Raw genomic sequence first — 57671 nt, 5'->3', positions numbered from 1 at the left:
CAGATAACGATTATTCCTTGTCCGGCGGCGATCGGGCAAATTGCGGGAATCCGAAACCGTTGCGACTCTACATTCAACCGTAATGGTTGCTCCTGCATGGTCATAGGCCAAATTCTGGGGGATGAAGGCATCGCGAGGGCTAAACAATTGCAACAGCACCCAAGAATAGGCAATCCACAAGAACAGGCCAAAGATCAACCCATTAAACTCTACCATCACTCAACTCCCTCATTGCCGGATGTTCAAGGCTATTGATGACTCATTATAGGACTTAATCTACCCTTAATTAACTTATTTTTTTTACGAAATATTACAAAACCATCAATGAAAGCCATATAAAGCAAGTCTGATGAGTTAAATTAAGACCATATATATATTTGCACTTACCTCCTGGATCAATCCCTATCCTGGAGATCAATATTCTGATTTCAAATTCTCTCAACTTTCAGGTTTTTACATATGGTCTTTGACCCGGCAAACCTCCCCTATTGGATCTTTCTCGGTTTAGGAGTCGTGCTGTTTCTGCTGGTCATTTTTTCTGGAGGTGGAGACAATGATGCTGATGTTGATGGCGATGTAGACATTGATGGAGATTGGGATACTGACCTAGATATAGAAGTAGACGCAGATGCTGATGGTGGTTTTACCGCTCTACAAGCCTTGGGATGGTTAGGCTTAGGAAAAGCGCCCCTATTGCTCTTATTAGCCATTGATTTTAGTTTATGGGGACTTCTAGGATGGGTTCTTAACCTGCTCTTAGGAATTCCAACGGGGCTGTTAGGCAATGCTGTGTTAATCGTCTCCTTAATGTTAGGCCTATTGGGCGGTAGTATCATCTCTCGGCCCATTGGTAAACTGTTTGCGGCATTTGGAGAAGATACCCGTGGCGATCGCCTGATCGGATGTACCGGAACCGTCGTATCGGTGAGTATTCCCCAACAGCCTACCACCCAAATTGGGCAAGTCGATGCGATCGATCCCGCCCATAATTTAGTTAGTATTAATGTGCAACTTCCCGACTGGGCTACTCAAATTCCTAAACGGGGCGATCAAGTGATCGTTATCGAGTATTGCGAACACTTTTATTTGGCTGTAAGTAAAGATAGCGTCGATCAAAAACGCTGGTTAGGCTAATTGGATACAGTTTACCCTTCTGCCCATTACCCATTACCGATCATGAAACAAACCATTATTGAACAACCCACCCAACCCCTACTCGCTCAAAATCCCCTGCCCCAAATGGGATCGGTGGGGATGCTTTTAGTCAGTGGTTCCCTAGGATTTGTCTTCTTTCTAATCCTAGGAATTATCGCTTATACCAGCGTTTACAAGATCACACCAAACAACGAAGCATTTGTTCGTACAGGGGGCGTATTTATTAAACAAAAACGGGTCTTTTTAAACGGGGGCTGTGTGGTAATTCCCGGCTTTCATGAAATCACCCGCGTGCCTTTACGAGAAATTTCTATCGATGTGGAACGCACCGGGAATTTAGCCGTGCGGACTCAAGATTATTTACGGGCAAATATGCGCGTCACGTTTTATGTGTGCGTGAGTGCCAATCAACAGGATGTTTTGACGGTTGCAGCTCGGTTGTCAAAAGAAGGAATTATTTCTGCTACCGATATTAAAGAAGCCCTCGAAAAACGGGCAGATGATGCCATTCGTGCGGCGGCGAAAAAGAAAAGTTTAGCGGAAATTGACTCAGACAAATTAGGGTTTGCTGATGAAGTCTTGAACCTGATTCAACAGGATTTGAAAAAAATTGGTTTGACCCTGAATAATATTGCTATTTCCGAGATTGAAGAAAGCGATACCTATGATGAAAATAACTTCTTCGATGCTCAAGGCGTGCGCTTGAGGACGGAAACGATTCAGAAATCCATTCAGCAGAAGCGGGAAGTGGAGCTGAAAACCAAGGTTTTGATCGAGCAGAGAGAACTGGATGCGGAAAAACAATCCTTACGCATTAAAAAGGAAAAAGAAGAGGCCAATTTAGACCAAAAACTGGAAGTCGAATCGATGACCGCACAACGGGAGCGGGAGATTCAGGAGTCAAAAGACCAAGAGTTGGCCAAAATTGAACGCAATAAATTGTTGCAAACTAAGGCAGTTGAAGAAGAAAAGATTCTGCAACAGTTGTCCGTTCAACAAAGTCAAATTGATGCCAATATTGCCTTAGAAGAGCGCAATAAACAGTTGAAAATCGCCCAAGCGCTGCAAAAACAAGAATCTGAGGTTGCGGAAATTAACCGTCAGAAAATGGTGGAATCTTCCCAACTTAAAGCCAAGATTGAAATTGCGGCAGCAGAACGAGAATCGAAGATTGCACAACAGGAAGCAGCGATCGCCATTGTCGAAAAAGAAAAGCAACGGTTAGCCGCCGATGCCGAACGTGCCCAAGCCGAAGCTGCCGTCATTACCGCCCAAGAAATCGAACAAGCAGAACGTGCCCAACGATTAAGCGCGATCGAAGCCGAAAAAGAAGCCCAGAAACAGCGCATTTCCGAGCAAAACGTGGTGGAAATCGACGTTTTCCGTCGCCGTCGGCAAGCCGAAATTGCCCGCCAAGCCGCCGAACTCGAAGCCGAGTCCATCCGTACCCTAGCCGAAGCCAACCGGGATAGAGCCTTAGCGGAAGCTGAGGGAGAAAAAGCCCTCATTGAAGCCAGAAATGCCCTCTCCGATGCCAAACTCTCCGCCCAACTGATCTCGGAAATTTGGCCCACTCTCGCGCCCCATGTACCTGAAATTGTCAAAGCCCTCACACCCCAACCCGGTATCTTGGGCGATACCCGCATTTATTCTTTCCCTGGAGCCAATGGCAACAATGGCAGCAACGGTATGGGCGACTTGAATAAACTGCTGATGTCCACCAGTGGCTTATCCTTAGTCAATGCCCTGATGGAAGAGGGAAAATTGGGGACACTGCTGCAACAAATCAGCCAAATGGTGCGTAACCCCAACCCTCCAGAAGCAACGAGCCAAAACTCCCAACCCAAACCGGAAGCATCCAGCCATGCTTCAGAGAAGTCCTCAAAGGCGATCGCCCCCACCAAACGGCAACCGGTGAAACCCCCCTCAGTTCCAGAAAATCCCACCGCCAGTTAAACTCAACCCAGGGCAGTTCACCTGCCCTATCTCCCCATCTCCCCATCCCCCCATCTCCCCATCCCCCCATCCCAAACCCACCCCTTTTTAATTTCCGAATGAATTTGATAGGCTATTTAAATATATTTTGGGAAACGCAAGAGAGACAGTGGATATTCAAATTGGACGGGGAAAAACAGCCCGCAGAGCTTACGGAATCGATGAAATCGCCCTAGTACCGGGTCTTCGGACACTCGATCCGAGTTTGGCCGAGACCACCCTCACCTTGGGGGGAATAGAGCGGGAAATTCCCATTATTGCCAGTGCCATGGATGGGGTTGTGGATGTGAATGCGGCTGTGGCTTTGTCTGAGTTAGGCGCAATGGGAGTATTGAACTTAGAAGGAATTAATACTCGCTACGACGATCCCAACCCCGTCTTAGACAAAATTGCCTCGGTAGGGAAAGATGAATTTGTATCCTTGATGCAACAACTCTATGCCCAACCTATCGATCCAGAACTGATTACCAAACGGGTTAAAGAAATTAAGGAGAAAGGCGGTATTGCGGCTGTCAGTGCCACCCCAGTAGGAGCCATTAAATATGGTCAGGTGGCAGCCGAAGCGGGAGCCGACCTGTTTTTTGTCCAAGGGACTGTAGTCTCTACCGATCACCTCTCTCCAGAGTCGGTTACTCCTTTAGATTTGGCAAAATTCTGTGCAGAGATGCCTATTCCGGTGATTTTAGGCAACTGTGTCACCTATGATGTGGCTCTAAACCTGATGAGGGCGGGTGCGGCTGGGGTATTGGTGGGTATTGGCCCGGGGGCAGCCTGTACGTCGCGGGGGGTTTTAGGGGTGGGTGTGCCCCAACCGACGGCGATCGCCGACTGTGCCGCCGCACGGGACACCTATCATCAAGAAACCGGCAACTATATCCCCGTCATCGCCGATGGTGGCATTATCACCGGTGGCGATATTTGTAAATGTTTAGCCTGTGGTGCAGATGGAGTCATGATCGGCTCTCCCCTTGCCAGAGCCAAAGAAGCTCCCGGCCGAGGCTATCACTGGGGCATGGCCACCCCTAGCCCCGTATTGCCCAGAGGCACAAGAATTCGGGTTGGTAGCACCGGAACCCTAGAACAAATTTTGCGCGGCCCAGCCCAGTTAGACGACGGAACCCATAACCTCCTGGGTGCGATCAAAACCAGTATGGGAACCCTAGGCGCTCAAACCATCCGCGAAATGCAGGAAGTGGAAGTGGTAATTGCCCCATCCTTGCTCACCGAAGGTAAGGTTTATCAAAAAGCCCAACAACTCGGTATGGGCAAATAGACCCAAATTTTCTCAACAGTCAGAAGTCTGAGAAAGATTCCTACGATTTGTACAGAATTCGGGGAAAAGTGAAATCTGTTGTTTACAATAGGGAATAGCGGAGACGCATAATGTTTCCGTTCACTCCTCACACCACACTCCGCCTGAACAGTTTGTTCGGGCGGTTTCTTATTTAAAGCGATCGGTCTGTTATGATAGAATTCCTAATGTGCAATGTAGGATAAGGATTACCCCTAATGGCAGCAGCACCAGTTACAGATAAAACTTTTGATGGGGAAGTGCTTCAAAGCGAAATTCCTGTTTTAGTCGATTTTTGGGCCCCCTGGTGTGGCCCCTGCCGCATGGTTGCGCCTGTGGTTGAAGAAATGGCGGAACAATTTAATGGACAAGTCAAAGTGGTTAAAGTCAACACCGATGAGAATCCACAGGTGGCTAGTAAGTACGGTATTCGCAGCATCCCTACGCTGATGATCTTTAAAGATGGTGAGCGTGTGGATATGGTTGTTGGTGCAGTGCCAAAAACTACTCTGATTCAAACCTTAGAAAAACATCTACCTGGCGGTCAGAGTGCCTCTGAAGGTGAGAAAGAGTAAGCACTAAACCCAATACAGAATCAGTCAAGTAAAGAAAACGGGCTTTTCTAAGGTTGTAGATCTTCCGAAAAGAAAAGCCCAAGTATTGATTAGGCAATCGCTCCAACTCGCGATCGCCCGATCTAAAACCATAAGGGTTAATTGACCTAATCCACAATAGAGCAGAATACGGCAGATTAGGTTTCTTGGGTCAAAAACCTAAGCTCACTCTACTTACTCCTGTTTACTCACAACAGTCAATTGCGGATGACTTTATCCACTCCAGATCCTGGCGCTACACTGAAAGCGGATTTGCTAGAACTTCTGGCACAATTGCCGAGTTTAGAACATGGCAAATGGGTCGAACAAGCTCTGATCGGTATCCTGCGAATTGCAGCAGAAGAGATCGACCGTTTAGACTGGAAGATTTTAACGGGTTCTCTACAGGATATGGAACGAGCCTTTGAGATCTTTTCTGCCTATCGCCATGTGCGTAAAATTAGTATTTTTGGCTCGGCTCGCTTACCGTCCGATGCTCCAGCCTACCAGATTGCCCTAGCGTTTGCCCGGCAAGTTGCCCAACAGGGATTTATGGTGATGACGGGAGCTGGGGGCGGAATTATGCAAGCGGGGAATGAAGGCGCGGGTTTAGAGCAGTCTTTTGGGCTAAATATTCAGCTTCCTTTTGAACAGGGATCGAATCCTTTTGTGACAGAAGATAAACTGATTCAGTTTAAGTATTTCTTTACTCGCAAATTATTTTTCTTGCGGGAAACGGATGCAGTAGCCTTGTTTCCTGGAGGGTTTGGGACTCAGGATGAAGCGTTTGAGTGTTTAACGCTCTGTCAAACCGGAAAAGCGGGGCCAATGCCTTTGGTATTATTGGATCAACCAGGTGGTCAGTATTGGCACGGATGGCAAAAATATGTGCAGGATCATCTCTTAAGCCAAAATCTGATTAATGGAGATGATTTGAGTCTGTATACGATTACGGATCGAGTGGATGTAGCGTGTCAGGCGATCGCCGAATTCTATCGAGTTTATCATTCCAGTCGCTATGTGCGCGAGCAGTTTGTCATGCGCTTGAAAACTGAACTCTCGGATGCTGAGGTAGAGGAACTCAATCAAGAGTTTAGGGATATCCTGGTTAGCGGTAGGATTGAGAAAACGAAAGCTTTACCCGAAGAAAGGCTCAGTGATGTCCATGACTTGCCTCGATTGGTCTTACACTTTAATCAACGGGATCATGGGCGACTCTATCAGATGATTCATCGGATTAACCAGATGGGTCAACCTTCGGAGGCTCAAAATCATCCAGAACGGAAGTAGATTCAGGAGGCGATCGCCCGTTTGCCTACGCTCTCAGCCAGAATACACTAAAATAGAGCAAATTAGCTTATGCTCAGAATTTTAGAACGGTGAATAGTTCTCCTTCCCCTACCGACCTTGACCTGAAACGCTTGTTCTCATTTGAACTCGATGAGTTTCAACATCAGGCGATCGCCGCATTGAATGCAAATAAGTCTGTGGTGGTGTGCGCTCCCACCGGATCGGGTAAAACCTTAATCGGAGAATACGCCATCTATCGCGCCCTGTCACGGGGAAAACGAGTCTTCTATACCACTCCCCTGAAAGCGCTCTCCAATCAGAAATTACGTGATTTTAGTCAGCTTTTTGGTAAAAAAAATGTAGGATTGGTTACAGGAGATCTATCCTTCAACCGAGAAGCTCTCGTAGTAATCATGACCACAGAAGTGTTTCGCAATATGCTCTACGGAACTCCAATCGGTCAAATTGGCACATCAATTAAAGGGGTAGAGGCGGTAGTTCTTGATGAATGTCACTACATGAACGATCGCCAACGGGGAACCGTTTGGGAAGAGTCCATTATTTACTGTCCTCCCCATATTCAACTGGTTGCGCTCTCGGCCACCGTAGCCAACAGCGACCAGCTCACGGACTGGATTTCCCAAGTTCACGGCCCCACAGAACGCATTTACTCAGACTTCCGTCCCGTCCCCCTACAATATAACTTTTGCAATATTAAAGGGATCTTTCCCCTGCTGAACAAGAAAGGGAACGGCATTAACCGCCTGTTGCTGAATACAAAATACAAGGGCAAAAAACCCCCCAAAGTTAAACCCAAGGATCAAGTCCCTAGCTTATTATCTGTGGTGGCTCAACTCCAAGAGCGGGATATGTTACCGGCAATTTACTTTATTTTCTCCCGTAAGAGATGTGATGAGGCGGTGGATCAGACCGTTGGACTTTCTCTACTGACCTCTGAAGAAAAGCGGCAAGTTGCAGCTCATCTAGAGCTGGCGCTACAGAAGCATCCTGAAGCCATTCGCCGCTCCCAGGTGGAATGTCTCTATCGAGGGGTAGCCGCTCACCATGCGGGGTTATTACCGGCTTGGAAATCTCTTGTAGAAGAACTCTTTCAAAAGGGATTAATCAAAGTCGTATTTGCCACGGAAACCCTGGCGGCGGGGATTAATATGCCCGCTCGCACCACCGTCATTTCCAGTTTATCCAAGCGTACCGACCAGGGCCATCGTCTGCTCAACCCCAGTGAATTTCTGCAAATGGCTGGACGAGCCGGACGCAGGGGAATGGATAAAATTGGCCATTTGGTGGTTGTAGAAACTCGGTTTGAAGGAGCCAAAGAAGCAGGCTATTTAGCCACTGCCGGGGCCGATCCCTTGGTGAGTCAGTTTACCCCTAGCTATGGGATGGTACTAAACCTGCTGCAAATCCATACCCTAGACGAAGCCAAACAACTGATCGAGCGCAGTTTTGGTCAGTATATGGCGAATTTAAGTTTAATTCCCCAACATCAGGCGATCGCCGCTCTGCAAAGTGAACAAAAGCAGATTTACTCCCAACTCGCTCCCTATGGCGACCTAGAAACCCTCCAGGAGTTGGCCAGCAGCTATAAGAAACTGCAAGAGCGCCTGCGGGAAGCCAAACGACTGCACAAAACCTTGCAAACCCAAGCAGAACGGGCGCGAACCAAGGATTTGGCGGCGGCGATCGATTTTGCCGTCCAGGGAACCCTCTTCAGTCTCAAAGGTAAGTATATTACGGTTTCTGAGCCAATTTCCGCCATTTTGGTCAGAAAAGTCCCCGGCAGCGGCCAAGCCCCCTATTTGGTCTGTTTAGGAGAGGATAATCGCTGGATGGTGGCGACCTATGGGGATGTGGTGGGTTTATATGGGGATATTCCCCGGTTTAAGGTGGTTGATGGTTGGCAACTGCCCCCAGAGTTACAGTTAAAACCGGGAGAATGTCGCAAGAGTGGAGCAGAAACGGCAGCCACAGCCAACCAAATTCCCCAGCTAGAACCGACGTTAGCCGCTCCAGAGGTCGATGAGCAACAGTTGCAAGTCGATCAGATTACCAGTTGGATTATGGAGCATCCCGCCCATCAGTGGCCAGAACGGGGTCGGATTCTCAAGCAGATTTCTCGTGCTGCTAGACTGGAAACAGAAATTGGCGATCGGATCAGCAAATTCGAGCGCCTCAAATCTCGCTATTGGCAACAATTTCTGAATTTAATTGCTATTTTGAAAGCATTCAATGCCCTTGATGATAACTTAGTTCCCACTCCCCTAGGTGAATCCGCAGCCACCCTGCGAGGAGAAAATGAATTATGGCTCGGTATCGCCTTAACCTCTGAAGTCTTTGCCCAATTAGAACCCCATCATTTAGCCGCCGCTTGCGCTGCCCTAGTGACCGAAACCCCCCGGCCTGATACTTGGGTAAACTATCATACCTCGCAACCCGTCATTGAGAGCCGATCAAACTTAAAACCAGTGCGTCATCAACTGATTAAGCAACAATGGCGCTTTCTGAAACAAGACGAGGACAAGGACAAAGACAAAGACAAGGACGAAGACAAAGACAAAGACGGAAAATATCAAACCCCGCTTCTGCCGGTTTGGTTAGAGTATGAACTCATTGCTTTAGTGGAACAATGGGCCCAAGAAAAGGATTGGGCAGAACTCTGCGAACAGACGAGTTTAGATGAAGGGGATATTGTCCGCTTACTGCGACGAACCTTAGACTTATTATCCCAAATTCCCCATGTTCCCCATATTTCCGATACCCTCAAGGATAATGCCATTTCCGCCATGAAGTTACTGAATCGTTTCCCGGTTAATGAAACGGCTTAGGGATTGAATTGGAATAAATAGATGGATATAGTCAATTCGATTAACAGTGATATCATGTCCGGCTAAACAGTTGTCATGGCGACCTCCGGGAAGCATTCGCGCTTCGCGCATACTTCGTAAACGCCAAGACTGCCTAGATTATGAGATTGCTTCACTCCACTGCGTTCCGTTCGCAATGACTGACTATATCAAGTCCGGTTTCCGCAAGCGGACATGAAAATTTGTTCAGAAGCGGGCAAGATGCCCGCACTCCTAGAATTCTTTGATATGACTGGAGTGGGAGCATCTTGCTCCCTGGATTTTTAATTAGGGTATTTCCGCTTCGCGGACATGAATAAGCGAACTTGATATTATTCCCATTCAATGGTTCCGGGGGGTTTAGAGGTAATGTCATACACCACCCGATTGACCCCTTTGACTTCATTGACAATGCGGTTAGAAATGGCTTCTAACAAATCGTAGGAAACTCTAGACCAATCGGCGGTCATGCCATCTTCACTGGTGATAAAACGCAAGACTACGGGGTGAGCATAGGTGCGCTGGTCTCCCATGACTCCGACACTGCGAATGGGTAAAAGGACGGCAAAGGCTTGCCAAAAGTCATGGTAAATACCTCGGTTGCGAATTTCATCGCGGACAATGAAATCAGCATCTCGGAGAATATTGAGTTTCTCAGAGGTGACTTCCCCTAAAATGCGAATGGCTAAACCGGGGCCGGGAAAGGGATGACGTTGAACAATTTCTTCGGGTAAACCGATGGAGCGTCCAAGTTTACGGACTTCATCTTTGAAGAGTTTTCGCAGGGGTTCAATGAGTTTAAATTGGAGGTCTTTGGGTAATCCGCCGACATTGTGATGGCTTTTGATTTTTACGGCCACCCGTTCGCCGGTTTTGGGGTCTACGTTGGTATCGGCCGATTCAATTACATCGGGGTAGAGGGTTCCCTGAGCGAGATAATCAAAGGGGCCGAGGCGTTTGGATTCTTCTTCAAAGACGCGGATAAATTCATGGCCGATGCGTTTGCGCTTGACTTCGGGATCGGTTACGCCTTCAATGGCTTTGAGGAAGCGATCGCGGGCTTCGATATATTCCACATTAATATGGAACTGCCCCTCAAAAAGTTTGAGCAAGGATTCGGGTTCCCCTTTTCGCATGAATCCTTGGTCGATGAACATGCAAGTGAGTTGATCGCCGATCGCCTTATGGAGTAAAAAGGCTAGGGTAGACGAATCCACGCCTCCAGAGAGGGCCAGTAATACCCGTTGTTGTCCCACTTTAGCGCGAATTTCCCGAATGGACTCTTCTACAAAGGCTTCCGTTGTCCAAGTAGGTTCGGCATCACAGATATGATAGACAAAGTTGCGAATTAGGGCGATACCGCCAATGGAGTGAACCACTTCCGGGTGAAATTGCACGCCATAGAGTTTCCGTTCGTGATTGGCGATCGCCGCACAGCGCGTATTATTGGTATGGGCAAGAATTTCAAAACCTTCTGGCAGTTTCAAACAGGAATCCGCATGACTCATCCACATGGTGTTACCCGTATCCACATTGGTGAATAAATCTGTGGGATCGTCAATAAACAGGGCCGCTTTTCCATATTCACCCCGTTCTGCTTTTTCCACCTTACCGCCCAATTGTTGCACCATTAATTGCATCCCATAGCAAACCCCTAAAATGGGGATGCCCATGTGGAAAATTTGGGGATCGCACTGGGGCGCTCTGGGATCGTAAACTGAATTGGGGCCACCGGAAAGAATGATTCCTTTCGGATTAATCTTTTCAATTTGCTCTACAGGGGTTCGATAGGATAGAACTTCTGAATAAACTTGGGTTTCTCGAATTCGACGGGCAATCAGTTCAGAGTATTGGGAACCGAAATCGAGGATAATGATCATTTGGCGATCGAGTCCGCGAACGGGGGTCGTTGGAAGAGTAGTTTCGGTTTGCACAGTCATAAGAAGGGGTCGATGCGATGAATAGAAGACTTGTAGGTTTTCGTAGTCCGAACTGAAGGCAAGTGCCCGCTCGTCGTAGGGGTGAATAACATTTGATCTTATTAGGGTATCACAGGATCGCCCATCTAATAGTTAGATTTTCACACTTTGGAGAATAATCTGGCGATCGCCATCAAAGAGAACGGAGTGAACCGTTACCTGTTGCTGGGTTTGCTTGGTGATATAAGCTTGCGATCGGCGATTGATTTGGGTCACGATTTCACTATAAACTCGCTCGACCCAGTTTTCTCCTGACTCCTTTTGCCACTGACGCAGTTTTTCTAAGCCTTCTTGTACGGTGTTAGCGCTGAACAACTCGGTTAACTTGTCCCCTGATAAGCCCACCTTAGCGGCATAAGCAGTTAAAATTTCTAGACGACCATCGGCTAAATCGTGGTGTGTATGGAAAATGCCTCCCGCTAACTTAATCAGTTTGCCATGATAGCCCCATAAGACAATTTCTTTGATCTGTTGCGCTCCTGCTTCTGCTAACATGGGCCCGAGCCAATTGGCGGTTTTGACGATTTGTTGGGGATCGATGCCTTTTTGTTGGGCTAAGGCTAACCCATTTTCACCTAAGCAGAAGAACAGGCGATCGTAGTGCTGGGCTTTTTCCTGTAAAATTTGCCGAAATTGGCTTAACTGTTCGGGGGAACTTAAGGGTTGAGAAATGCCCGTGGTTCCCAATAAAGATAGGCCTTCCACAATGCCAAAAGCTTCTAGAGAAGTCCGTTTGGCTAAAGACCTCCCTTCCGGAAGCACTAAGGTAATGCGAATGTTTTGATCGGGGGATAATTGCGGGTGTAGATTGTGATGGAGTACCTTCTGAGCGTAGCGATAAATGGCGGCTTTTCCTTCATTTTCGGACTGTTTGCCAATGCCTTCTCCCCCTACAATTTCGATCTGATCTTCAGAGTCTGTTCTGGGGACAGTTTCCACTAATGCCCAAATGGGAGTATAGCGCGTCAAATCCAGATTATCACCGGGATCGCTATGGGTGATTCCCAAGGCCATTCCAGGGCGAATTATGGAGACTTGGGCGATCGCCACCTGGACAATTTGGGCGGGATCGATTAAATCTAGGGATACGCTCTCGATCTGCTCTTCCCCATTTAAGCATTTCAGGGCGGCTACGGCGGAAGCGGCCGCAAACACGGGTAGGGTATATCCAGGACGCGGTGAACTCAAATCGCTATGTTGTTGATAAGGATTGAAATTGATTTACGGTGTTGATCGGTTTATTAAATCCCCGTAATAAATAAGAACTCGGATTAGGTGCAGCTTCAAGGTTAAATAGCTGTCCGAGTGTTGAAATCTTACTCTCACAAGGATTACAGAGAACGGAGAGAGAGGGATTTGAACCCTCGGAAGGTATTAATACCTTCAACAGATTAGCAATCTGCCGCTTTCGACCACTCAGCCACCTCTCCAAGGTAAGCATTAGCAATCATAACAAACTTCGTTGAGAAGAGCAAGAGCATGGAGGCTTTTTTTCAATCAAATCCCCGCTCCTGCAAATGGCGCTTCCAGTCCCAATGGTGGAGGAAAAAGTTTTTGGTTTGTTCATATCCTAAACAATAAAGCTTGACTTTTTTGGCAGAACTGAGGCCGAACTCAGTGGTGGTGACTTCAGCATCAGTGACATCAATGTTAATGACGCGGCCTTGGTCACCGTGGCGTTGATGGTAGCGGTCTCTAGCATTGGCCATTGCCCTAAGAGAAGCGGTAAATAGATCGAGAGCATTGTTAATTTGGGGTGGGTCGAGGGTTTGATCGATTAAGCGAAATCCAAAGGTTGGCCATTTAGGGGGGTTGAGGGGATCGCCCGCAGGACGGTCGTAAATCCACAGAGGGAAGTTACTGAGTAAACCGCCATCGAGAATATGGGCATCTCCAAGTTGTTCGGGTTTGAAGAAGAGGGGAATACTGGAGGATAGGCGAACGGCTTCAGCAATGCTAAACTGCCGATAATCAGTGAGATTATGCTGTTTTAGCATGGCTTCACGACTTTCTTTTTGTTTTGGCGTGAGGCGATCGAGGTTGGGGTTGAGGTCGTCGGGTAGGACGAGCATTTCCGAGTGGGTGATATTGGAGACAACGACCTTTAGCTCCCGTTGAGGATCGGGAATTTTAATGTCGGCAAAGGTTTTAATCCCTCTGGGTTCAATGGTTTTGGCGATCCAGTCCCGGAAGGGATCGGAGGAATATTGACCGAGTTGTTGGGTTAAGAGTAAGGAAATAATCATCCATAAGGGTGCTTGCAGGTCATTACTGGGATCGCCGTTGAAAATGAAGGGGCTGGTTTTTTTCGATAGGATGCGATCGTAGTTGATGGTGCTGAGAATGGCTTCGAGTTCATGGATGGGAAAATTAGCGGCTAAGAGGGCTGCGGTTAGGGAACCGGCGGAGGTTCCGGCGAGTTTTTTCCAGTGAATGTGTAGATCTTCACAACATCGCAAGGCTCCGAGCAGGGCAACACCCCGTACTCCTCCCCCTTCAAAGATGGCATCGGCGCAGTAATGACCGTCTATGGGTTCGGGAAAACGACTCCAAATGGATTGTTTTTCTTCTGGGGTGAGTCGGAGATTTTGATCTTCGAGAAGTTGGGGATTGATGTTAATAAATTCCATGTTCAGCTTCGGAGATCGGGGTTTGAGAGGGTGCTGTAAGAATTGTAGAGTACGATCGCCAATTCTCTCTACATAGGATAGTGTACTGGGTTAAACTCAGCCAGAGGGCGAAACCTCTCATAATATCGGGTTCACTGGACTGGAGTTTAATAGGGGTTAACTTCGGCGTAGTCGGGTAAGGTTGTATCGATGGGTTTACCGTTACGCAATACAATCCGGTCATGTTGGGAGCGGGCTAAAAGTTCGGTAAAGTGCCGTCCTTTGAAGAGTATTAAGTTAGCAGGTAAACCGACGGCGATCGCCACAGGATACGGTAATTTCATGATTTTACCGGGAATTGTGGTCACGGCTTGGGGCCAGTTGCCATAAGGAATATCTAAATGGGCAATTCGTACCGATTGATTAAAGACTTCTAGCACGTCATGATCGCCAAAGGCAAAGAAGGGATCGCGACAATTATCGGAGGCAAACATGACGGGAATGCCCATAGTTTGCATTTCCTGAACTAAGGTTACCCCACGATGGGTGGGGGTTTTGCCTGGTTGTCGGTCTTGTAGGTACAGGTTACACAAGGGTAAGCTGACAAGGGCAATGTTAGCGGCTTTTACTGCATCTAGGGTTTGTGTAACGATTTCTGGAGTTTGTACCGATAAACTGCAACAATGACCGCAGGTAATTGTCCCTTGAAATTGATAGTCCAGCGCTGTTCGTGCTACGTGATAAAGGGTACGCGCTTCTACATTTAGATTTTCATCGGTATGGAAATCTAGATCTAAATTGCGCTCTTTTGCCATAGAAAATACAGAATCAAGTTGGCGCGAAAAATTAGGATTCATGAGGGGCATTCCGCCTAAAATACCGCCGATTTCTGCGAGGCGATCGGCTAACTGTTGTCCTTCTGGAGTACATAATTGTTCTAAGGTGCTTAAGCTCACGGCTTGCAAGTCAATTTTCCCTTGCCATTCTTGGCGCAGAGTTTGGAAGACTTCCCAAGTGACTTCCATTTCTGCGCCCCTAAAGTCTAGATGGGTGCGGAGGGCTTGAGTACCGTGGGCATAACTACACTTGAGGGCAAAATTCATACGGCGATAGAGATCTTCGGCAGTCCAGTAAAGATGGCTATCTTGGACGGAAGCGGCGATCGCCCCCTCAAATGTACCATTAGGATTAGGGCTACGATCCCAAATATGTCCCTTATCCAGATGGGTATGGATATCCACAAAAGCCGGCCAAACTTGACCTCCTTTGAGATCGTAAACCTCATTTGAATCACTCACAAGGCGGTTACCACTGGCGCAAATCCCCGTAATCATGCCATCTTCAATCTGGAGATCCACCTGCACTAATTTTTCCGAGTCCGGTTTGGCTGTGGGGGGGCAATGTTTCGGGAGAAACAGAGACAGAGGAACATGGGCATTATAGAGCCAATAGCGGTCTTGCTCTAAGAGGGTGCGAGGAGTCATGGAGGATAGGATGCAAAGTATTTATCCTAATTTACTACCTTTCTTTCCTGGGTGACGGACAAGCCAATAAATGTGTATATTGACTTGAAAAACCCTATTAACGATCGCTCTCTCCTTTCAACTCATTCAATCTCATTCACTATGGTTAGTCCATCACCATCCCAAACCGATCCCACCTGGCTCAGTATCATTAAACTCTTACGCTGGCATAAACCCGCCGGTCGCTTTATTCTCATGATTCCCGCCCTATGGGCTGTATTCCTGGCTGCCCAAGGGACTCCCCCCTTGCCCCTAGTGGGTGTGATTATTGTCGGAACATTCGTCACCAGTGCTGCTGGATGTGTGATTAATGACCTGTGGGATCGCAATATTGACCCGGAAGTGGAACGCACCCAAACCCGTCCCCTAGCGTCTCGCGCTCTCTCAGTTCAGGTGGGAGTGGCGATCGCCATTTTAGCCCTATTTTGTGCTGCCCTCCTAGCCCTCTATCTCAACCGGTTTAGTTTCCTGCTCTGCGTTGCTGCTGTTCCCGTCATCGTCCTGTATCCCACTGCCAAACGAGTCTTTCCCGTGCCCCAACTGGTTCTCTCCATTGCCTGGGGCTTTGCCGTCCTCATCTGCTGGAGCGCCATTACCGCCAACCTAGAACCCGCCACCTGGGTACTCTGGGGGGCAGTTGTCCTCTGGACTCTCGGTTTTGATACCGTCTATGCCCTGCCCGATCGCCAAGATGACCAACGCATCGGAGTCAACTCCAGCGCCCTATTTTTCGGCGATAACACTCCGATCGCCGTGGGAGTCTTTTTTGCCGGAACTGCCCTTTTATTAGCCCTAGAGAGCCAAATAATGGCGCTCCATTGGACATTTTGGTTAGGGTGGAGCCTGGCGGTGATTTTTTGGGCGAAACAGGTTTACGATCTCCTACAACCGGAGGTTTCCCCCAGTCTCTACGGGCAAATTTTTGGTCAAAATGTAATCATTGGCTTCATGCTCTTAGCTGCCATGATTTCCGGCACACTGTTGGGATAGCACTGGTGTGTCCCTCTTTCGCTATGATGATGGCTTGCTGTTCTATTATCCTTACCCATTGTGTCCTTATCTTTGAGTCTTGAAACCCAAGCTGCTCTTAAGTATCTGCAAGTGTTTAGTCTGCAACCGGAGTCTGTGGATCTGAGTGTACCAGAGCAACGGGAGCAACTGCGATCGCACTTAATCCATGTTGCGAGTTTAGCCGATCATCATAATTTCGGGGTGTGTGCCGATGAGGGGACGCAAGGGTTTACCGCTCTTGCCCATTATTTGAGCGCTTTGGGCTATCCGGTTCCCTTTAATCTGGTGCAACTTCCGGCGATCGATGAACCGGTTTATATTAAGTTTAATGGCCAAACCTTAGCCCATTATCACGATAGCTATACAGGAGACTATCGAGGGGTTTTAATTTCTTGTTTATCTTCTGACTACGATCAACTCAATGGAACCTTTGGTTATTTCCCCTTAAATCTCTTTGACGATCAACCCATCTCTGCTAAGTCTTAACGCCTAGTGTAGTGCCATGAGAAACCCGGTAGCCTGTTTGGGAACAAACTACCGGGAAGGGTCAACAGATTCATAAAATTTAAGCGTTTCTCTCAAAAGGTTTCCAACAAGATTAGAATTCCATCCACTCGGACAAGGCTTCACCGTTAAAGGGTTGTACGCCAACACTGGGATATTGATCGTGATTGGGACTGAAGATTTCGCCGATGGCATCAAACATATACATCACGAGATCGTTTATGGCAGAAAACATATTCATAACTGTCTCCTTTCTTGAATTGAAATTATTGGATTTATTCCTGATGTCTTGATTATAGCAATTCTCTGACAAGTGGGATCGCTACGCTACTATTCTTTATATTCTGTTGCGTTTAGTAATAATGAGTGGGGAGTGGGGGATGGGGGGATGGGGGGATGGGGAGATGAAAACCCCCCACCCGCAAAAATCCACTACAATAGCGATCGACCCCCATTGTTCATTGTTCATTGTTCATTGTTCATTGTTAATTGATACCGTGTTTCGCAAATTCTGGGCATTTTGGTTAACTCTCGCCGTGGTCGTCACTCCCCAAGCGACCATTGCCCAAACGATTGACGAGTTATGGAAACAGGGCAACGCAGCCCAGAGTGCTGGCAACTATGCCCAAGCCGAATTAATTTGGCTCAGAGTCATCCGAGAAGACCCAGATAATTCAGGCGCTCACATCAACCTGGGCAATGCCCTCAGAAACCAAGGGAAACTCACCGAGGCAGTGCAGTCCTATCGCCGCGCCCTTCAACTTGACCCCGAATTTGCCGGCGCTCACAACAACCTGGGCAATGCCCTCAGAGACCAAGGGAAACTGACGGAGGCAGAGCAGTCCTATCGCCGCGCTCTTCAACTTGACCCCGAATTTGCCGGCGCTCACAACAACCTGGGCCTTGCCCTCAGACAGCAAGGGAAACTCCCGGAGGCAGTGCAGTCCTATCGCCGCGCCCTCAGTTTACCCGATGAAAAAGCCACACCAGCCAGCGCCCATACCCTCGCTCACAATGCTCTCGGCTATGCCCTGCAACAACAAGGCGACCTGCAAGGGGCCATTGCCGAATACAAAAAATCCCTTCAAATTGACCCCAACTTTGTCGCTGCCCAAAACAACCTCCAGGAAGCCGAGCGCCTCCTGGCCCAACAGCGCACCCCACCCCCACCCAGCGACCTGGCCTATGTTCCCAGCCCAGAAGACGAACCCCTGGTCTATGAAATGCGCTCCACGGTTCGCATCATTACCGAAAACAGCCAGGGTAAAGACTATGGCACGGGTTGGATCTTCAAGCGCGAAGGGGATACCCTCTGGATTATGACCAACCGCCATGTCATTCAACACGGCAACCGTCCCAGCGAAACCATTCAAGTGGAGTTTTTCAGCACCCTAGACTATAACCAACGTACCCCCTACCCAGCGACGTTGGAACACATTACCCGTCCTGGAGACCCCCTCGACCTAGCGGTGATTAAAGTGGAAGGCATCCGAGAAGACGACGACACCATCCGCCCCCTGAAATTCCATTCCGGTGCTATTCCGCGCACCCAACCGGTGACGATTATCGGTCATCCCTATAATCTGAGCGACCACTGGAATGTGGTCATCGGCAACGTCACCAATGTTAACTTCAACAGCCATAAGATGACCCTAGACGCAAACCTCGCCTCTGGCAATTCTGGCGGCCCCATTCTCAACTCGGAAACCAAGGAAGTCATCGGTATTGTCATCCAACTGATTACCACTGAAGGTATCGACACCGACCCCAATATCGCCACACCAGACATCCCCGAAAATCCTATCGCGACGCGGGGTTTCGGTTTCGGCCACCCCATTGATTCGGTGGTTGAACAGTTGCGGCGCTGGGGGGTGATGAATTAAAAATTAACAATGAACAATGAACAATTAACAATGGATTCGTAGGGGCGGGTTCACCAATCCTTTTCAAAACCTACCAATAACCTTTGTAAACCCGCCCAACCGGACATCAAGGGGTGGGGGCGGGTTTAGTTCATTGATGGCTTGGTGTTCTAGATTTGGGTATAACCCGCCCCTACAGGACGATCGATTAACAGCGAAACCCGCCCAACTGGTCTACACTAATTCATTATTCATTGCTCATGATTATGGTTGTTGCCTCTCAACTGTCTCTCGAAGCCTTTCTCAACCTCCCAGAAACCCAACCCGCACAAGAATATAGTAATGGCCAAATCTCTTCTAAACCCATGCCTAAAGGACGACATAGCCGGTTGCAAACGGGTTTAGCTACGGCACTCAATCAGGTGGCAGAACCGGAAAAGATTGCCCTGGCATTTACTGAACTGCGCTGTACATTTGCCGGTCGTTCTCTGGTTCCTGATATTAGCGTCTTTTCCTGGCAACGCATCCCCTTAAACCCAGAAGGAGAAGTTACCGATACCTTTACTGCTGCCCCCAATTGGGCGATTGAAATTCTCTCCCCTGAGCAAAGTTCTATGCAAGTGATTGAAAAGATTCTCTTTTGTCTCAATAACGGTACAGAGTTAGGCTGGTTAATTGATCCAGAGGTACGTTCTGTGATGAGCTTCAAGCCTCAACAACAACCCCAAGTTCACCAAGGGGAAGCTATTCTCCCCACCTTGAGCATTTTACCGGGGTTTCGCCTCTCCTGCGATGGTTTATTTGGTTATTTAACATTATCCTAAATCTGAAAATGAGAAAACAATCAGGATTCGTAGGGGCGGGTTCACCAATCATTTTCAAAACCCACCGATAACCTTTGTAAACCCGCCCAACACGACATCGAGACAATTCTATCCGGTGGGTTTAATGGTGGGGTGGGGGCGGGTTGAGAGAATTGATTTGTGGGTATCCTATATTTGGGTATAACCCGCCCCTACAGGATAATGTTTCTTATAATAGAATCAGTCTTGAGTGAGGCTTGAATCATGTTGATGTCCGCTTGCAGAAATACCAAAATTTTCCTAACGCTCCTATCTCTCGCGGTTACCCTCAGCGCTACACCGGCTTTGGCTTGTCCCACGGGTAACCGTAATAGTCTAGCCTATATGGATAGGGGCGATCGCTGCGAAGGCTTAGTCAATCACGACATTAGCGCCAGCATTCGCTTAGTATCCTTTACCACGGGCGCACCTGCGGCATATCCCAACCCCCTCACCCTCCGCATTCCCGGCATTAACCAACAGCCCCAATTTATCATGCAATCGTTCGATCGCGGTTACCTGCTCGACAACCTCAACCGCTTCTTGCCTATCCGCAATGGTATGGAATATAACTTAGATACCCAGCCCATTTTACAACGAGCTAGAGTTGCTCCCGATAGTCTGCGAGCCACTGCATATCTGACCCAAAAGAGCGAAACTATCTACTATCCCGTTATTCTCGACCCCTCTTCTCAACGCTACGAATTCACCCTATTTGTCGGCAATGCACGTACCACTTTCCCCACTGTACAAATTCGCAAAGACGGTAGAATTTACCATAATATTTCCCAAAAAATTCCCAAAACTGGACAAGTCCCCTTTACTTGGACATTTGGTAATGCTCCTGCGGGACGCTACGAACTCTATATAGTGATGGAACAACAAAAACCAGGACAACCTAAAGAAACGGATACCCGAATTATTCTATTTTATCATAATCCAGCCTGGTTTTAGCGCCTAATTTGAACATAACTCCTAGATGAAATCTTCCAACCGAAACCACCCCAAACAGAACGCCTCAAAATCTGACCGAGATCGCCCTATTTGGTCTCACCTTATCGATGGGCTTGCCTGGATTCTGTCGGTATTGATATATTTACCCATAGTCGGCTTTTTCAAAATCATTCTGATCCTCGCTGAAGTCTCCCCCATTCCCTTCAAACGCTTGACAAGTAAAAAAGATAAAATCGCTGCATTTATCCTATGTTCCGTATCTTTTATTATCTTGCTGACCCACTTTTTTATTCCCGGAACCCAAAACTTTGAAGCCACCTTACTCATCAGTCATATTCAATTCACGACTCCGGAACCCAACTCCCGCTTCTTGCTGCAAAATATCGACGATCTAACCTCTTTAAGTTTACAAACCTCCTCAGAAACTCTAACCTTAAGGGGAACTTTTACCAGTCCAGAAAATCCTCAAATCAACTCAATTTTAAGCCAAAAAACAGAACTCTCGTTTACCTTTTCTGAAGCCAACAGTCACCTGTTACTCTATCCTTCAACTGCTCAAGGTTTAGCGATCGATCGGCTGGCTTTAAATTCAACCACTCAAGTCAATCTCAGTTATCGTTCCTATCCTCCGGAAACTCAACTGAATCTGGGGTTGAACTTTCCTACCAATGAGTCCCCCCAAAAACCGGCTATTCTACAACTCAAACTCAATCCAGAACTCTTTATTTTAGTCCTTGAAAATATCAAAATAGAGGGATTAGAAGCCCCCATCACCGAACTTCAATTTACTCCTAATGCGCCCCTCAATCCTGAATTAGCCCTGTTTTCTTCAACCCAGTTATCGCTAAATTTTAGGGAAAACATGCAGACAGAACCGGAATGGATTGGGAGAAATTTACCGGTAACTGATGTGAGCTTAAAATGGATCGATCGCGTGGGAGATTCTCGCAATGATTTCCCTCACTCTTCTATTCTGAAAGGGGAAGTCCGTATGAATGATAAAACTCTAACGATACAGGACAATCAATTTTTAACCACAGCAGATGCTCAGGATATTGAGAAATTGCGCTATTTTGACCTCAATTGTGATCCTGTAGGGCTGCAAGTTAGGTTAGCGGGGAAAAGCAAGAAGTTGACTGTAGGACTCGATCCAGATTATCCCGTACAAACCTTAAACTCCAGTTGGCTCAGTCGTTATCTGAGTCCCGATCAAATTACGGCTGCCCTATCATTTGCTGCGGCAGTCATTGGGTTTTTATTGCCCTATTTGTTTGTCACGCTTCCGGAGAATGACCCCAAAGTTCCCCCCAATCCCTGAGTAAAGGTGGTTTTTATAAAAATAGGTTGACACAATTATGGTTTAATCTACTATAATAGGAAGGGAAGCAGCCTTAAAGGAGGCGATCGCCAAAATGCAACACTCCTTACTCACCCTCAACCTCGCAGACAACAGCCTACTCACCGATCTCTATCAGCTCACCATGAACGCCTGTTACATCGGCGAAGGCATAGCAGAACACCGCGCCAGCTTTGAACTGTTCACCCGCCGTTTACCTCCAGGTTTCGGTTACCTGATCGCCATGGGAGTGCAACCGGCGCTGGAGTATCTGCAAAACCTGCAATTTACGCCCGATCAGATTCAAGCACTCCGAGCAACGGGTATTTTTGACCATGCCCCTGCCGAGTTTTGGACAAAATTAGCCCAGTTTCGCTTTACTGGCGATGTTTGGGCTGTACCCGAAGGAACCGCTATTTTTGCCAATCAACCCCTCTTGAGAATTGAAGCTCCCCTCTGGCAAGCTCAACTGGTGGAAACCTATTTACTCAATACCTTAAATTATCAAACCCTCATCGCCACCAAAGCCGCCCGAATGCGGGATATGGCGGGTGAGGATGCCTCGATCCTGGAATTTGGCACAAGACGGGCTTTTAGTCCCCAGGGGGCACTCTGGGCAGCACGAGCGGCGATCGCCGGGGGAATGGATGCCACATCCAATGTATTAGCCGCCCTAAAATTGGGTCGCAACCCCGCAGGAACCATGGCTCATTCTCTCGTAATGGCGATCGCCGCCTGCGAAGGTGCAGAAGATGCCGCCTTTCAAGCCTTTTACCGCTATTTTCCCGGCGCTCCTTTGTTAATTGACACCTACGACAGCTTGGCAGCAGCCGAACGGTTAGCCGAGCAAACAAAAGCGGGAACCCTAGACGTTGCCGGTATTCGCCTAGACTCCGGAGATCTGGTTACTCTATCCCAGAACATCCGCCAAATCTTGCCCCAAGCGCCCATTTTTGTCAGTGGAGACATTGACGAATACGAAATGCAACGCTTAAATCAAGCCGGTGCTTGTATTGATGGCTATGGAATTGGCACAAAATTGGTCACCGGTTCCCCAGTGAACGGAGTCTATAAACTGGTGGAAATTGCAGACAAACCAGTGATGAAGCGCTCCACCAATAAAGTCAGCTATCCTGGACGCAAACAAATCTTTCGGCGACTCCATGAGGGAGAATGTATCGGCGATCGCCTCGGTTTAATCCATGAACCCCCCGAACCCGAAGAAACCCCCCTCTTGCAACCCCTGCTCAAAGCCGGAGAATTCGTCACTCTTCCCGATACCCTCGATCTGATCCAAGAGCGTACCCGCACCTCTGTCCTCAGTCTTCCCCCCTCCTGTCGCCAATTAGAAGATCCCGTTCCTGTACCCATGGAAATTTCCCCTAAACTACAACAATTGATCGGGGAGATGGGGGGATAGTGAGATAGGGAGATGGGGAGCCGTCCCCGCCTCTCTACAACTGATTTGACGAACCCCAACCCCCAAGTATCCACTACAATAGCGATCGACCTCCATTCTTAAATTGTTACTTGAATCGTGTTTCGCAAGTTCTGGGTATTTTGGTTCACTCTGGCCGTGGTTGTGACTCCCCAAGCCACGGTTGCACAGACCATTGACGAGTTATCGAAACAGGGCAACGCAGCCCAAAGGGCCGGGAATTATGCCCAAGCTGAATTAATTTGGCTCAGAGTCCTTCGAGAACAACCGGACAATGCGATCGCTTACTACAACCTGGGCATTGCCCTCAAAAACCAAGGAAAACTGATGGAAGCGGTGGAGTCCTATCGCCGGGCACTGGAACTCAATCCCCAATATGCGATCGCTTACAACAACCTGGGCATTGTCCTCTACGACCAAGGGAAACTGATGGAGGCGGTAGAGTCCTATCGCCAGGCACTTGAACTCAACCCCCAATTGGCCATTGCTTACCTCAACCTGGGCAATGTCCTCAGAGACCAAGGGAAACTGATGGAAGCGGTGCAGTCCTATAACCGCGCTATTGAACTGAACCCCGAAGATGCGATCGATGCGATCGCTTACAACAACCTGGGCAATGCCCTCTACTACCAAAACAAACTGATGGAGGCGGTAGAGTCCTATCGCCAGGCACTGGAACTCAATCCCCAATATGCGACTGCTTACCTCAACCTGGGTAATGTCCTCAGAGACCAAAACAAACTCACGGAGGCGGTGGAGTCCTATCGTCGGGCACTTGAACTCAATCCCCAGTTTGCCACTGCTTACTACAACCTGGGTAATGTCCTCAGAGACCAAAACAAACTGATGGAAGCAGTGGAGTCCTATCGCCGGGCACTTGAACTCAATCCCCAATATGCCACTGCTTATTACAACCTGGGTAATGTCCTCAGAGACCAAAACAAACTGACGGAAGCGGTGGAGTCCTATCGCCGGGCACTTGAACTCAATCCCCAATATGCCACTGCTTACTACAACCTGGGCATTGCTCTCAGAGACCAAAACAAACTGACCGAGGCGGTGGAGTCCTATCGCCGCGCCATTGAACTCAACCCGCAATTTGCCTCTCCTCACATCGGTTTAGGCAGTATTTTTATAGAGCAAAAGGAATTCACAGAGGCAGAGCAGGCTTATCGCCGCGCCCTCAGTTTACCCGATCAAAACGCAATACCAGCGAGTGTCCATACCCTGGCTCACAATAATCTCGGCTATATCCTACAACAACAAGGTGACCTGCAAGCCGCCATTACCGAATACAACCAAGCCATTCAACTTGACCCGAACTTTGCCACCGCCCGCAATAACCTCCGGGAAGCCGAGCGTCTACTCGAACAACAGAAAACTCCTCCTCCTACCAGCGACCTAGCCCATGTTCCCAGTTCAGAAGACGAACCCCTGGTCTATGAACTGCGCTCCACTGTCCACATTATTATTCCTGAAAGCACTGACCCACAGGCTCTGGGTGCAGATTATGGGGCAGGTTGGATATTCAAGCGAGAAGGAGATACCATCTGGATTATCACGAACCGCCATGTCCTCCAACCCTTTGGTGCAAACCGTCCCAGCGACACCATTGAAGTCCAGTTGTTCAGCAGCTTAGACTATAACCAACGTCCCCGCTACAGTGCCACCCTGGAACATATTACCGACCCCGACGATCTCCTCGACCTAGCCATCCTTAAAGTTGAAGGCATCCGAGAAGACGACGACACCATCCGCCCCCTGAAATTCTATTCGGGTTACATTCCCCGCGCCCAAGAAGTGGTGATTATTGGTCATCCCAAGCAACTGAATGTTGATAGGGACTGGGATGTTGTTCAAGGAATCATCAGCAGTGCAGATTCTACTGGACTCAACCTAGATGCACGGCTGAACAACGGTAACTCTGGCGGCCCTATTCTCCACGCTGAAACTAAGGAAGTTATCGGCATTGTCGCCTTCATTCCTAACCAACCAGTGACCTTATCAACCACCGGCTTACTCGGCTACGGTCACAGTATCGACCAAGTTGTTAACCAACTGCGGCGCTGGCGGATGATGGATTAAAAATGAATAATTAATAATGGGTTTGTAGATAGGAGGTATACAAATGTTGCGTAAGTCTTTAGGAGTTGTAGCTGGTGCAGCTTGGTTGACGGTTTTAGGAGCTGTTGTCAGTCAACCCAGTTACGCTCAATCAGTTCAGTTTCAGTGCGTCATAGATCGTGGTTTACCGACAACCATTGCCACGAATACACAGACAGGTAACAGTATTGCTGTGATTCGCTGGCTCTCCGAGTATTTGACCGCTTCTGGGTATGATTCGATGAGGCACTGCCAAGAAGTCTCAAGGCGATTTCAATCCGCTCGTGATAGTGGACGACTCGACTATCTTACAACAGGTATTGTCAATGGTTTACCTGTAGTGTGTGCAACGACAGCGGGAGGACGTTGCGATAGCTCCAATGTTTTATTTACCCTTAAACCGGGTCAGAATGCAGCAGATAGATTACAAAGACTCTTTGATGTTCGCGACTTAGGTTCAGGCCCTCTGTATGAAAGTGGAGGTCGTCCTTATATTGATGTGTCCAAACTATTAGCGCCTTTAGACGATCCGACTAACTCAGAAATGGTGACCCCCAATGTGGAAGGAGAAGCGCAACCGATAACACAACCTGCCTCTGAACCTGTCTCCTCTCCCCAGCCTGCTCGCCAAGCCCCAAGCGTTCCCATCGAACCCTAGAGGAGTCGAGCCAACGTTGGCGGCCCCTTTTTCTAAGTTTCAGCGATCATATTTGGAGTCTAGTTTTTCTTGAACAATAGATTTATAATCAGTAGAAAGGTTGGGTTCTGCACTGATGCAACCGATCAACTCAGATTCTTTGAGAATGTCTAAGGTACTCAATTGATGATTTGGGGAGAAGTCTGAGTTTATTGCTCGTTTTTCTGGTGTTGAATAGCGCTTTTTTAATAAATCAATAAAATCCAAGAGTAAGCTTTGCGCTTCTTCAGGTAATTCATTAATGTCTGTTTGGATTTGTTCGATATCAACCATTATCTTTTCCTCAATACAAATTTTAACGTACTTCAGATTCCAAGAAATCAGTGTTAATTAGGGTCAATCTAGCCCGAAAATAGCCCCGATTTAGTAGAATGCGTTCATCAATAATCTCAGTTATAGTAATGATTGGACTGCCAGATAATTTGCCCTTAATATCAGAAATATATTGCTCTAAATTCATCGCTGTTAAGACTGTTGTGCTAGATTTAACATTTCATGATAAGTATTCCATTCAAAAAAATCACTAGAATCTTGAAGTTCTCCGGCTTGAAACTGACGATAAAAAATATCCGAAGACATTTTGTATTTATCTTCAAATTCTTTTACCTTATCTTCTAAATCTTTAATTTGTTTGGCTAGAGAATATTGGCGAATTTCACGTTCTAGATATTGCCGCTCTTCATCGGAGAGCGAAGTAATAATTTGCACTAAGGACTGAAGTAGTTTTTGATTCATAGGATACCTCATCGGTTGAGTCCTATCGCCGGGCACTTGAACTCAATGCTTCTTGATGACAATAAACAAATTCTGATTCATGGGATATGATCGAGCAGTTCTCAGATGTTAATGTAGCGATCGCAAACCTATGCAAGCAATCCTATTAAGCAGTGAAGAAGTTGCCAAACGCGCCTACCAAATCTATGAAGGTGAAATTCGCAAAAAGGTTGAAACCGAGGAAAATATTGGCAAAATGGTCATCATCAATATTGAGACCGGTGACTATGACCTGGATGAAACCGGACTACAAGCCGCTAAAAACCTTCAGGCAAAGTCCCCATACGCAAGACTATTTGGCATCCGCATCGGCTATAATGTAGCGGCTTCTTTCGGCGGTGTGATGGAGCGGGTAGGCAATGATTTCCGGTATGGTGACTGACAGACATGCGATCGTTTCATTGACCTTTCTGTTGGCCAATGGTGCAACTTTCCCGATCGATTTTGTCATCGATACAGGCTTTACAGATCACCTTTGTCTCCCGCCAGAGGCAGTAAATTTGCTCAGACTTCCGTTTTTGTACAATTTGCCTGCAAACCTGGCAGACAACAGTTCAGTTGTTTTGCCTGTCCATCAAGCGACAATCTTTTGGGATAGAGCAGAACGAGATGTTCGTGTGTTTGCGACAGGGCGACGACCATTGATTGGAACTGCACTGCTTGATGAGCAAGAATTAGTCATTCAGTTTACGGAGGGTGGATTGGTGACAATCGATGAGCTGTAGGGGCTTTCCGGCCGGAAAGCCCCTACAAGCCAACAACTAAAAATTGTGACTTTGGCATTTAGCAATCATGAGTGGGGGGATGAGCATATTGGTGCTAAAAACTATAAATGAGTGGAGTTAGGAGGCAAATAAGGGGTTTGATTTTGGTTTTCAGGCTATTTTAAGGTCATTTCATAAAAAACAGGTTGACAGTATTATGGTTTATTGCACTATAATCAGAGGAGGAGTAACCTGAGAAGGAGGATGGCGAACGATCCATTCCCCATTCCCCATTCCCTATTCCCCATTACCTTTTACCCATGAACACTGTTGCCCTTTTTGGAACTAGCGCCGATCCGCCCACCCACGGACATCGAGCCATTCTCGAATGGTTGAGCCAATATTATGATTATGTGGCGGTTTGGGCTTCCAATAACCCGTTCAAAGACCATCAAACCCCCCTCGATCATCGTCTGGCGATGCTGGAGTTGTTGATCGAAGACCTCAAAGAGGGCTATGACAATATTGGCTTGTATCCCCAATTGGGTTATTCGCGATCGCTAGAATCCGTCCATGTCGCCCGCCAACTATGGCCTGAAACCCAGTTTATCCTAGTTGTTGGCTCCGATCTAATTGCCCAAATGCCCAAGTGGTATCAAATCAAAACCTTATTGCAGCAAGTCGAAGTTCTCATTGTAGAGCGATCGGGGTATGCGATCGCCTCGGAGCAAGTGCAAGCGCTCACCGAATTGGGAGGAAAAGTGGCGATCGCCGATTTTGATGTGCCACCTGTGTCCTCAACAGCGTATCGTGAAAGAAAGGAGACCCAAGTTATTACGCCTCCCATCCAGGATTACATCCATCGGGAGCAGTTGTATCATGCCAGAGAGCCATTCCAAACCAACTCACAAAGAGCCGTTAGCTGATTTTAAGGTGGGCGTAGATAACGTCATCTTTTCCGTTGATAGCGCCCTCAACCGACTCCTCGTCCTCTTGGTGATGCGCCATGAAGACCCCTATCTCAATCAATGGAGTTTACCCGGAACCCTTGTCCGTCGCTCCGAATCCCTCGAACAAGCCGCCTATCGCATTCTCTCAGAGAAAATTCGCGCCCAAAATCTCTATCTAGAGCAACTCTATACCTTTGGCGACCCAGGACGCGACCCCAGGGAAGCTCCCGATCAATATGGAGTCCGATATCTTTCCGTCAGTTACTTTGCCCTCGTGCGTTTTGATGAAGCTCAACTGATTGCCGATGGAGTCAGTGGCATTGCTTGGTATCCCATTCATCAAGTGCCAGACCTAGCATTTGATCATAATCAGATCCTAGAATATGGCTACAGACGTTTACGCAACAAATTGGAATATAGTCCCGTGGCCTTCGATGTCCTACCGGAGATGTTCACCCTCAACGACTTGTATCAGCTCTACACTACGGTGTTAGGGGAAAATTTTTCAGACTATTCTAACTTCCGCGCTCGCTTGCTGAAGTTAGGATTCCTATACGATACAGGGGTGAAAGCCTCACGGGGAGCAGGGAGACCAGCCAGCCTTTATCGATTTGATGCACAAGCGTTCGATTTACTGAAAGATAAACCTATGGTGTTTATTTGATGAGTGCGATCGCATGACTAAAATCTACGATAACCCCGGACAAGTCCATCAAGCCGAACGGATTGAAGTTACAATTCGTTACCAGTTTAATGAAAAGGAATATCTTTGGCAAGTGCTGAAATCGGGTCGAGCCTTAATGCAAGGCAAAGCTCTCGATGAATCAGGCGATCGCCTCTTATTCCTTGGAGAAGCCGTTTTACAGATGATTGCGGCTGACTGCTGCTATGAACGACCCAAAGCCTGGATTGAATTTCTAGAGCCGAAAACCCTGGGAAAATTAGCCGATCAGTTAGAAGTCACCGATTGGATACAAATTCGAGTCGATCATCCCGAACGCTGGGGCGATGAACGATTGATCCATTTAGGACAATTCCTCAAATTGCTCACCGGTATGATTTACCTCGATTGTAATTTTTATCAGGTGCGCGATTGGTTTTTGGGGCAAGTGATTGGTATTGATAATCCCCTCATTCCCCCAGATTACCCCGGCAGTGCCGAACCCTATCGCGATTTTGTTCATTTGGGGACATCAGCCTTAAATTTAATTGCCAGCGATTATTTATATGCTCGATTTCCTGGAGTGCCCAAAGATGTATTATGTCATATTCGAGAAGGGTGCAAGGAAAAAATGCTAGATCTGGGAAAAATTGATGAAAAATCCTTGGGAAAAAATTATGTAAAAGGTAAATTTGTTTTTGTGAGAAATAAGTTAATTTCCTTGATTCAGAAAGCTGAAAAATAACTAGCTTTCTTAAATTAAATCCTATTTTCTTGTCTTCATAAAATGGTGACAACCAGAGCTTTTTTGTACCTATTCACTCTATTACCCATTCCCTATTCCCCATTCCCTAAACTATGAAAATTGCTATCGCTCAACTCAATCCCACAATTGGCGATCTAGAAAATAATGCCCAAATGATCCTGAAGTCGGCAGAAATTGCGGCTGCTCAGGGCGCTCTAGTGTTGCTGACTCCGGAATTATCTCTGTGTGGTTATCCTCCCCGTGACTTGTTAAATTATCCCGTGTTTATCGATAAAATGGGTCATTTAATTGAAGAATTGGCTCAGAAAATACCCAATGATTTAATTGTTTGTGTGGGCACAGTCACTCGCAATTCAAGAGCAAGCAAACAGGGCGGAAAAGAGTTATTCAATAGTGTGGTGGCGCTCTATCAAGGGGATATTTTAGCGGAGTTTCATAAACGCTTGCTGCCTACCTATGATGTGTTTGATGAAGACCGGTATTTTGAACCCGGTCACGAAAGTCAAGTTTTGGCCCTACATACGGAGGGCGTGGATCTAAGAATTGGGGTAACAATTTGTGAGGATTTATGGAATGATGAACAGTTTTGGGGTAAACGCTCTTATGCGATTAATCCTTTGGCGGATTTAATGGATAAAAATGTAGATTTAGTGGTTAATTTATCGGCTTCTCCCTATAGCTTAAATAAACCGGCTTTGAGAACTTCAATGTTAAGCTATAGCGCCAGTCGTTACCAAGTGCCGATTATTTATGTGAATCAGGTGGGGGGAAATGATGATTTGATTTTTGATGGTCATAGTTTGGCCGTGAATCAGACGGGTAAAGTTGTGACTCAGTTAGAAGGATTTGAGTCTGATTTTCAGGTGCTGACGTTTGATTCCCAAGAGCATGATTTAATCGGTGATGCTCCAGAAGTTTCTGAGAATGAAAATTTAGAGATTTGGTCGGCTTTGGTGTTAGGGGTTCGAGACTATGCTCGCAAGTGTGGCTTTAGTAAAATTGTGTTGGGGTTAAGTGGGGGAATTGATTCGGCTTTGGTGGCGGCGATCGCCGCAGAAGCGATCGCCCCCTCCCAAGTTCTCGGTGTCCTCATGCCTTCTCCCTATAGCTCCGAACACTCCATTACAGATGCTCTGCAAGTGGCACAAAATCTCGGCATTCAAACCCAAACCCTTGCCATTGGCGAGTTAATGAGCGGCTTCGATCGCACTCTAGACCCCCTATTTGCGGGGACAGAACCCGGTGTGGCGGAGGAAAATATTCAATCTCGGATTCGCGGAAATCTGCTCATGGCGATCGCCAATAAATTCGGTCATCTGCTCCTGTCTACCGGCAATAAATCGGAGATGGCAGTCGGATATTGCACGCTCTACGGAGACATGGACGGCGGTTTAGCGGCGATCGCCGATGTCCCCAAAACCCGCGTGTATAGCCTCTGTCGTTGGCTAAATCAGCGTTCTGGAAAAGAAATCATTCCCGAAAATATCCTGGTTAAACCCCCCAGCGCCGAACTCAAACCCGATCAATGCGATCAAGACTCTCTCCCCGATTATGATACCCTCGATGATATTCTTCATCGCCTCATCCACGATCACCAATCCCCAGAAATCATAGCGGCTGCCGGACACGATCCAGCCATCATCAATAAAATTTTACACCTCGTCAAACGAGCAGAATTTAAGCGTCGCCAAGCTCCTCCCGGCTTAAAAATCACCTCCAGAGCCTTCGGCACAGGCTGGCGAATGCCCATCGCCGCCAAAGGTATCCCCAGTTTATAATCTTCCTTATATCAAGTCCGGATAAAGGGTGAAGAAGCGGGCAAGATGCCCGCACTCCTCTAATCCCTTGATATGACTGGAGTGGGAGCATCTTGCTCCCTGGATTTTTTAATCATGGTATTTCCGCTTCGCGGACATGAATAAGCGAACTTGATATAAAGGGTGAAGAAGCGGGCCAGATGCCCGCACTCCTCGAATTCTTTGATATGACTGGAGTGGGAGCCTCTCGCTCCCTGGATTTTTTAGTTTTTCGGCGCTCTTGTTCAATACCTTGTTGTAAAACCGTTTTTCTCGCCTGTTCCAGTAATTCTCGGTATAAAGGTGATGCTTCTAGTACCGACATATCCCACCTCAGAATTTGTTTAACTAGATTGGTGTCCAATACAAAATTAGCAAAAAAACCGAGCAACGTCTCGAAGTCTTGCAACTGTATAATTAATAAATAACTTAAACACCGGCAGGGGATCTAAAGATCGGGCGATCGCCAGTTCCCTTACCGGTGCTTAAAGAAAAAAGATACTATTCTCGATTTAGAATAATCCCAAGGTCAGAGATTTATCGATAGGGAAAGCCGCTCCAACACCTAGCCACAGGGTAACCAGGGTTCCAAACAGGAACACCGCAGTCGCTACGGGACGGCGGAAAGGATTTTGGAACTTGTTCACGCTTTCGATAAAAGGAACTAGGATTAAGCCCAGGGGAACAGAAGCCATCATCACAACCCCCAACAGTTTGTTGGGAACTGTTCTCAGGATTTGGAATACGGGATAGAAGTACCACTCTGGCAAAATTTCCAGGGGAGTAGCGAAGGGATCGGCAGGTTCGCCGATGAAGGCCGGATCGAGTACCGCTAAGGCAACGATACAGCCGAGAGTTCCCACAATTACAACGGGGAAGGTATACAGCAGGTCATTGGGCCAAGCGGGTTCACCATAGTAATTATGGCCCATGCCTTGGGCGAGTTTTTCCCGGAGTTTGGGATCGGATAAGGCGGGTGGCTTTTGAATGGACATGGTTCAACCAATGAGTAAATAGGACGATTATATCGAGGTCAAGGGGTTTTAGGGTTGATATAGGAGTTCCGTTTGATTTGTGCTGCTTTGCCCTCTCCCTAAATCCCTCTCCCACGGGAGAGGGACTTTTTCCCCTTCTCCTGCGGGAGAAGGGGTTAGGGGATGAGGGGAAACTATTCACCATTCATTTCTCAGGATCGCTATAGTTCTCCCCATTCCCTAGCGCGAAGCGCTTTACAAGGGGCCAGAGATCCCTTGTTTACGAATCATTAAGAAGTGAGCCAACATGAAGACGGCGATCGACCAAGGAAGGACGAAAATATGAAGGCTATAGAACCGGGTTAGGGTGGCTTGGCCTACACTTTCACCGCCTCGCATCAGTTCTACTACCAGGTCTCCAACCACAGGAACAGCAGCAGGAACACCACTTACAATTTTAACGGCCCAATATCCCACCTGATCCCAAGGTAGAGAATAGCCGGTAACTCCGAAGGTTACGGTGATCACAGCTAGGACAACTCCGGTGACCCAAGTTAGCTCGCGGGGTTTTTTGAAGCCTCCGGTAAGGTAAACTCGGAAGATGTGCAAAATCATCATTAGTACCATCATACTGGCAGACCAACGGTGGATGGAGCGGATTAACCATCCAAAGCTGACTTCATTCATGATGTATTGAATGGAGCTAAAGGCTTCAGCTACCGTGGGTTTGTAGTAGAAGGTCATGGCGAATCCCGTGGCAAACTGGATGAGGAAGCACACGAGGGTAATTCCACCGAGACAGTAGAAGATATTGACGTGAGGAGGGACGTATTTACTGGTGATGTCGTCGGAGATGGCTTGGATCTCCAAACGTTCTTGAAACCATTGAAAGGTTTTTGAGTCTCTTACCTGCTTGGTAAACATGCGGTTAACGATCCTATCAAAGATTAATGCGCTCTTATAGAAATGTAACATAGCCAAAGTAATGATAAAACAGGTGATGGTAAAGCGATTTTTTGGGGTGGTCTGTTTTTTGGTGTTGTATCTGGCGATCGCCCTAGGGGGTTGGATCTCGCCAGCCTATGCTCTGACCCAGGAACAGAAGCTCTACAATGAGGTCTGGCGGATTGTGAATCGGTCTTATTTGGATGAGACCTTTAATCATCAAAATTGGTGGTTCGTGCGCCAGAAGGCGCTGAAAAAGCCGCTCAGGACTCGTGAGGAGACCTACACGGCCATTGACCAAATGCTGAAGAGTTTGGACGATCCCTTTACCCGGTTTTTACCTCCAGAATCCTATCGCAGCTTGCAGGTGACGACTTCGGGAGAGTTGAGTGGCGTAGGTTTACAAATTGCTTTGGATGCTCAAACGGGTCTGTTAACGGTGATTGCACCGATCGCCGGATCGCCAGCAGAAGCTGCCGGACTTCAGCCCCGCGATCGCATCATGGCTATTGATGGCATTTCTACTCGCGAGTTAACCATAGAAGAGGCCGCTAACCGGATGCGCGGGCCCATAGGAACAGTCGTCACCTTAACCATTGAGAGCGATCGCCAAGAGCGGGAAACCGTGGAGATTACCCGCGACCATATTACCCTCAATCCGGTGATTGCTGATTTGCGCTCCATCGACTCCAAATCTGGCTCCATTCCCATTGGCTATATGCGCTTAACCCAGTTTAATGCCTATGCCTCCCAAGAACTCGGCCAGGCGATCGCCCGCTTAGAAGACCAAGGAGCCGCAGGCTATATCCTCGATTTACGCAATAATCCAGGTGGGTTATTAACCGCAGGCATTGAAATTGCTCGACAATGGATCGATCGCGGTACGATTGTTTATGTCGTTAACCGTCAAGGGGTTTTAGAGAGCTTTGAAGCGACTGGATCGGCCCTGACTAACGATCCGCTCGTGGTTTTGGTCAATCATGGAACCGCTAGTGCTAGTGAAATTTTGGCCGGGGCCCTCCAAGACAACGATCGCGCTCAATTATTAGGCGAAACAACCTTTGGGAAAGGACTCATTCAATCCTTGTTTGATTTATCCGATGGTTCTGGATTAGCCGTAACCATTGCCAAATACGAAACTCCAGACCATCATGATATTAATAAGTTGGGCATTGAACCCGATCGGGTTGTTCCCTTAGAGTCCATCTCCCGCAATCAAATCGCCACCGCTTCCGATCCCCAGTATCAAGCTGCTCTAGAAGTGCTGGCCCAACAAACCCACAGTTAAACTCTCCAAAGTGAGTCAATCGCGTCTACATCATCTCAACCATTTGGGTGCTTGTCCATGGATAAACAAACCCTTTTAGACTGTTATCGGGGAGGAGAACGGGATTTTCGCGGTCTGGATTTAGCTGGGATCGATCTCAGTTACACCGATTTAAGTGGTATTGATTTAAGTCAGAGTAATCTGGCCCGTGCCAACCTCTTTCATGTTAACTTTTCCCATGCTAATCTCAGCCACTCTAATCTGGCCCATGCCGATTTAAGCTGTGCCAATCTATTTTTATCCTTCCTCAGTGGCTCGAATTTGACTCTGGCGAACCTCAGTAGCGCCTATTTATTTAACATTAATTTGGCCCATGCTGATTTAAGTGGCGCAAATCTGATTTTTGCCAATTTAGTGCAAGCCGATTTGAACGGAGCTTGCTTACTTCAGGCTTCTTTAGCTCAGGCTAATTTAAGTGGAGCGAACTTAAGTGGGGCAGATTTAAGTCGAGCCAATGTCAGTGGAGCCAACTTAATTAAAGCCGACTTAAGCGAAGCCAACTTAAATCAGACCAACTTAGGACGCTGTAATGCTGCCTATGCTATTTTTCGTAGCACCAATTTGAATGATACGAATTTAACCGATACCCATTTGGTTCATGCGGAAGGTTTAGATCGATCGTTCAATGAGCCAGAAATTTCCCCCTATCAGTGGCAAGGCTTAGAATTTTTTTCTCAGGCTGAATTAGAAATTGCCCAAGCCCTACACCGAGAGAAAGTCTTATTTTATCCCCATGTGCGAACCATTTTAGATGGACAACTAGAGCATCATCCTTATTTTTTGGTCATTGATAGGGGTAAATGTGGCATCTTGCAAATCGAATCGGAATCCTGTTATCTCGATCTGAAGCGCGATCGCCTGTTACAGAAATATGGCATCATTCTCATTGACTCCTATGCCCTGGAGCAATGCCAAAAGAACCCCCAAAAAGTCGTCCAAGAATTTCTCAAGCGTCTGAGAACTCTAGATTAACGGTTTGGGTTTCCGTTGTAGTCACCTAGGTTCAGAGGTATGATGGACTTTTCAATCCGCTTTTTAATCAGAATTTAACCTATGAAACGCCGTAAACTCTTAGCCTATACCACCACAGGAGCAGCCACCACCTTAGCTCTGGCGGCTTGTAGCGCCCAAACCACCTTAACAGAGACGAGCAGCAGTCCCACCAGCAGCGCTCTCCCCAACATTCGATGGAAAATGGCCACCAGTTGGCCCACCTCCCTAGAAACCCTCTATGGGTCAGCTAAAATGGTGGCCGAAAAAGTCGAAGCCATCACTGATGGCCGGTTTATCATCGAAGTCTTTGCGGCTGGGGAAATTGTCCCCGGACTGCAAGTTTTAGATGCAGTGCAAGCAGGAACCGTCGAATGCGGCCATAGTGCTAGTTATTACTATATTGGTAAAAATTCTGCCCTAGTTTTTGGCACAACGGTTCCCTTTGGCCTCAATGCTCAACAGCAAAATGCCTGGCTCTACTACGGCGGTGGCTTAGAGATGATGAATAAGCTCTATGCCGATTTTAATGTGATTGCTTTTCCTGCGGGCAATAGTGGCGTACAAATGGGGGGCTGGTTTAAGCGTCAGGTGAATAGCGTTGCTGACTTAAATGGCCTGAAAATGAGAATTCCGGGCTTTGGGGGCAAAGTTTTAGCCAGTTTAGGGGTAAATGTGCAAGTCTTGCCCGGAGGTGAAATTTTCCTCGCTCTAGAGCGGGGGGCGATTGATGCAGCCGAATGGGTGGGCCCCTATGATGATGAAAAGTTAGGCTTGAATAAAGCGGCCCAATATTATTATTATCCCGGTTGGTGGGAACCCGGCTCTACGTTTGAGTTACAGGTAAATTTAAACCAGTGGAATCAGTTGCCGAAAGAATACCAGGATGCTCTCAAAAGTGCCACAGCCGATACTAATATTCATTGTTTAGCTCGCTATGATACCCTCAATCCGCAGGCATTGAAACGGCTTCGGGATGGAGGCACACAGTTACAGCCCTTCAGCCCAGAAATTTTAACGGCTTGTCGTACAGCAACTCAGGATTTATTGACCCAAGAGGCGAATAGTAATGCGGCTTTTAAGGAGATTTATGAGTCTTGGCAACAGTTCCAAGCGGATATTTTTGGTTGGCACGCTGTGAGTGAGTTGGCTTACTCTGGTTTTGCGATTAATCAGTCATAGGTTGTACTGTCCTATTCAGTCCGGTGAATGGGTGATATCAAGTCCGGTTTCCGCAAGCGGACATGAAAATTGGTTAAGAAGCGGGCAAGATGCCCGCACTCCTTCTTATCTCAAATCTATTTATTTACGCTACAGATCTCTGTAGGGGCGGGTTATACCCAAATCTTGTAGACTGACAACTATTTTTGTATTCATGTCCGCTTGCGGAAACCCGCCCTCCCTCACCATGTCTCTACAGTACACAGAAAAATGAGGTACAGCAGAAAAAGATCCCCCCTTGCCCCCCTTAAAAAGGGGGGAATAGGAAAGTCCCCCTTTTTAAGGGGGATTTAGGGGGATCGCAATGTACCCCATAGGAGCAAAAACTGCTGTATACTCCAAATTAATTGACCAATTCACCATCGCGGAAGCGTCCAGAGGTGCGTTGACCATTGGGAGTAATGAGAACACCTTGCCCATGGGGAATGCCACCGCGTAATTCTCCTTCGTATCTTGTGCCATCGGGAAAGATGCATTGAACTCTAGCATCCAGTGTTTGATTAAAAAAACGACCTTGGCAACGACTCCCATCTGGGCGAACGAGGATACCTTGACCTAAAATTTCACCCTGGAAAAATTCTCCTTGATAGCGACTGCCATCCGGGAAAATAAACACTCCTCGACCATTGGGGCGGCTGGTTTGTCTTGTGGGATTTCCAGGCACTGGAAAAACTTCAAAGCTACCTTGGTAAACTTCACCGGTAGAGAATACAATTTTACCGGGTCGATTGGCTGTACCGGTTAATGTGCCATTTTGAAAAACCCCTTCAAACCGGGTATCATCTGCTCGAATAAAAACCCCTTGACCGTGGGGTTGACCATTGAGAAAATTTCCTTCATAGCGGCTTCCTTCAAGGGAAATATAGGTTCCTTGACCGTTAGGCTGGCCATCGACAAAGTTCCCTTGATAGCGATCGCCATTGGGATAACTACATTTAACCACTCCATTAGCAATATCGGGTTGGCAAGTGGGAATTAACTCTTCATCCGTTCCTAGAGTGTCCCCTGACAGTTGTGCCTGAGCAGTAGGAGTCCCCGAACCACTCACTATCATTGCTCCCAAGAGAACCCATACTATTTTTCCTAGTTTGATTTTTAGGCTTTTCATTCGCTTACTCCTCACTGAATCCGCGCTATTCCCAATCCTCAAATTTTACCGTCAGTTGGTCGGCGGGTAATCCAAAAGTATCTACATACAGCCTTCTAACAAACCCTTCTTGGCCAGGAGTAAGCACTCCATTTGGGCCCCCTACAGAAGTTGTACCGACTAGAACTCCATCTTTGGTTTCAAACCGTAACGTTAACTGTTTAACTTGAACGGGTTCATCGCTATCATTTTTAACTTTCCCTAGAAGCGTAGACCCAGTTAACTTTAGCTCACTGACCTTAATCCCACGAATCGTTGTTTCTTCAGAACCTCCTCCAGGCGGAGTGGGGGCAGCAATTTCGGGTAAAGGAGCAGCACCAACTGCACGGGCCACTTCTTGCCCAAACTCTTCTAAAATTACCACCGGTTCAGCCGGAGCATAAACATTAATATCCTTCACATACACCGAACCGCCGCCAATATATTCCCCTACTCCTACATACTGACTGTCTTCACCAGGGGATTTAACAATCGCCTTAACCGTCTGTCCCACTTGTACCACAGCCGACACTTCCACCGCCCTAGCCGTATTCGGAGGGGGCGGCCCCGGATCAAAGGGCGCTTGAGCCACTACCGGTCGAAACCTCGGATTTATACCCAAATTCGGGGGCGGTTCCACTTGGGGCAGTTCGGGTATCGAGAGAGGGGCAATTTTAGGGATCGCTGGCACTCCCCGTCCAGGCCCTGAACCACCTCCCCCAGCAGCATTATTCGGGGGCGGTGGGGGCGTTGGCGGTGGGGGGGTAGCGACGACGATCTCTGGCACACCTCCTGCGGGCCCCCCTTCTCCCGTGCCAGAACCCCCAGTAACGATAATCCCCGGAGGATTAAAGGGGTCTTTTTTGCCAGTGGTATTGCCCACGGACTGAACGCGCTGTTCAGAATTGGTGGATTGTTCCAGAGCGGATTGAGGGGGAGGGGGTGCTGGAGGTTCTTCGGCTTGGGGTTCTTCTTCTGGAAAGACTTCTGCTGGGGCTTCCCCTTCTGTGGGGGTAGTTTGGGGGGCAGCCGCTACCGGTTCTGGTGGGGGCGCTTCGGCGGCAGGGTCTTCTCCTCCCCCACCAAATAAACCACAACTGGATAAGCCTAGAGTGAGGACACTCAGGAATAGGAGTAAGAAGGATGGACGCATGGAAAACCCCCACGATTTAGCACGGTTAGCTGGCGATTTGAGTTACTGGGTTAATGGTACTGCCATTTTAAGCTGATTGTTAGGGAACGACCAGAATTAAAGATCCCCCCTGACCCCCCTTAAAAAAGGGGGGGAATCAAGAAAGTCCCCCTTTCTAAGGGGGATTTAGGGGGATCGGGGCTTCAGATCTCGGTGGTCATTACTTTTTTCAACCGTTCTAGACCTTTTTTCACCTGGCGAGAGACGGTAACGGCGCTAATTCCCATCCGTTCGGCGGTTTCTTTTTGGGTGAGGTCGTAGAGAAAGACGAATTCTAGGACTTTGCGGGTGCGGTCTTCTAAGTTCACTAGGGCTTGTTGCAGGCGAATTTGGTCTTCCATGGCTAACTGGAAACTGCGATAGCGATGGTCGGGAACCAGTTCGCCTAAGCTGGTGGCTTGTTCGCCTTCGTCGCTGACGGGTGCATCTAGACTGAGGAGGGAGCGGTTTTTAGAGGCGAGTTTGACTTCTTGCCATTCTTCTACGGATAGGCCCATGGCTTGGGCGATTTCGGTGTCTTTGGGATAGCGGTTGAGTTGGACTTGTAAATCGCGAATCAGGGTTTCGGCTTGGCGCTGCATGGTGAGCCACCGTCGGGGAATACGGACGGTGTTGCTGCGATCGCGTAAATAATGTTGAATTTCGCCGCGAATGTAGGGAATGGCGAAGGAACTAAAAGCATGACCTTTACCCGGCTCAAACCGTTCAATGGCACGAATCAGACCAATACAGCCAACTTGCAGTAAATCATCATATCCTTCACTGCATTGGTGCATCCAGTGATGGGCTTCTTTCCTGACTAAACCCATATTCGATTTGACAATTTTGTTCCGCAATTCTAGGGAAGGGTTATGTTGATAAGCGGAGAGCAAATCAATATTTTCATGTTTAAGATTTTGGGAAGCTGAAGTTGTCATAATCTCAGTTGGGGTTGGGTAGATTGGTTCAAGGTTGAAAAATAAGGGGTAAGGTCATCGAAAAATACAATTAATATACCACTATATTTCTATTCTAAAGATTTTGATCATTTAGGCTATGATTTCAGCAGCGATCGGACTGTGTTCTTTATCACAGTTTCTAGCGTAAGGATTATTCGCGATCGCTTGCACCCTGTTTTGGCTCTGGGAATTGAAGGGAATAAGCTGTAGCCCTTAGTTTTTTGGTTTTCCCATCTCTAGCCTATCAAGAATCTTTACCTGAAGGCAAGTTAATTTCTCTGAAGAGCAACATAAAGAAACATATTGTATACTTCGTAAAAGTCCTTACTCCTATGCTATGACTGGTTCTGCCGTCGATCGCCCCCACATTACTGCTATTCTCGCCATGAGCGCCGATGGTAAAATCTCAGACGTGGGTCGGTCTCCGGCTCGGTTTGGCTCGGCGATTGATAAATCCCATCTAGAGCAACAAATTGCTAAAGTCGATGCGGTTCTATTTGGTGCGGGGACTCTTCGCGCTTACGGAACCACCCTAAGTATTAGTGACTCCCAACTCCTACGCCAACGCCAGCAACAGCACTATCAGCCCCAACCCGTACAAATTGTAGTCTCCCAAACGGGTTATCTAGAGGCCTCCTGTCGCTTTTTTCAACAACCGGTTCCCCGATGGCTCCTCACAACCCCAGAGGGAGCCATGCCCTGGGAAAATGAACGGGAGTTAATACCCAAATTTGACCGCATTCTCACGGCTCCTACCCATGAAGGGGGCTTTTATTGGAGTGGGATTTTTGTCCAATTTGCCCAACTGAAGATTAAGCGCTTGGCTTTATTGGGAGGAGGGGCGCTAGTGGCGAGTTTACTGGCTGGAGATTGGATTGATGAATTATGGCTAACGGTATGTCCAGTGCTTTTAGGTGGCGCAACTGCCCCTACTCCAGTAGATGGATTAGGCTTAAGTCTACCCAAATCTTTAACGCTACTCTCCGCTCACCCCGTAGGGCAAGAGGTGTTTTTACACTATCGGTTAGGGTAGGTGATGGGGGGATGGGGGGATGGGGGAATGGGGGAATGGGGAGGAATAACCCATTCATTGTTAATTGTTAATTGTTAATTGTTCATTGTTAATTAATTTATGGGTCATTCAATTCGTTGGATTTCACAAATTTCTGAAGTGCCTCAACCAGAGTGGGATGCTCTGGCGCAACCGTTGAAAACTCCTTTTTTAGAGTGGGAATGGTTGCACAATATGGAGGCTTCTGGGAGTGCTACAGCGCAAGCGGGTTGGCAACCTTGTCATTTAACGGTGTGGCGTGAGGAGACTCTAGTGGCGGCGGCTCCTTTGTATGTTAAGGGTCATAGTTATGGTGAGTTTGTCTTCGATCATCAATGGGCGGATTTGGCTTATCGTCTGGGCATAGAATATTATCCGAAACTGTTGGGGATGAGTCCATTTACGCCTGCATTGGGCTATCGGTTTTTGGTGGATCTGGCTGAGGATGAGGAGAGGATAACAGAACTGATGGTAGCGGCGATCGATCAATTTTGCGATCGCCATAATATTTCTGGCTGCAATTTCCTCTATGTTGACCCCAAATGGCGGCCGATGATCCAAAAATACGGTTTTTCCGCTTGGTTGCACCATAGCAGCATCTGGCATAATCAAGGCTTCCAGACGTTTGATGATTATTTGGGTATGTTTAATGCCAATCAACGGCGCAATATTAAGCGGGAGCGCAAAGCGGTTGAGAAAGCGCAATTAACGATGAAAGTCCATACGGGAGAAGAGATTAGCCATCATCTGCTCGCGGATATGTACCAATTTTATAGCCATCACTGCGATCAATTTGGCTGGTGGGGGAGCAAATATTTAACCAAAGCATTTTTTGAGCGCTTGTATGATGATTATCGCCATCGCCTGGTTTTGAGTGCTGCTTATCGAGAGGGAGATGAGCGTAAACCGGTGGGGATGTCCTTTTGTGTGACGAAAGGGGATCAACTTTATGGACGCTATTGGGGCAGTTTTGAAGATTTTGATTGTCTGCACTTTAATGCTTGTTACTATACGCCCATTGAGTGGGCGATCGCCAACGGAATTCAACGCTTCGATCCCGGTGCTGGAGGCAGACACAAGAAGCGGCGAGGCTTTCCAGCGACTCCCCACCATAGCTTACACCGCTTTTACAATCAGCGCTTAATGCAGATTATGAAAACCCATATCGATCAAATTAATGAGGCGGAGCAATTACAAATTGATGCGATTAATCAAGAGCTGCCCTTTAATCAGAATCAAGAATGGGTTCAAAATCCTTATTAAGGGGTTTCATGCAGTCATGGGTCGGGAATCAGTAAAATCATGCAGTATTTTAAGATCGTTCAGTTATTTTGGACAACATCCATCGCGGCTGAGTTGGAATATCGCCTCAATTTTGCGATCGCCACTTTAACCAGTCTCGGTAATCTCGTGGGCGGAATTTTTGGGCTATTCCTATTTTACCGAACCGGCTACACTTTTGACGGTTGGTCATGGGAAAAAGCTTTATTAGTCATGGGATTTTTTACCCTGTTGCAAGGCATCTCCAATGCCTTTCTTGCCCCTAATCTCAATCGCATTGTTAACCAAGTGGAAGAAGGAACCCTAGATTTTGTGTTGCTCAAACCCATTAGCAGTCAATTTTGGCTTTCTACCCGGATGATGTCCCCCTGGGGATTACCCGATGTGGCTTTAGGTTTCGGGGTGATTCTCTATGCGGGTAATCGCCTCAATTTGGGCCTATCTGACTTTATTTTCGGTTTATTTCCCCTGTTTTTCGGGATTGTGATTCTGTATAGTCTCTGGTTTCTCTTGGGTACAACTAGCGTCTGGTTTGTCAAAATTTATAATATAACCGAAGTCCTAAGAGCGTTTTTAGATGCGGGACGCTATCCGATCATCGCCTATCCTGTAGCTTACCGGGTTTTCTTTACTTTTGTCATTCCCGTTACTTTTTTGACTACAGTTCCCGCCCAAGCCCTGTTAGGGGAAATCAAGATGGTTGGGTTACTGGGTTCTTTGGTACTGGCGATCGCTCTTTTAATTTTCTCTCATGCCTTCTGGAAATTTGCCCTACGCTACTATACCAGTGCCTCTAGTTAATCCATTACAGCGCTTTGCGCTGTAGTGGGGGAATGGGGGAATGGGGGGAGCAAACAATAGACTTGGTAGAAGCTCTGAGCTGTTCTAGATATCGTTAAAAACCATCATTAATGTATCTCATAGCAGAGGAAACTGCTGTAAACATTAAAAATTATTCGGGTGGTGATAGCATGAATCTGTTGTCTATTTACAAGCATCGCCTTAATTTATGTTCTCATTTTCTGGCAAACGTCCCACAAATCTAGGGGTTAAAGATGGCAAACTCGCCCCCTGTCCATCCTCCCCCAATTGTGTTTGTAGCCAATGTTCAACCACCGATACTCAACATTATATTCAGCCTTTCTCTTATGCTGGCACTCCCTCAGAAGCGATCGATAAACTAAAATCTATTATCCAAGGAATGCCCCGAACCGCCATTATTACTGAATCAGAGAATTATCTTTATGCTGAGTTTACTAGCCAACTCATGGGCTATGTAGATGATGTAGAATTTTATGTCGATCAGACGGCGAAAGCCATCCAGGTGCGCTCTGCTTCCCGGTTAGGGCAATCGGATTTAGGAGTCAACCGCAAACGCATTGAAGAAATCCGCAGCTTGTTTAATTAAAGCACTACTGCCGTGACAACTCTAAAATGGTGGGTTACGGCGGATTGAGAGATTGCTATCACAGTCTAGGTTTTAGCCGCCTAACCCACCCTACACTAATGCCTTATTTTAGAGCGGTCACGACCCTACTGGACTGTTTTATCTAAAATAGTGCAATAGGTTTTCTGGAGTGCGAGCATCTTGCTCGCTGCCTTCCTCTAGCGAGCAAGATGTTTGTCCTGTGGACACGCTACACACTACGCACTCCTAAAGTAATGAGGAATAGGGATGAGTCACCAGTTACAGCGCTTCCTATTCCCCAACTGTGAAGCCTTCATGAAGCCTTCATTAGATCTCTCAGGAAAATCACCGTGATTTTATGCACCCCCCTGGCAAATAGCAACAAAATTTAACATAAACCCCCAAAAATGTAAAATTTTGTAAAGTTGGCATAAAAACCGCCCTCAAAAACTGAGAACCCTATAGAGGTGTCATGCAGCACCTCGATATTAGAGGTTCTCTCATGAATGGGGAAAGCATGTCAGACTGGGCAGAGTTCGACAAAATTTTAAGAGAATTGGCGATCGCCGCCAAACAGCAGCCCCCCAAAAGTCTGCACCGAAAGCACCTTTTGGAAAAACTGATCGGGATTCTGATCGGCTCCAACCGGCTGGTAAAAGCCAGTCGGAATCAATTCAGAAACCACTATGCAGAGATTGATATAGAAGCAAAACAGCAACTATTTTATCATCTGTGCCACCGAATCGATGATTACGATCCCGACAGAGGTGAAGTCTTACAATGGGCGAACTTTCTCCTAGAAAGACGGTTTTTCATAGAAGCCTCTCGTTGGGTGTTGCAAAGCGTTCCCAGGGGGGTGAAAAGACTTAGCCTTGATGACTTAGAAAAACAGTTCAATCAGCCCGAAAATCCGGTCACCTTAGAACAAATCTATCCAGAACGAATGCCCTTGCTCTCGGAACAGGTGATTGCCTGGATTCGGGCCGATCCCGATGGAGTCTTTAAGCAAACCCATATAGCAGGTAAACCGGCTGCTAATTTCCAGTTTCTTGCCCTCAGAGTCATTGAGGGTTATTCCTGGCAGGAAACAGCCGATCGATTGGGCATTTCTCTAGCAACGCTCAATCGGTTTTATCACCGGTGTTTAGATCGGTTTTCTGCCCTCATTAAACACTATATCTTGACCCACACTCTCCCTAACTCGAACGATGATGAAAATTAATCCTAAAATGGCAATCCCCTTAACCTTGACTGCCCATGAGCAGGCAGCCAAATGTGCCCACACTCAAGCCGATCCTCGTAAGGGCAAACAGATCTATCTGAATACCTTAGCGATTCAGGCGGTGAAAAGTTATTTAGAATGGTTGGATCTCGATCCCGATTGGGAAGCCTCCAACAGTAGCAAGCCCATTTTCCAATCCCTATCGGATAGTGCAGACTTGTTCATTGAGGGTAAGGGTCGGGTAGAATGCCGTCCGGTTTTGCCGGGAGAATCTAGGTGTATTATTCCACCACAAACTTGGGGCGATCGCCTGGCTTATATTGCGGTTCAACTCAATGCAGACCTCACGGAAGCTACTCTTCTGGGATATCTACCCCATGTTTATCGCTCAGAAGTCCCCTTAACTGAATTTCATGCTCTCGATACCCTCTTGGAAAACTTGCATCCGGTGAGACTTACCCAATGGTTAGACAACATTGTTGAATCCGGTTGGCAAACCTGGAGTGAATTTTGGTCAACTTTTCAACCCCAGTTCGCTTTTAGAAGCCCTAGCTCTACTGCTGCGGAGCCTACCCTGTGCGAACGGGGAAAAAAGCTCCAATTCGACCCCAACGGGGAGCCAATTGGATTATTTATCGGGATTCATCCGATGGTGAATGAAGAGTTTGATATTTCTGTTCAAGTTTATCCCCTAGGGAGCCAATCCCATTTACCCCCAGACCTAGAATTGGCAATTTTAGACGATCGCGATGAGGTGGTGATGCAAGCTTCTTCTCGAAGTACAAAATCCATACAACTCGATTTTAGTGCCGAAACGGGCGATCGCTTTGCGGTCAAAGTTGTCCTTGGCGATATCAGTCTAACAGAATGGTTTATGATCTAAAGCGAGCGCTAAATCCTGGTAATGAGTAATCAGTAATGGCAGGTTGTAAGCCTTAAAAAGCTAGACTTTAAGGGAAAATAAGGTTTATTCGTTACTCATTACTCATTACTCCTTTATGGGATCTATGACTGAAGACACCGCTTGTATCATTGAAACTTGGGATTTGAGTAAGGTTTACCGGACGGGGTTTTGGTTAAACCAGAAGATTGAATCCCTGAAATCTTGCTCTTTGAGGGTGTATCCGGGAGAAACCTTTGGTTTACTCGGGCCCAATGGTGCAGGAAAGACGACGCTCCTGAAGACGTTACTGGGAATTGTGCGCCCGACTTCTGGACGGGGGGTTCTGTTGGGTCGTCCTTTGGGCGATCGCCACATTAAGCAACAAATTGGCTATTTACCCGAAAATGCCTATTACTACGATTATCTCACCGGCTGGGAGTTCTTGCAGTTTACGGCTGGCTTATTCCAAATTCCCACAACGGTCACTCGTACCCGCATTCCCGAACTTTTGGAGCAGGTGGGATTAGATATCAAAACGGCTAAAAATAAACAATTGCGCCAATATTCCAAGGGAATGAAACAGCGCATTGGCTTTGCCCAAGCTTTGATTAACGATCCGGAGGTGGTCTTTCTGGATGAACCCATGTCCGGGTTAGATCCCATTGGGCGCTATCAGATCCGTGAGATTATTCTATCCCTGAAGCAGGCGGGAAAAACTCTGTTTTTTAACTCCCATATTTTGTCGGATGTGGAACAAGTGTGCGATCGCATCGCCATTTTATCCCAAGGGGATCTCATTTGTTGTGGTTCCTTAGATGAGTTATTAGGTCGAGTGCAATCCTACCAAGCGCGAGGTAAAGGTGGCACATTAGACGTGATTAAGCGCTGGATTCCCAATCTCACTTTCGATCGCGGCTGTTGGGTGGGTGAAGTTCAAGGGAATCCCTATGATTTTATCGCCAGTTTGCGGCTCATGGATGCTGAACTTCTGGAGTTAAAGTTAGCCCGTCAGTCCTTAGAGGAGTTTTTCCAGTCTAAGATTGAGGGTTTATCGAATATACAGACTTAATCTAGGAACAGAGCGCCTAAATCCTTAAACTGAAAGCGTAAATGGGCCGGAATTCCCTTAGTATGATTAAACTCGGTATGAGTGAGAATGGTATCTTTCCAGGTAACATCCTGGACATTAGAGCCAGTAAAATCCGCTTCCCGTAAATTGGCATCACTTAAATCAGCTCGGTAAAGATTGGCTTTAGAAAGATTGGCCCGACAGAGGAGCGCCTCACTTAAAAAGGCTCGCTCTAGATCCGCTTGAAATAACTCGGCTGAGGTTAAATTGGCCTGATTTAAGAAGGCTTGAGTTAAATCGACTCCTACTAGGTTAGCTTGGGAAAAATCTACTTGATTTAAGAAAGCGCCCATTAAATTACTCTGAAATAAATTAGCATGGGATAAATTCGCCTGAGTAAAAAAAGATTGACTTAAATGGGTGCGTCGTAAAATACCATAACTCAAATTTGCCCGTCTGAGATTGGCTTGATTGACGAATGCGCCACTCAGATTGGCATGACTTAAATTAGAGTCACTTAAATTAATCCCACTCAGAAAACTATGGCGAAGAATTGCCCCAGTTAAATCGGCTTTGCACAAAAATGCCCCATTTAAATTAACTTTTTCTAAATGGGTTCCGCTCCAATTAATGCCATTGAAATTTCCTTCTTTCAATATTGCTCCTCTGAGATCCGGTATAATTTCAGGATGGCTTTTGCGCCAAGTATTCCAAGCGTCTATTCCTTGATGAAGTAAATCTAAATGTTCTTGATTGGCCATAACAGGGATGACTAAGGAGCTAATGAGTAGATGAATTTTCCTGCTGGTGAATTTCCTTCGGATCGTGAGAAAGTGGGGTTGTATAGGAACCTAAAGGCTTGCCAGATGAGAAGTCTTTATCTTAAATGAGAGGAGGTTGGCCTTGAAGCTAACCGCTCAAGGATGGGGTTTATGGGCCCCGAATGTAAGATTTGATTGTTTGTCCTGTTGCCGATCGCCTAGGGAGGGTCTGTGACCAATTGTCCTGTTTGTGGTACAGATTATATTGAAGGAACCACGAAACTCTGTAAAACCTGTGGTTGGGATTTAACTCCAGAGTCTATTCCCGATCAAGTCCTACAAGTCTTGCTGCAACGAGAGCGTTTGCGCTTGGCCTGGGCCAAAGGGGTTTGGGCCAGGGCGAGGGAATTGGCCTCGCGGGTGAGGTTACAATCGAAACTGGGGGAATTGCAGTCTCAGTTAGAGTTGGCGACTCAAGAGCGATCGCTCCTCCAAAGTCAACTGTCTCAAGTATATTCGCAAATCGAGGGAATTAGTCCAGCCCAACTCCAGGCCTTGTTTGTGAATCAAGGGGATGGGGGAGAAACGCTGTTAGAATTGCAACAAACCCAAGCTCGCCTCCAACAGGAACTGAGCCAAACTCAGGAGTTACTAGAGTTAGCCCAAGCGCAAATGGGTTCCGATGGCTTAGATTTAATCATTGATGCCCTACAGGATGAATCCCTGGCTGTTAAGCGAGTGGCCTATTTATTACTCCAACGCAGTGCTTCACTTAAGGCTCAGGAAGCTCTAGAAGCCTTCAAACTAGAGAGTTATCAACTGTTTTCCTGTGTGTATACCGGTGAACATGATGGCCCGGTGCGGGCGATCGCCGTTTCTCCAGATGGCCAATGGGTGGTCAGTGGCAGCAATGACCAAACGATTAAAATTTGGCAGGGGGAAACGGGGGAACTGTACCGTACTCTCACGGGCCATAGTGGTTCAGTCTTGTCTGTGGCGATTTCTTCTGATGGAGAAATTTTAGCCAGTGGCAGTAGCGACCACTCGATTAAGGTGTGGAATGCAAAAACGGGTGAGTTAATGAGTACCTTAGCTGGGTATTCTGGAGAAGTGTGGACGGTAGCCATTAGTCCCGATCATCAGATTGTGGCCGGAGGAAGTGAGGATAAAACGATTAAGCTGTGGAATTGGAAAACGGGAGAGTTAACCAGTACCTTAGCTGGCTATGCGGGAGGCGTGCGCTCGATCGCCATGAGTCGTCAAGGGGATAAAATTAGCGGGGCGAGTAACGATCAGAGTATTAAGGTGTGGAATTTAGACCGCAAAGAGTTACTCTATACTTTAACTGGCCATAGCGATCGCGTGCGTTCTGTAGCCATGAGTCCGGATGGTCAACGGTTAGCCAGTGGCAGTAGTGACCAAACCATCCGTCTATGGAATTTGCAAACTGGAGAAGTTGAGCAAGTGCTTTCGGAACATACAGCGGCCGTTACTTCGGTGATGATTACAGCCGATAATAAGATTCTTGCTAGTGCTAGTGATGACGGTACGGTGAAATTATGGGATTTACAGACCGGCAATTTATTACAAACTTTTACGGATCATCTCAATTATGTGGTTGGGGTAGCCATCAGTGCTAAGGGTGACACCATGGCCACGGGCAGTTTCGATCATACGGTGAAAATTTGGCGGGTGGTGGCTTAAAACAAGGGAACATTGACGATTGAAATTAGGAAATAATGATAATGATTAATCAAAAGGAGCGTGGTTCAAGAAAAATCTGGGCAATGCTGTTAGGTTTTGGCATGATTTTAAGTCCTCAATTGGCTTGGGGACAAGGATTAGAAGCGTTGTTTCGCCAAGCGGAGGAAGCGCGGAAGGAGGGAGATTATCAAGGAGCTGAGGAAATTTGGCGACAGGTAATCGAGCAAGATCCGAATAATGCTCCGGCTTATTTGGGGTTGGGGAATCGTTTGCGCGATCAGAATAAATTGGAAGAGGCGATCGCTGCTTATGAGAGGGCGATCGCCATCGATCCCAATTATGCTTTTGGTTATGTGGGGTTGGGGAATGCTCTGCGAGAAAATAATCAGTTGGAAGCGGCTAAAGTTCAGTATGAACAAGCGATTGAGCTGAATCCGAATTTGCCAGGGGTGTATTGGAATTTGGGTAATGTGTTGGCGGATTTGGGTAATGTGGAGGAGGCGATCGCCCAATTTCGGATTGCCCTGAAGCTGAAGCCGGATTCTGTGCCGGTTTATAATGATTTGGGCGATGTGCTGCTGAGGTTGGGCAATGTGGAGGAGGCGATCGCCACTTATAATGAGGCGATCGAACTGGGATCGCAGTTTGTTTCGAGTTATGTGGGTTTGGGGAATGCTCTGAGAGAAAATAATCAGTTGGATCGGGCGATCGAAGCGTATAAAAGTGCTATTCAGTTAGATGCTTTTGATGCCTCTAGCTATTTTGGCTTGGGTGATATTTATTATCAACAAAAAGATTGGCCGCAAGCGGTGGAGGTTTACCAAGCGGGGGTGAGACTCGAAGAAGATGACCGGGTGTATACGGCTTTGGGCTATGCTTGGCAACAGTTGGGGAAATGGGAAGAGGCGATCGCCGCTTACACCAGTGCCATTAATCAAAATCCGAATGGGGTGCTGGCCCACTACAATCTCCTCGAATCCCAACGCTTATTGGCTCTAGAAGATGCCCCGAATGCTTCAGATGACAAAAATGAGGTGAATTCAGAAGAGGCTGAAACGGCTTCTCCTTTAGCCCCCATTGCTCGCATTATTACCCCGATTCCCAATGGGGTGAATATTGGAACCGGTTGGCTGGTGGAACGGACAGAAGATCGGGCGTTGGTTATCACCTGTCGGGAGGCGATCGCCTATGCTTCTTCTTTGGAAAATGATCGGATTCAGGTCGAGTTTTTTCAACCCTCAGAAACAGGCATTTTACCCCGCTATAGTGCCAAACTGATGCATATTACCCCAGAAGATGCAGCCACAAATTTAGTGGTTTTACAAGTGACGGGACTTCCGGAAACCATTCAACCGTTGGAGATGAATCCGGAATTGGCCGATGGAGAAGTAGACTTAATTGGCCATCCTTTTAATGCTAACCCTTGGCAAACCGTGAGCGGCAATGTAGATGCTGATGCTCAACCGGTTAAAATTACTGCTAATTTAGCCCAAGGATATGCAGGTAGCCCCATTCTTAATGAAGACCGACAGGTAATTGCCATGTTAGGTCATGTGGGAGCTATTGGCACAGAAACCGAGACTCCTTTTACTCCAGCTATGACAGAAACGGGAGTGGTTTATCCTATGGAATTAATTCAGGAACAATTGGAAGCTTGGGGGGTTTGGGAAAATGAGTAATTTCAATGAACAATTAACAATTATATAGTCTCCAATCACAGGCAATAACCGCGATCGCCAACTGGATATGAACTATTGGCCAGAGAATGAGGTATAGAATAATAAAACAAGAGCCATTAATTCTCAAATGACAGAACGAACCATTCAATTAAACATTCCCTTTGATTCCTTAGTCAATGCGATTACCGCCCTGGACATTGAAGAAAAAGTTTAACTTTCCATTCCCCCATCCCCCCATCCCCCCATCACAGCGCTTCGCGCTGTATATCTCATTCGCCAGTCACCTGGGAATTCTGCGTAAACTTTCTCGTTCAGGATAAGTTTTTGCTATAATGATTTCAGCCCAGAGCAATATTCTGACAATTCTCTATGCAGTCCACTAAATTACTAGAAATTGAACGTACTATCAGGGATTTGTCATTAGAAGAGCAACAATGGCTGCTTGAGCGTCTGACCCAACAAGTGCAATCTCAGACGCAAAAGAATAGAAAGTTTTCTGATAAAGCGATGCTTAAACAGCAACTGGAGATCATGGCCTATGACCCAGAAATTCAAGAAGAGCTTGCAGCTATTGATCGCGAATTTAATGGAATTGAATTGGATGGTTTAACCCAAAGATGACCATTCATAGAGGGGAGATTTATTTTGTTAATCTCAACCCAGTACAAGGGAAAGAACAAGCGGGAAAGAGACCTGTTTTAGTGCTTTCTGTAGACGATATTAACCAACTCCCTTTAGTGGTAACTGTAATTGTAGGGACAAAGGGAGAAAATATTACTCGTGACTTCCCAACTAATGTCAGAGTATCTCCAGAAGAGAGTGGACTTCGGTTAGAAACTGTTTTTCTGTGTTTTCAAATTCGTTCTCTCGATCGCGATCGCTTTCCAGAACAACCGACAGGTCGTTTATCCTATGCAAAAATGCTGGAAGTTGAAGAGACGGTTCGCTACTGTCTGGGTTTATAAGTTTACCCTTCGATCGCCAGCCTCAACCTGTGCTAGAGTAGCGAAAAATGCAACAGCACAAGCGTTATGGAAACCACCCTTGATCGCTCTCTTCTATCGGATCTCTACGATCGCGATTATTCCCTGTGGTTGGCAACGACATCACAGTTATTGCGGAATCGCCAACTCGATCGTATCGATCTAGAGCATCTGGCAGAAGAACTGGAAGATATGGGGAAAAGTGAGAAACGGGCGATCGAGAGTAACCTGGAAATCCTCCTAATGCACTTACTCAAGTACCAATATCAACCGGAAAAACAGACGAATAGCTGGCGCTACACGATTTACGAACATCGAAAACGACTCAAGAAAGCGTTTAAAGATAGCCCTAGTTTACGCGGATATTTTGAGCAAGTGTTTGACTCCTGTTACACAGAAGCGCGAACCATGGCAGCTCTAGAAACGGGAATGAACAGGGATGATTTTCCAGAGGTGTGTCCCTTTTCCATCGCCGAAACCTTAGATAGCGACTATTGGCCAGAGAATGAGGTATAGATTTGATTAATAGTCATCGGTTACTGGTGGATGTTCACCTAATTCAACCCACATTTCTCGCTTCGCGGACTAATGCTGGACGATTCATCTGTAATGTAGCGATCGCCGCTCTACCGACTTCAGTTAAATCTATCATTTCTGTCCCATCTGGACTCCAGGTAATATCAAGTCCGGTTTCCGCAAGCGGACATGAAAATTTGTTAAGAAGCGGGCAAGATGCCCGCACTCCTCGAATTCTTTGATATGACTGGAGTGGGAGCATCTTGCTCCCTGGATTTCTAATTAGGGTATTTCCGCTTCGCGGACATGAATAGTTGGTTTCAACCCGAACCAAGTGGAAGCAGTGGTAAGAGGACAGTCGGTTTCAATCCCTAATAGGGATTTATGTTGGTTTCAACTTAAGGGTACTGATTCGTTGAGTAGACCCAACGCGTTTCAATCCCTAATAGGGATTTATGTTGGTTTCAACATTATTATTCGCTTATGCACTTCTGCATTCTCTTCAGTTTCAATCCCTAATAGGGATTTATGTTGGTTTCAACAATAGCTCGATCTTGACAATTGAATAACACCGTAAGTTTCAATCCCTAATAGGGATTTATGTTGGTTTCAACGGGAAAGAAGAGACTCCAGAATACGCAAACTCTGAGTTTCAATCCCTAATAGGGATTTATGTTGGTTTCAACCGCATTCTACTTCAATAGAACCCAACCAACTAAGGATGATATTGTTTCAATCCCTAATAGGGATTTATGTTGGTTTCAACCGGGGTTTCCAAAGTCGTGGAATAACAGCTTTCTTCCACTGGAGTTTCAATCCCTAATAGGGATTTATGTTGGTTTCAACGCGGAACATTATTAGGCGAAGATTGCCTAATTTGAGTTTCAATCCCTAATAGGGATTTATGTTGGTTTCAACATTTTATGAAGTTATGCGCGATCCTTCAGAATTTGTGTTTCAATCCCTAATAGGGATTTATGTTGGTTTCAACAGTAGATACAGTTACCTGCTTGCCCATTGTCTCGATGTTTCAATCCCTAATAGGGATTTATGTTGGTTTCAACGGCGTTCTCGTTTTCCGTTTAATCTTTTCCCTGCCGAACAGTTTCAATCCCTAATAGGGATTTATGTTGGTTTCAACCATCTGAAGAGTTTGCAACACTCATTTATGTGTGTTTCAATCCCTAATAGGGATTTATGTTGGTTTCAACTAAGGATGAGAACGATCCGCAACAGACCGGATATGTTTCAATCCCTAATAGGGATTTATGTTGGTTTCAACCTGATCCAAGCATTGCTAATCCAAGCCCTGATCCTAGTTCACGTTTCAATCCCTAATAGGGATTTATGTTGGTTTCAACTTGCAAGTGCAGTAGGAATCGGCCTGTTAACACAAAGCCAGTTTCAATCCCTAATAGGGATTTATGTTGGTTTCAACCACGATATTCTAAACCATTGGGGGTGATCCACCAGTTTCAATCCCTAATAGGGATTTATGTTGGTTTCAACTCAATCCCTAATAGGGATTTATGTTGGTTTCAACTGCTGGCTCCTGAGACCCTTACTATATTTAGTTTTCAAGGTACATTTCCGACGCACACCCCTAATCATACATCACTCACCGTAAAAAAGCAAGTCCAAATCGGTGAAACCCTTACCCCGTATAGTCCGACGCTACCTTTAAAATTAAAATCGCTGTAAGCCACACTGGGCAAGCCATACAGCCATTTTAGACTCAAGGGCAATTTCCACACCCCCCCAGCGTCGGATTTTAGCCAAAAAAGATAGAGCCGTTTTCCCTGCTGGGGGGTCTTATTACTGAGCAGAGCTATGGGTTTCAAAATCACTCGCCGAGTGCCGCTCGTGCAATTGCTCCTCCTCCGGCCCCCAAGTCCGGTTGACCCTGCGTCCCCGTTGCACGGCTGGACGGGAGGCCATTTCCTCCGCCCACCGGAGCAGATGGGTATAAGACTGGGCCTCTAGAAACTCCCCTGCATCATACAGCTTGCCCAAGACCAACGCCCCATACCAGGGCCAGATGGCCATGTCGGCAATCGTATATTGCTCACCACAGATATATTGCTTATCCCCTAACTGCCGGTCGAGGACATCGAGCTGGCGCTTCGTCTCCATCGTAAACCGGTCAATGCAGTATTTAATCTTAGTGGGGGCATAACTATAAAAATGGCCAAACCCACCGCCAACATAGGGCGCTGAACCCACCTGCCAAAACAGCCAAGAGAGGCATTCTGTGCGCTCAAGAGGTTCAGGGGGGAGGAATGCCCCAAATTTTTCCGCCAGATAGAGCAGGATAGAGCCAGATTCAAAGATGGGAGTTTCGGGAGTGGTGCTGCGGTCAATCAGAGCGGGAATTTTAGAATTGGGATTAAGGGCCACAAACCCACTACCAAACTGATCTCCCTCATTAATTTTAATCGGGTAAGCATCATACTCGGCTCCAGCAATCCCCAGAGCCAACAATTCTTCTAGAAGAATCGTCACTTTTTGACCATTGGGAGTCCCTAGGGAATAGAGCTGGAGGGGATGATTGCCTACGGGTAATTCTTGCTCATGGGTAGCACCGGCAACGGGACGATTGATTTTTGACCAGGTTCCTCCGTTGTCGGCATCCGGTTGCCAGACTTGGGGAGGGGTGTAGGATGAGGGTTCGTTCATAGGTTGATGATCGAGATCGTTGTTTAAGTTCTCAATTCTTTCTCTAGTGCTTGTTGCACTTGAAAGATAGTTGTAGTCCAATCTCCCGGTTGGGTTTGGCGAAATAGGCGGACGGTGGGATACCAGGGACTGTCTACCCGCAGGATCATCCACCGCCAATCACAGCTAAAATGTAACAGTATCCAGGTAGGTTTGCCTAATGTGGCCGATAAATGGGCGATCGCCGTATCCACAGTAATCACCAAATCCAATTGGCGGACGATCTGCGCCGTATCTAGAAAATCCTCGCACTCTTGCGGGAACGGTTGCATAGGAATTTGCCCCAGTTCCTGAGAAAGATCACCTCCAGAGACTTCTTTTTGCAGGCTATAAAATTCTACCTTGTGGCCATGCAACAGAGGCAGTAACTCAGAAAACCGACAGGAGCGCAGATCATTATTGGGATGTTCCCGGTTACCTTGCCAAGCTAACCCCACTTTCAGTTTACCCGGTGTTTCTGGCAGCCTCAGAGCTTCAGGTAGATCGGGCAAGGGGAAGGGAAGGGGCGCAGGAAGGTTAGCTAATGAGGTTTTGCTCAGGTGGGGCAAGCTCATTAAGGAGGCATGTTCAGCAAAAGGGGGTAGCGTCTCTTCCCTAGTAACGATTTGCTCCACATAGGGCAAAGTGGCAAAGAGACGCTTCAGGGGTGGGCGACATTCAAGGATAATTTTAGCTCCCTGTTGCTTCACCCAGGGAAGATAACGGATCATTTGGATCATGTCCCCTAAGCCTTGTTCGCTATAGAGCATCAAGGTTTTTCCCTCTAGAGCTTCCCCATTCCAAGAGGGTTGAGTCAGGTTACCCGTGCTGAATTCTTCGGTTTTCCAGCGCCATTCATATTCTGTAAAGCCTTGTTCGAGAAAACCGAGACTCAGCAGGGCAAACGCGAGTCCGGTATGGGCTTTGGGTTCTTCGGGGTTGAGTTTGAGGCATTTCTGATAGGCAAGGGTAGCTTCGGCGATATGACCTTGTTGGATCAGGGCATGGCCGAGAGTATAATAGGCTTCGGTATAGTTGGGGTTTGCTCGTAGGGCACGCTGATAATAGGCGATCGCCTCTTGACGACGCTTGAGATTAATTCCGGTTACTTTTTCTTGCTCTTGTAGGGTGTTGCCCAGATTGAGCAGCGCTTGGGCAAAATTCGGATTGAGATTAAGAGCTTGTTGGTAATAGCTAACCGCTTGATCGAAGTCCTGTTCAGTCTTATAGAGATTACCGAGATTATACAAGCTTTCGACTTGATGGGGGTCAATGGCGATCGCCTGCAAATAAGCCCGTTTAGACTCTTCAATCTGATGCTGTTGATGGTAGAGTAACCCCAGATTACTGTAAGCTCCAGCATGACTCGGTTGTAGCTCTAAGAGAACCTGATAACAGGCGATCGCCTCTTCTCTACGTTGACTGGCACTCAAAGCATTACCCAAATTAAACCGCGCTTCAATAAAATCCGGTTTCAGGGCGATCGCTTTTTGGTAACAGGCGATCGCCTCTTCTAGCTTTCCCTGTCCCCGCGCCACGATCCCCAATAAACACAACACATTCGTATTCTCTGGTTCCTGCCGCAAAATCTGCACATAAACCTGTTCTGCTTGGGCATATTGTCCCTGTTGGTGATAAGCCAATCCTTGTTTTAATAATTCGTCAGTAGACATGAGCGTTTTAAACCATTTTCAGGGAGCATGAAACCGAGCTTTCTCACTCAAAGGGGGATGTCAGTGCGATCGCCCTTACCTCACCCTAAAGCGTATCTGGATCGATGCCCAACTCCTGAAGTTTCGCCAAAGCTTGATTCAGTTTTGCTTGCGCCTCATCCCGTTCTGCTTGTGCTTGCTCTTGTGCCAGTAGAGCGGCTTCCGGTTCCCTAAACTCTGTCCCATCGGGATAGAACACCGATAACCCATCCTCAAATAACTCAAACCGAATCTGTAACAGAGGCGATGTCCAAGGCAAATATAATGCTGTCACTAAGGTACACACTTCACCTGGATT

Annotated in this window: 52 protein-coding genes, 1 tRNA gene, 1 pseudogene and 1 CRISPR repeat array (1 of these 55 running past the window's edge); of the genes and pseudogenes, 36 read left to right on the top strand and 18 right to left on the bottom strand. The window is 47.1% G+C overall.

The window, feature by feature from the left end:
- Positions 1 to 216: the 5' portion of a hypothetical protein gene (locus tag PMG71_RS11960; protein WP_283753917.1), read on the bottom strand. It extends 18 nt beyond the left edge of the window; only the first 216 of its 234 coding nucleotides appear in the window; the start codon lies at positions 214 to 216; the stop codon falls past the left edge of the window.
- A gap of 243 nt (positions 217 to 459) precedes the next feature.
- Between PMG71_RS11960 and PMG71_RS11955 the strand changes: the two genes are divergently transcribed.
- The 6 genes from PMG71_RS11955 (at position 460) to PMG71_RS11930 (ending at position 9170) form a co-directional block, all read left to right on the top strand.
- Positions 460 to 1134, top strand: coding sequence for an OB-fold-containig protein (locus PMG71_RS11955; RefSeq protein ID WP_283753916.1), 675 nt, complete (start codon positions 460 to 462; stop codon positions 1132 to 1134).
- A 42-nt stretch (positions 1135 to 1176) separates the two neighbouring features.
- Entirely contained in the window at positions 1177 to 3111 is a 1935-nt protein-coding gene (locus tag PMG71_RS11950; protein ID WP_283753915.1) for a flotillin family protein, read from the top strand.
- Between the two features lie 148 nt (positions 3112 to 3259).
- Positions 3260 to 4423, top strand: coding sequence for a GuaB3 family IMP dehydrogenase-related protein (locus PMG71_RS11945; protein ID WP_283753914.1), 1164 nt, complete (start codon positions 3260 to 3262; stop codon positions 4421 to 4423).
- Between the two features lie 236 nt (positions 4424 to 4659).
- A complete protein-coding gene (gene trxA, locus PMG71_RS11940) occupies positions 4660 to 5016 on the top strand; it encodes a thioredoxin (protein ID WP_283753913.1) in 357 nt (118 codons plus the stop codon).
- A 246-nt stretch (positions 5017 to 5262) separates the two neighbouring features.
- Positions 5263 to 6324, top strand: a complete 1062-nt coding sequence (locus tag PMG71_RS11935; RefSeq protein WP_283753912.1) for an LOG family protein — start codon at positions 5263 to 5265, stop codon at positions 6322 to 6324.
- 89 nt (positions 6325 to 6413) lie between these two features.
- Positions 6414 to 9170: a DEAD/DEAH box helicase gene (locus tag PMG71_RS11930; RefSeq protein ID WP_283753911.1), complete on the top strand. Its 2757-nt coding sequence runs from the start codon at positions 6414 to 6416 to the stop codon at positions 9168 to 9170.
- Between the two features lie 350 nt (positions 9171 to 9520).
- Here the strand turns inward: PMG71_RS11930 and guaA are convergent, their stop codons facing one another.
- The 5 genes from guaA to PMG71_RS11905 form a co-directional block, all read right to left on the bottom strand.
- Entirely contained in the window at positions 9521 to 11128 is a 1608-nt protein-coding gene (guaA, locus tag PMG71_RS11925; protein WP_283753910.1) for a glutamine-hydrolyzing GMP synthase, read from the bottom strand.
- 132 nt (positions 11129 to 11260) lie between these two features.
- A complete protein-coding gene (gene cbiD / locus PMG71_RS11920; RefSeq protein WP_283753909.1) occupies positions 11261 to 12355 on the bottom strand; it encodes a cobalt-precorrin-5B (C(1))-methyltransferase CbiD in 1095 nt (364 codons plus the stop codon).
- 153 nt (positions 12356 to 12508) lie between these two features.
- Positions 12509 to 12597 (bottom strand) — tRNA-Ser (locus PMG71_RS11915).
- Positions 12598 to 12660: 63 nt separating this feature from the next.
- The gene (locus tag PMG71_RS11910) at positions 12661 to 13797 is read right to left on the bottom strand and encodes a patatin-like phospholipase family protein (RefSeq protein ID WP_283753908.1); all 1137 of its coding nucleotides are present in this window, start codon (positions 13795 to 13797) and stop codon (positions 12661 to 12663) included.
- 146 nt (positions 13798 to 13943) lie between these two features.
- Entirely contained in the window at positions 13944 to 15260 is a 1317-nt protein-coding gene (locus PMG71_RS11905) for a cytosine deaminase (protein ID WP_283753907.1), read from the bottom strand.
- A gap of 141 nt (positions 15261 to 15401) precedes the next feature.
- On the opposite strand from PMG71_RS11905, the gene PMG71_RS11900 reads away from it, so the two are divergent.
- Both PMG71_RS11900 and PMG71_RS11895 read left to right on the top strand, forming a co-directional pair.
- Positions 15402 to 16289, top strand: coding sequence for a 4-hydroxybenzoate solanesyltransferase (locus PMG71_RS11900; RefSeq protein ID WP_283753906.1), 888 nt, complete (start codon positions 15402 to 15404; stop codon positions 16287 to 16289).
- A 60-nt stretch (positions 16290 to 16349) separates the two neighbouring features.
- Positions 16350 to 16796: a DUF1824 family protein gene (locus tag PMG71_RS11895; RefSeq protein WP_283753905.1), complete on the top strand. Its 447-nt coding sequence runs from the start codon at positions 16350 to 16352 to the stop codon at positions 16794 to 16796.
- A 112-nt stretch (positions 16797 to 16908) separates the two neighbouring features.
- Here the strand turns inward: PMG71_RS11895 and PMG71_RS11890 are convergent, their stop codons facing one another.
- The gene (locus PMG71_RS11890) at positions 16909 to 17055 is read right to left on the bottom strand and encodes a hypothetical protein (RefSeq protein WP_283753904.1); all 147 of its coding nucleotides are present in this window, start codon (positions 17053 to 17055) and stop codon (positions 16909 to 16911) included.
- Positions 17056 to 17311: 256 nt separating this feature from the next.
- On the opposite strand from PMG71_RS11890, the gene PMG71_RS11885 reads away from it, so the two are divergent.
- The 7 genes from PMG71_RS11885 to PMG71_RS11855 all read left to right on the top strand — a co-directional run bounded on the left by PMG71_RS11885 (position 17312) and on the right by PMG71_RS11855 (position 26007).
- A complete protein-coding gene (locus tag PMG71_RS11885) occupies positions 17312 to 18697 on the top strand; it encodes a tetratricopeptide repeat protein (protein WP_283753903.1) in 1386 nt (461 codons plus the stop codon).
- A gap of 245 nt (positions 18698 to 18942) precedes the next feature.
- Positions 18943 to 19500, top strand: a complete 558-nt coding sequence (locus tag PMG71_RS11880) for a Uma2 family endonuclease (RefSeq protein ID WP_283753902.1) — start codon at positions 18943 to 18945, stop codon at positions 19498 to 19500.
- Between the two features lie 243 nt (positions 19501 to 19743).
- Positions 19744 to 20472 (top strand): hypothetical protein, encoded by a 729-nt coding sequence (locus PMG71_RS11875; protein ID WP_283753901.1) that lies wholly within the window; start codon positions 19744 to 19746, stop codon positions 20470 to 20472.
- 25 nt (positions 20473 to 20497) lie between these two features.
- Positions 20498 to 21790: a hypothetical protein gene (locus PMG71_RS11870; RefSeq protein WP_283753900.1), complete on the top strand. Its 1293-nt coding sequence runs from the start codon at positions 20498 to 20500 to the stop codon at positions 21788 to 21790.
- A gap of 94 nt (positions 21791 to 21884) precedes the next feature.
- Positions 21885 to 23228 carry a nicotinate phosphoribosyltransferase gene (locus tag PMG71_RS11865; protein WP_283753899.1) on the top strand — a complete coding sequence of 448 codons (1344 nt, stop codon included), beginning with the start codon at positions 21885 to 21887 and terminating at the stop codon, positions 23226 to 23228.
- Between the two features lie 117 nt (positions 23229 to 23345).
- Positions 23346 to 25331 (top strand): serine protease, encoded by a 1986-nt coding sequence (locus tag PMG71_RS11860; RefSeq protein WP_283753898.1) that lies wholly within the window; start codon positions 23346 to 23348, stop codon positions 25329 to 25331.
- A 43-nt stretch (positions 25332 to 25374) separates the two neighbouring features.
- On the top strand, positions 25375 to 26007 hold the full coding sequence (locus PMG71_RS11855) for a COP23 domain-containing protein (protein ID WP_283753897.1): 633 nt from the start codon (positions 25375 to 25377) through the stop codon (positions 26005 to 26007).
- Positions 26008 to 26046: 39 nt separating this feature from the next.
- Here PMG71_RS11855 and PMG71_RS11850 read toward each other — a convergent pair whose 3' ends face one another.
- Positions 26047 to 26319 carry a hypothetical protein gene (locus PMG71_RS11850; RefSeq protein WP_283753896.1) on the bottom strand — a complete coding sequence of 91 codons (273 nt, stop codon included), beginning with the start codon at positions 26317 to 26319 and terminating at the stop codon, positions 26047 to 26049.
- A gap of 192 nt (positions 26320 to 26511) precedes the next feature.
- On the bottom strand, positions 26512 to 26781 hold the full coding sequence (locus PMG71_RS11845) for a hypothetical protein (protein ID WP_283753895.1): 270 nt from the start codon (positions 26779 to 26781) through the stop codon (positions 26512 to 26514).
- A 130-nt stretch (positions 26782 to 26911) separates the two neighbouring features.
- On the opposite strand from PMG71_RS11845, the gene PMG71_RS11840 reads away from it, so the two are divergent.
- The 6 genes from PMG71_RS11840 to PMG71_RS11815 all read left to right on the top strand — a co-directional run bounded on the left by PMG71_RS11840 (position 26912) and on the right by PMG71_RS11815 (position 31679).
- A complete protein-coding gene (locus PMG71_RS11840) occupies positions 26912 to 27202 on the top strand; it encodes a hypothetical protein (RefSeq protein ID WP_283753894.1) in 291 nt (96 codons plus the stop codon).
- Complete coding sequence (locus tag PMG71_RS11835) at positions 27180 to 27545, top strand: clan AA aspartic protease (RefSeq protein WP_283753893.1); 366 nt, start codon at positions 27180 to 27182, stop codon at positions 27543 to 27545. The genes PMG71_RS11840 and PMG71_RS11835 overlap by 23 nt, the downstream gene beginning before the upstream one ends.
- A gap of 299 nt (positions 27546 to 27844) precedes the next feature.
- Positions 27845 to 28450, top strand: a complete 606-nt coding sequence (locus tag PMG71_RS11830) for a nicotinate-nucleotide adenylyltransferase (RefSeq protein ID WP_283753892.1) — start codon at positions 27845 to 27847, stop codon at positions 28448 to 28450.
- A complete protein-coding gene (locus tag PMG71_RS11825; RefSeq protein ID WP_283753891.1) occupies positions 28404 to 29138 on the top strand; it encodes an NUDIX hydrolase in 735 nt (244 codons plus the stop codon). Before PMG71_RS11830 ends, PMG71_RS11825 begins: the two co-directional genes overlap by 47 nt.
- 13 nt (positions 29139 to 29151) lie before the next feature.
- Positions 29152 to 29880, top strand: a complete 729-nt coding sequence (locus tag PMG71_RS11820; protein WP_283753890.1) for a ribonuclease III domain-containing protein — start codon at positions 29152 to 29154, stop codon at positions 29878 to 29880.
- 113 nt (positions 29881 to 29993) lie between these two features.
- Positions 29994 to 31679 carry an NAD+ synthase gene (locus PMG71_RS11815; RefSeq protein WP_283753889.1) on the top strand — a complete coding sequence of 562 codons (1686 nt, stop codon included), beginning with the start codon at positions 29994 to 29996 and terminating at the stop codon, positions 31677 to 31679.
- Positions 31680 to 32209: 530 nt separating this feature from the next.
- Here the strand turns inward: PMG71_RS11815 and petD are convergent.
- A complete protein-coding gene (gene petD, locus PMG71_RS11810; protein WP_283753888.1) occupies positions 32210 to 32692 on the bottom strand; it encodes a cytochrome b6-f complex subunit IV in 483 nt (160 codons plus the stop codon).
- Positions 32693 to 32926: 234 nt separating this feature from the next.
- Positions 32927 to 33595, bottom strand: coding sequence for a cytochrome b6 (petB, locus tag PMG71_RS11805; RefSeq protein ID WP_283753927.1), 669 nt, complete (start codon positions 33593 to 33595; stop codon positions 32927 to 32929).
- Positions 33596 to 33671: 76 nt separating this feature from the next.
- On the opposite strand from petB, the gene ctpA reads away from it, so the two are divergent.
- The 3 genes from ctpA to PMG71_RS11790 all read left to right on the top strand — a co-directional run bounded on the left by ctpA (position 33672) and on the right by PMG71_RS11790 (position 37115).
- Positions 33672 to 34904, top strand: coding sequence for a carboxyl-terminal processing protease CtpA (gene ctpA, locus PMG71_RS11800; RefSeq protein ID WP_283753887.1), 1233 nt, complete (start codon positions 33672 to 33674; stop codon positions 34902 to 34904).
- Positions 34905 to 34961: 57 nt separating this feature from the next.
- A complete protein-coding gene (locus tag PMG71_RS11795; RefSeq protein ID WP_283753886.1) occupies positions 34962 to 35915 on the top strand; it encodes a pentapeptide repeat-containing protein in 954 nt (317 codons plus the stop codon).
- An 81-nt stretch (positions 35916 to 35996) separates the two neighbouring features.
- A complete protein-coding gene (locus tag PMG71_RS11790) occupies positions 35997 to 37115 on the top strand; it encodes a TRAP transporter substrate-binding protein (RefSeq protein WP_283753885.1) in 1119 nt (372 codons plus the stop codon).
- A 382-nt stretch (positions 37116 to 37497) separates the two neighbouring features.
- Here PMG71_RS11790 and PMG71_RS11785 read toward each other — a convergent pair whose 3' ends face one another.
- From PMG71_RS11785 to PMG71_RS11775, 3 genes are all read right to left on the bottom strand, one after another.
- The gene (locus tag PMG71_RS11785) at positions 37498 to 38262 is read right to left on the bottom strand and encodes an MORN repeat-containing protein (RefSeq protein WP_283753884.1); all 765 of its coding nucleotides are present in this window, start codon (positions 38260 to 38262) and stop codon (positions 37498 to 37500) included.
- Positions 38263 to 38287: 25 nt separating this feature from the next.
- The gene (locus PMG71_RS11780; RefSeq protein ID WP_283753883.1) at positions 38288 to 39433 is read right to left on the bottom strand and encodes a hypothetical protein; all 1146 of its coding nucleotides are present in this window, start codon (positions 39431 to 39433) and stop codon (positions 38288 to 38290) included.
- A gap of 182 nt (positions 39434 to 39615) precedes the next feature.
- The gene (locus PMG71_RS11775; RefSeq protein WP_283753882.1) at positions 39616 to 40389 is read right to left on the bottom strand and encodes an RNA polymerase sigma factor SigF; all 774 of its coding nucleotides are present in this window, start codon (positions 40387 to 40389) and stop codon (positions 39616 to 39618) included.
- A 358-nt stretch (positions 40390 to 40747) separates the two neighbouring features.
- Here PMG71_RS11775 and PMG71_RS11770 point away from each other — a divergent pair, with 358 nt between their 5' ends.
- The 7 genes from PMG71_RS11770 to PMG71_RS11740 all read left to right on the top strand — a co-directional run bounded on the left by PMG71_RS11770 (position 40748) and on the right by PMG71_RS11740 (position 47324).
- Complete coding sequence (locus PMG71_RS11770) at positions 40748 to 41443, top strand: RibD family protein (RefSeq protein WP_283753881.1); 696 nt, start codon at positions 40748 to 40750, stop codon at positions 41441 to 41443.
- Between the two features lie 99 nt (positions 41444 to 41542).
- Positions 41543 to 42724 (top strand): GNAT family N-acetyltransferase, encoded by a 1182-nt coding sequence (locus tag PMG71_RS11765; protein ID WP_283753880.1) that lies wholly within the window; start codon positions 41543 to 41545, stop codon positions 42722 to 42724.
- 36 nt (positions 42725 to 42760) lie between these two features.
- Complete coding sequence (locus PMG71_RS11760; protein ID WP_347179260.1) at positions 42761 to 43543, top strand: ABC transporter permease; 783 nt, start codon at positions 42761 to 42763, stop codon at positions 43541 to 43543.
- A 208-nt stretch (positions 43544 to 43751) separates the two neighbouring features.
- Complete coding sequence (locus tag PMG71_RS11755) at positions 43752 to 44150, top strand: DUF1499 domain-containing protein (RefSeq protein ID WP_283753878.1); 399 nt, start codon at positions 43752 to 43754, stop codon at positions 44148 to 44150.
- A 517-nt stretch (positions 44151 to 44667) separates the two neighbouring features.
- A complete protein-coding gene (locus tag PMG71_RS11750) occupies positions 44668 to 45372 on the top strand; it encodes an RNA polymerase sigma factor (RefSeq protein ID WP_283753877.1) in 705 nt (234 codons plus the stop codon).
- Entirely contained in the window at positions 45359 to 46255 is an 897-nt protein-coding gene (locus PMG71_RS11745) for a DUF1822 family protein (protein WP_283753876.1), read from the top strand. Before PMG71_RS11750 ends, PMG71_RS11745 begins: the two co-directional genes overlap by 14 nt.
- A 124-nt stretch (positions 46256 to 46379) precedes the next feature.
- Positions 46380 to 47324 (top strand): ABC transporter ATP-binding protein, encoded by a 945-nt coding sequence (locus PMG71_RS11740; protein WP_283753875.1) that lies wholly within the window; start codon positions 46380 to 46382, stop codon positions 47322 to 47324.
- On the opposite strand, the gene PMG71_RS11735 is transcribed toward PMG71_RS11740, so the two are convergent.
- A complete protein-coding gene (locus PMG71_RS11735) occupies positions 47321 to 48085 on the bottom strand; it encodes a pentapeptide repeat-containing protein (RefSeq protein WP_283753874.1) in 765 nt (254 codons plus the stop codon). The genes PMG71_RS11740 and PMG71_RS11735 overlap by 4 nt on opposite strands.
- A gap of 231 nt (positions 48086 to 48316) precedes the next feature.
- Between PMG71_RS11735 and PMG71_RS11730 the strand changes: the two genes are divergently transcribed.
- From PMG71_RS11730 to PMG71_RS11710, 5 genes are all read left to right on the top strand, one after another.
- Positions 48317 to 49789 carry a WD40 repeat domain-containing protein gene (locus PMG71_RS11730; RefSeq protein WP_283753873.1) on the top strand — a complete coding sequence of 491 codons (1473 nt, stop codon included), beginning with the start codon at positions 48317 to 48319 and terminating at the stop codon, positions 49787 to 49789.
- 41 nt (positions 49790 to 49830) lie between these two features.
- Positions 49831 to 51468, top strand: a complete 1638-nt coding sequence (locus PMG71_RS11725; RefSeq protein WP_283753872.1) for a serine protease — start codon at positions 49831 to 49833, stop codon at positions 51466 to 51468.
- A 369-nt stretch (positions 51469 to 51837) separates the two neighbouring features.
- Positions 51838 to 52089, top strand: a complete 252-nt coding sequence (locus tag PMG71_RS11720; RefSeq protein ID WP_283753871.1) for a hypothetical protein — start codon at positions 51838 to 51840, stop codon at positions 52087 to 52089.
- A complete protein-coding gene (locus PMG71_RS11715; RefSeq protein WP_283753870.1) occupies positions 52086 to 52433 on the top strand; it encodes a type II toxin-antitoxin system PemK/MazF family toxin in 348 nt (115 codons plus the stop codon). Before PMG71_RS11720 ends, PMG71_RS11715 begins: the two co-directional genes overlap by 4 nt.
- A 66-nt stretch (positions 52434 to 52499) precedes the next feature.
- Positions 52500 to 52967, top strand: a complete 468-nt coding sequence (locus PMG71_RS11710) for a DUF29 domain-containing protein (RefSeq protein ID WP_283753869.1) — start codon at positions 52500 to 52502, stop codon at positions 52965 to 52967.
- Positions 52968 to 53328: 361 nt separating this feature from the next.
- A CRISPR array of direct repeats spans positions 53329 to 54510; the repeat unit is 37 nt; unit sequence GTTTCAATCCCTAATAGGGATTTATGTTGGTTTCAAC.
- Positions 54511 to 54782: 272 nt separating this feature from the next.
- On the opposite strand, the gene yghU is transcribed toward PMG71_RS11710, so the two are convergent.
- From yghU to PMG71_RS11695, 3 genes and pseudogenes are all read right to left on the bottom strand, one after another.
- Positions 54783 to 55643 (bottom strand): glutathione-dependent disulfide-bond oxidoreductase, encoded by an 861-nt coding sequence (gene yghU / locus PMG71_RS11705; RefSeq protein ID WP_283753868.1) that lies wholly within the window; start codon positions 55641 to 55643, stop codon positions 54783 to 54785.
- A gap of 23 nt (positions 55644 to 55666) precedes the next feature.
- Entirely contained in the window at positions 55667 to 57334 is a 1668-nt protein-coding gene (locus PMG71_RS11700; RefSeq protein ID WP_283753867.1) for a tetratricopeptide repeat protein, read from the bottom strand.
- Positions 57335 to 57419: 85 nt separating this feature from the next.
- Positions 57420 to 57671: pseudogene (locus PMG71_RS11695) on the bottom strand (Uma2 family endonuclease); the annotation flags it as partial.

The sequence above is a fragment of the Roseofilum acuticapitatum BLCC-M154 genome (assembly GCF_030068475.1).
Classification (GTDB): Bacteria; Cyanobacteriota; Cyanobacteriia; order Cyanobacteriales; family Desertifilaceae; genus Roseofilum; species Roseofilum acuticapitatum.
Note: the sequence above shows the minus strand (reverse complement) of the source record. Positions and strands in the feature narration are given on the sequence as shown.

Excerpts from the sequence above, each read along its gene's own strand:
- PMG71_RS11955 (WP_283753916.1), top strand. The coding sequence starts at position 460 with ATGGTCTTTGACCCGGCAAACCTCCCCTATTGGATCTTTCTCGGTTTA.
- PMG71_RS11950 (WP_283753915.1), top strand. The coding sequence starts at position 1,177 with ATGAAACAAACCATTATTGAACAACCCACCCAACCCCTACTCGCTCAA.
- trxA (WP_283753913.1), top strand. The coding sequence starts at position 4,660 with ATGGCAGCAGCACCAGTTACAGATAAAACTTTTGATGGGGAAGTGCTT.
- PMG71_RS11935 (WP_283753912.1), top strand. The coding sequence starts at position 5,263 with ATGACTTTATCCACTCCAGATCCTGGCGCTACACTGAAAGCGGATTTG.
- guaA (WP_283753910.1), bottom strand. The coding sequence starts at position 11,128 with ATGACTGTGCAAACCGAAACTACTCTTCCAACGACCCCCGTTCGCGGA.
- PMG71_RS11910 (WP_283753908.1), bottom strand. The coding sequence starts at position 13,797 with ATGGAATTTATTAACATCAATCCCCAACTTCTCGAAGATCAAAATCTC.
- PMG71_RS11905 (WP_283753907.1), bottom strand. The coding sequence starts at position 15,260 with ATGACTCCTCGCACCCTCTTAGAGCAAGACCGCTATTGGCTCTATAAT.
- PMG71_RS11900 (WP_283753906.1), top strand. The coding sequence starts at position 15,402 with ATGGTTAGTCCATCACCATCCCAAACCGATCCCACCTGGCTCAGTATC.
- PMG71_RS11890 (WP_283753904.1), bottom strand. The coding sequence starts at position 17,055 with ATGAATATGTTTTCTGCCATAAACGATCTCGTGATGTATATGTTTGAT.
- PMG71_RS11880 (WP_283753902.1), top strand. The coding sequence starts at position 18,943 with ATGGTTGTTGCCTCTCAACTGTCTCTCGAAGCCTTTCTCAACCTCCCA.
- PMG71_RS11875 (WP_283753901.1), top strand. The coding sequence starts at position 19,744 with ATGTTGATGTCCGCTTGCAGAAATACCAAAATTTTCCTAACGCTCCTA.
- PMG71_RS11870 (WP_283753900.1), top strand. The coding sequence starts at position 20,498 with ATGAAATCTTCCAACCGAAACCACCCCAAACAGAACGCCTCAAAATCT.
- PMG71_RS11865 (WP_283753899.1), top strand. The coding sequence starts at position 21,885 with ATGCAACACTCCTTACTCACCCTCAACCTCGCAGACAACAGCCTACTC.
- PMG71_RS11855 (WP_283753897.1), top strand. The coding sequence starts at position 25,375 with ATGTTGCGTAAGTCTTTAGGAGTTGTAGCTGGTGCAGCTTGGTTGACG.
- PMG71_RS11850 (WP_283753896.1), bottom strand. The coding sequence starts at position 26,319 with ATGGTTGATATCGAACAAATCCAAACAGACATTAATGAATTACCTGAA.
- PMG71_RS11845 (WP_283753895.1), bottom strand. The coding sequence starts at position 26,781 with ATGAATCAAAAACTACTTCAGTCCTTAGTGCAAATTATTACTTCGCTC.
- PMG71_RS11840 (WP_283753894.1), top strand. The coding sequence starts at position 26,912 with ATGCAAGCAATCCTATTAAGCAGTGAAGAAGTTGCCAAACGCGCCTAC.
- PMG71_RS11835 (WP_283753893.1), top strand. The coding sequence starts at position 27,180 with ATGATTTCCGGTATGGTGACTGACAGACATGCGATCGTTTCATTGACC.
- PMG71_RS11830 (WP_283753892.1), top strand. The coding sequence starts at position 27,845 with ATGAACACTGTTGCCCTTTTTGGAACTAGCGCCGATCCGCCCACCCAC.
- PMG71_RS11825 (WP_283753891.1), top strand. The coding sequence starts at position 28,404 with ATGCCAGAGAGCCATTCCAAACCAACTCACAAAGAGCCGTTAGCTGAT.
- PMG71_RS11820 (WP_283753890.1), top strand. The coding sequence starts at position 29,152 with ATGACTAAAATCTACGATAACCCCGGACAAGTCCATCAAGCCGAACGG.
- PMG71_RS11815 (WP_283753889.1), top strand. The coding sequence starts at position 29,994 with ATGAAAATTGCTATCGCTCAACTCAATCCCACAATTGGCGATCTAGAA.
- petD (WP_283753888.1), bottom strand. The coding sequence starts at position 32,692 with ATGTCCATTCAAAAGCCACCCGCCTTATCCGATCCCAAACTCCGGGAA.
- petB (WP_283753927.1), bottom strand. The coding sequence starts at position 33,595 with ATGTTTACCAAGCAGGTAAGAGACTCAAAAACCTTTCAATGGTTTCAA.
- ctpA (WP_283753887.1), top strand. The coding sequence starts at position 33,672 with ATGGTAAAGCGATTTTTTGGGGTGGTCTGTTTTTTGGTGTTGTATCTG.
- PMG71_RS11795 (WP_283753886.1), top strand. The coding sequence starts at position 34,962 with ATGGATAAACAAACCCTTTTAGACTGTTATCGGGGAGGAGAACGGGAT.
- PMG71_RS11790 (WP_283753885.1), top strand. The coding sequence starts at position 35,997 with ATGAAACGCCGTAAACTCTTAGCCTATACCACCACAGGAGCAGCCACC.
- PMG71_RS11785 (WP_283753884.1), bottom strand. The coding sequence starts at position 38,262 with ATGAAAAGCCTAAAAATCAAACTAGGAAAAATAGTATGGGTTCTCTTG.
- PMG71_RS11780 (WP_283753883.1), bottom strand. The coding sequence starts at position 39,433 with ATGCGTCCATCCTTCTTACTCCTATTCCTGAGTGTCCTCACTCTAGGC.
- PMG71_RS11775 (WP_283753882.1), bottom strand. The coding sequence starts at position 40,389 with ATGACAACTTCAGCTTCCCAAAATCTTAAACATGAAAATATTGATTTG.
- PMG71_RS11770 (WP_283753881.1), top strand. The coding sequence starts at position 40,748 with ATGACTGGTTCTGCCGTCGATCGCCCCCACATTACTGCTATTCTCGCC.
- PMG71_RS11765 (WP_283753880.1), top strand. The coding sequence starts at position 41,543 with ATGGGTCATTCAATTCGTTGGATTTCACAAATTTCTGAAGTGCCTCAA.
- PMG71_RS11755 (WP_283753878.1), top strand. The coding sequence starts at position 43,752 with ATGTTCTCATTTTCTGGCAAACGTCCCACAAATCTAGGGGTTAAAGAT.
- PMG71_RS11750 (WP_283753877.1), top strand. The coding sequence starts at position 44,668 with ATGTCAGACTGGGCAGAGTTCGACAAAATTTTAAGAGAATTGGCGATC.
- PMG71_RS11745 (WP_283753876.1), top strand. The coding sequence starts at position 45,359 with ATGATGAAAATTAATCCTAAAATGGCAATCCCCTTAACCTTGACTGCC.
- PMG71_RS11740 (WP_283753875.1), top strand. The coding sequence starts at position 46,380 with ATGACTGAAGACACCGCTTGTATCATTGAAACTTGGGATTTGAGTAAG.
- PMG71_RS11735 (WP_283753874.1), bottom strand. The coding sequence starts at position 48,085 with ATGGCCAATCAAGAACATTTAGATTTACTTCATCAAGGAATAGACGCT.
- PMG71_RS11725 (WP_283753872.1), top strand. The coding sequence starts at position 49,831 with ATGATTAATCAAAAGGAGCGTGGTTCAAGAAAAATCTGGGCAATGCTG.
- PMG71_RS11720 (WP_283753871.1), top strand. The coding sequence starts at position 51,838 with ATGCAGTCCACTAAATTACTAGAAATTGAACGTACTATCAGGGATTTG.
- PMG71_RS11715 (WP_283753870.1), top strand. The coding sequence starts at position 52,086 with ATGACCATTCATAGAGGGGAGATTTATTTTGTTAATCTCAACCCAGTA.
- PMG71_RS11710 (WP_283753869.1), top strand. The coding sequence starts at position 52,500 with ATGGAAACCACCCTTGATCGCTCTCTTCTATCGGATCTCTACGATCGC.
- yghU (WP_283753868.1), bottom strand. The coding sequence starts at position 55,643 with ATGAACGAACCCTCATCCTACACCCCTCCCCAAGTCTGGCAACCGGAT.
- PMG71_RS11700 (WP_283753867.1), bottom strand. The coding sequence starts at position 57,334 with ATGTCTACTGACGAATTATTAAAACAAGGATTGGCTTATCACCAACAG.